Raw genomic sequence first — 50,943 nt, forward strand, 5'->3', positions numbered from 1 at the left:
CGGCGGTCCCGATGCGGCTGGCGGTTCCGAGGCCACTGACGACCCCGATGCGGCCGGCGATCCCGGGGCCGCTGACGAACCCGACTCGGCCGGCGATTCCGACCCTGACCAAGCCGAAGCGCTGCCGGCGGAGGCAGCCGTGGTGGATGCGCCTGTCGGGTTTGCGGGGGAGCGGGACCCCGAGCCCAGCGCCGCCGAGCTCGGGCCGGAACTGCCGCTGCCCGAGGCGATCGAGGAAGCCGTCGAGCAAGCCGACGACGAGACCGACGGGCAGCCGGCGGATGCACCGCTGCCGGTCGATGGGGACGACGCGGGAGACGTGTTCGACGCCGCGGCCGACGACGATGTGTCCGACGGCGAGGTGGTTGACCTTGGGGTGGCGGAGACTGCGCCGGCGCAACCACCCACCTCGGCGGAAGCGGTATCGATCGTGGAGCCGGGACGGGCGAAGGCCGGCTCGGCGGTGCCCGAACAAGGGCGGCGCAGGCGGGACGGCGAGGATGCGGTTGGGGACCCGGACTCGCGTACGTCTGCGGTTTTTGAGGAGAGTGAGAAATCCGACCAGAGTGATGGCGAATTGCCCGCTCTGTTGGATGACGCGGAGTTGGCGGCTGCGCTCGAGGCGATCATGTTGGTGGTCGACGAACCGGTGGCGGAGATGCAGCTCGCGCAGATTTTGGAGCAACCGACTGAGCGGGTCGGGACGGTGCTGGAGGATCTCTCGGCGCGGTACACGGCGGCCGGGCACGGGTTTGACCTGCGGCGGGCCGCGGGTGGGTGGCGGATGTACACGCGGCCGGAGTATGCGGCCTATGTCGAGCGGTTTGTCCTTGATGGGCAGTCTGTGCGGTTGACGCAGGCGGCGCTGGAGACGCTGGCGGTGGTGGCGTACAAGCAGCCGGTTACCCGGTCGCGGATATCGGCCATCCGCGGTGTGAACTGTGACGGGGTCATGCGTACGCTTGTCACGCGCGGCCTGATTGAGGAGTGCGGCACCGAGGGCGAGACCGGGGCATACCTGTACCGGACCACCGCACTTTTCCTGGAGAAGCTCGGGCTCAACTCGGTTGATCAGCTGCCGCCGCTGGCTCCGTTCCTGCCCGACGACGTGGAAGAAGTGCTCGATGCCCCAGGCTGACACCGCCGAACGCCTCCAGAAAGTGCTGGCCGCCGCCGGTGTGGGGTCCCGCCGCGCCTGCGAAGACCTGATCTTCCGGCGGCGGGTCACCGTGAACGGCAAGGTCGCCAAGCTCGGCGACAAGGTCGACCCCGCCACCGCCGAGATCCACGTGGACGGGCAGCGGGTGATCACCGACACCAAGCTCGTCTACATCGCGATGAACAAGCCGCGCGGCGTGGTCGCGTCCCTCGACGACGAGAAGGGGCGCACCGAACTGGCCGACTTTCTGGAGCAGTTCGAGCAGCGGCTGTTCCACGTCGGACGGCTGGACGCCGACAGCGAGGGCCTGCTGCTGATCACCAACGACGGCGCGCTGACCCACAAGCTGATGCATCCGTCCTACGGGATCAGCAAAACCTACCTGGCCGAGGTGGTCGGGCCGCTCCCGCGCAACGTCGGCCGGCGCCTGCTCACCGGCGTCGAACTCGAGGACGGCCTGGCCAAGGCGGACGGCTTCCGGCTGGTCGACGCGCTCGGCAAGACCGCGCAGGTCGAGATCATCCTGCACGAGGGCCGCAAGCACATCGTCCGGCGCATGATGGCCGAGGTCGGGCATCCGGTGACCCGGCTGATCCGCACCGCGGTCGGCCCGATCCGGCTGGGTGACCTGCGGCCGGGCGGCTTCCGGCATTTGTCGAACGCGGAGATCGCCGCGCTGTTCAAGGCGGTGGGGGACGAGCCTTCAGATCAGGACGACTAACTTTCCGACGATGTGCTCGCGGTCGAAGTCGCTGATCGCACGCGCCGCCTCGTCGAGCCGGTAGGTCCGGGCCACCGTTGAGGTGGGCCCGGCCTCCTCCGCCATGCCGCCGAACGTGCCGTCCATGTCCAGAATCAGCTCGAACAGCACGTCGTCACGACCGATGAACTCGGGCCGCGGCGTCGGAAACGTGATCGTGTAGAGCCGTCGTAAGCCCAGCCCGGCCGCTTTCATCGTCTCCGTCCGGCTTGATCGGCCCGCCGCGAACTTTTGCCGGCATCCTGAGGGCGGCAAGGGGCGACGCTCGAGGTGGCTCAGCGTGCCTTCGTCGGACTCATCCCGGTCATCGGCGCCGTGCGCACCCCGGCACCTTGGCTGCGGCTCGCAGTTCCCTCGCGGGACGATACGCCGGTGGTGCGGGTCACCCCAAAGGGCGCTATGACAGGTCGGTCGCCGACGCGGTGAGCCCTTCGCGTAGACGGAGGACGTGCCCTGCAGCAGCACGTGCAGGACCGACCGCCGCTGTCCTTCGGCTCCCGACATCCGCATGGCCACGGAGTCCGCCTCCAACGTGGGCACGGCCCCCACTTGCCATCCTCATGCCTCCGCAGGTAACTGGGCCGGTGATGGTCGCGCCCGGGCGGAGTGCCTCGCCTCTGTCTGACATCACCTCGACGCCTGCCTTCTGCAGGTCGGCGGCGAGAGTGCGCACCCACCGCTCTGGCACGGGTCGCCCCACGCGAAGCTGATGAGGCACTGCGGCTTTGGGAGCTGCTCGCGGTCGACATGAGTCTCGGGCCGGCGTTGGATTGGGCGGGCAAGCAGGCCGCGGCGAAGGGGTTCACCGGAGTGACGGTGGCGTGTGAGCCGACGGGTCACCGGTGGCGGGTGCTGGGCCAGCTGGCCGCCGATCGACGGATGCCGTCCGTCTGCGTGCAGCCGATGCTGACCTCGTGGGCACGGCGCAGCGAGGACCTGACCTTCGACAAGACAGACGAGAAAGACGCTGTTCTGATCGCCCGGCTGACCGCTCAGCTGCGCTGCTACGTGCCCGAGCCGACAGACGAAACATGGGGCCGGCTACGACACCTCGGCGCCCGCCGGGCACAGCTGCTGGTGGACTCTGGCCGGCAGGTGCAGCAGATCCGGGCACTGCTGGAGTGCGTCTGGCCGGCCGCGCTGCAGACCGCCCGGCACCCGTTCCGATCGGCGACCTGGACCGCCGCGCTCACCGTCGTGGTCGACCGCGACGGCGGTGACCTGGCCCGCACCCGCCGGCGTGGTCTGGCCCGGTGGGAGAACGCGGTCCGGCGAGAGATCATCCGCCGCGGCGGCATCAGGCCCTGCCTGCGGATCGTCCACGCGATGTTCACCGCGCTGTGCGACCCGGCCGGCGCCCTGGTCAAACACGCCGGCCTAGCACCCAGGGAGAAACTGTCCGGCACGTTCATCGGCCGCACCAAACTCACCGGACAAGGCCGGCCCGGCCTGCGGCTGGCCGCCTGGCGCACCGTCTGGGGAGCCCAACGCGCCAACCCCGTCTACGCCGACCGATTCACCCACCTGACCACCCGCGAGCACAACAAACTCACCGCCACCCAAGCCCAAGCCGTCATCGCCGCGGCGATCCTGCGCCAACTACACGCGATCGTCACCACCGGCAAGGCCTGGGACCCCGCGATCGCCGCACACGGCACCCGGACCACCACGATGATGCCTCTGGCCGCCTAAACCCAGCCGGCGGCCCGTCAAGCAGGGCCGGGGCGAGCCCCACGCGGCATTGAGGAACCCACCGGGTTACCTCGTCTCTCATCATGGGCAGCCCCGCCCGTCGTCACCACAACCCGGTTACACGCTGCAGGGACCAACCCGATTACCACTATGCAGGGACCGACGACGGACACGGCACCCCGGCCAACGCTTGACACAAAACGTCTTACGCTGATGAGAGGACGTCGTTCCTTCCAGGCTGGAGGTCATTCAGTACCGTCATGCTCGCCGATTTGTTCGGCGGGACGGGTCAGTAGTCGCCACATTAGAAGCGCGAGGACACCCAGAATGACCCCGGCACAACAGCTGCCGGCCGCCAGGGGATTGAGCGCGCTGGTGATTCCATCGTAACGAGCTGTCACCGCTGCCCCTCCGAAACAGCACAGCGCGGCACTGCCCATCAGCAGCACCGTGACGGCCGCGATTCCCCATGGCGGGGTTCGCTCCGGTTGCGGCGGCATACCTGACACGCAGGTGATCCTAAGGAGGCGACTCGAAGGCGTGACCGGGGCGTAGGTGGTTGATCCCGCCAGTGGGCGCGTTAACCGCACCCCATCCGCCCAGCCACGCGTACGCCAACCGCGACCGAACGAGCCGAGGCAGGGCCTTGCCCGGCGAGCGCTATCGGCGGCAGAAACAATGATTGATCTCGCTGCCTATGGCAGGAATTCGCGGAAGTGTTCCGCTACGACGTCTGCCATAGCTTGGGCGTCACGTGATCCGTCCACCTCGATGACCCGGATATTCATGCGCTTGGCGTTACGGACGGCATCTTCGGCGATGAGCCGGTCGCGAGTGATCCGGTTCTGCTGGGCCAGGCGCGGGTCGCTGACGTTCTGCCGGAGGGCGCCGGCACGCGGTAGTTCCCGGAGCTGGTACTGCCGGAAGTCCTCGGCGGGCACCATGACGACCATGCGTTGTGTCGAAGACAGCAGTGGCGCGACGAGTTCTGGGCGCAGTCCCCACCCGTCGGCGATGACCGGGTGTGGTGACGTGAGGGCGCGCAGGTCGTCCTGGACGTACTCGAAGCGCTCGACGAAGTGGTGGAGGGCCTGGTCGACGGCCTGCTCGACGGTCGAACGAACCCACATGTCCTCGGGGTCGGGCTCGGTGGGGCTTTCGCCGCTGCGTAGTTGCCGGGCTATCCGGCGGTCTAGATGGCCTCGGGCGTCGTGGTAGTCGTAGTGGTAATGGATGAGGCCGTACTGTGCGGCGAGGATTCCCGCCACAGTGGACTTGCCGGCCCATTGGCCGCCGCCGATCCAGAGGGTGCGTTGCAGGGTCGTGAAGGGGTCCCAATGCATGGAAAAAGCGTGACTCCGACCCGACATCAAGATCAAGTCTTGTTCTTGCCGACCAGCAATGATTATCTATCCATAGAGGCAACATGTTCGCGTGCAGGCACGGTCATCGTCGCGCGAACGAGCCCTCAACACGGCATGTCCGCAAGCCCAGCTGTCGCGTCGGACGTCACGCTCCGTAGCGGGCGGTTCGCGGCAAATCAGTAAACCTCGAGGATACAGTCAGCGATTTGCCGGACGAAACATTTGGCTGACCAGGTGGCGGTACGCTACCAGGCGTTCGGAAGTGCGCTCAATTCGGCAAATAGATGCATTAGTCTGTGATCATCTGTTAGCTCAGCTTTTAACAAAGCTGCCTTCCACCCAATCCAGTTGTTCCAGGCGTCGGCCTGAATGGGGATACCCTACACCTAGTTTTGGCGGCTTGACACGATGTTGTCTAATGGGATGTAAATGTCAAGCTTGTTTGGCGGCAGCTGATGAAGGATTCGAGCACGGAACATCGGAATATTGCAGCCAGGAGCCAAGGTAGGCGGAGGTACATAACCATCGCCGCAGTGGTGTTGGCCGCGCTAGGTCTAATTGGCTCCATATTCGGGTTTCTGAGTAGTGCGTCAGACAAGGAGCTGTCTCGTTACGGCAATATCGGACAATCGTTCGATGTCATCGCAACATTTCTATCGGCCATCGCGCTGATCGGCGTAGCCGCATCGCTTATCTATCAGGAGCGCCAGGAACGCCAAGCTCGCGTCGCGGCGTGGCTCGGGGCTCAGGGTGAGCTACTCAAGATGGTCATCGCTGATCCCGGGCGCCTGGGTCCATGCATTATTGATACGACGCCCTTTGCTTCAGACGAAGAAGTGAGCCAGTATTTTTTCTCAACACTCTGGCTCAGCTTCCACCGGTATGGCATGGAACTTGGATATGTCACCGAGGAAGACGTCCGCGGCGAGGTAGGCCGCCTAATGTTTCAGAGCGAAACGGCCCGGCATCTATGGTCAATTCGTAAGGACATATTTGAAGCGCAACTCGGGGGCCTCAGTCCTTACCTGAAGATGGTGGAGGAAGAACACCCTGATTTCCCCTCGCAGCCGAACATTCCCCGAGGTGACCACAAGAAGACTGCACGTACGACCGAGAGCTGATTAATGTTCAGTTTGCCCGTGAACGTCGAAATCGCTGTAAGCGGCAAACTTACGGCTCAATTGCCGGCTGAAGGCAAGGTCGCGCACTCAACTCGAGTGCACTGACATCGGCAAAGTAGTGAGCAGCGACGCCCTATCAGCAACGTAACTGGATAGGTGCCTGGTTTCCGCCGCCGGCGCCCCTATACCCGGCGAGTCTTCAGGCTTGGGTCTCCTCGTTCCTGTCCTCGCTAGTGTCCAGGCCGACCTCTCGCGCCAGTTCGCTGGCGGTCATCCGTTGATCCGCTGCCGCACGGCCGGCATGGTCGAAGCGCACACCTTCGGCCTCCAGCACGATCCGTGGGTCGTCGCGGCGTTGGGGGTCGGGCCAGCGGAAGTCGGCCGAGATCGCGCCATCGATCTTCAACACGCGGTGGGCGTTCGGCGCCTTCACGCTGGCAAGGCGGCCGGCGACGGCGCGATGGAACACGCCGACGACTTCGGCGATGTCCGAGTAGCTGGTCCAACGGCCAGCGGGGATGCTGGCGAGAGCCTGGTTCATCAGTGACCAGCGTGGGCTGGGCGGGGTGGCTGCCGCTGATTCGTCGGGGCCCGGCCAGATGACGAGGATCCGGTCGGCGAGGGCTCGGCCGCGGGCGAGGATTTCCGTGCGTCCCCAACGCGGCGCATCAGCGATCTCACGGTTCATCGCCAGCCCACTGTCACGGAGGATCTTCTTCTTCGCCTCGAAGCTGTCGTTGGCCAGCTTGGGGTTGTACGCGGTCAGGCTGAGGTTCCCGAGGGTGTGCACCAGGGAGCTGTGCAGTTCCTCGACGGTTTCGTCGTCCTCCAGGTCGGGCTCTAGCATTTCTCGCCAGTCGTCCGTCAGGGACTGTGGCAATACGTGTTCGATGGTGACCTTTGCAGTGTCGAAGTTGATGGGCTCTTTGTGCTCGAAGTCCTCCTCGATGCAGCGCAGCACGTAGCTGCGCTGCGGGCCACGACCCAGCCAGTAGAAGCTGTTGACCAACACGGCCTCGCGGATGTACTGGTCGGTGGGGAACTTCTTCCGCACCCCGGACAGCGCCCGGGTTATCGCCTTGGCCGAGGGGACCTGCTCTCCCAGGTCCTTGACTAGTGACATCAGGATCCGGTTAGTGTTGGCACTGGCGATTCCGGTGATCATTCGACGGACGAGGTAGCTCTCGACGACACGCAATGCATCAGCGGCCTCGGCGGAGCCGAGGCGACCGGCCTCGTGTGCCAGGAGGACGTAGAGTGCGATGGGGTGGATCACGGCCGCACCCCAGCGGTCAAGGCGGTCGAGCGCCCGCCGCAGGATCGGATCGGTCACCTCACCCGGCGTCAGGATCTTGCGGAGCAGTCGGGCCTTGTGATGGAGGTCGATGATCCACTCTTCGATCGAGGCCTCGCCGGAAAGTTGGCTGAGTCGCTGCTGCTGAGACTGGTAGATCGCCTCCTGGGTGGCGCGGTCGTCGCCACGGAGCACCAGATCCAACCAGACCAGGTCTTCAAGCTGCTTGTCCGTCAGCAGTTCCTGAAGCGGCAGCCAATGCCGTTCGTAAACGTGATCGCCGCGGGCGGGCAGTCGCATGAATAGGTAGTTGCGCAGCAGGTCCGCCTGGGTGAGCGGCTGGCCGGTGTAGTTGAGAGACTCGAAGATGCGGTGGACGTTGTCGTCTGGATGCGCGGCGATCTCCACCAGACTCAGCCGGGCCGCTACCGCCTGCTCGATTCGGATCAGGTCGTGGTCGTCGTCCGGGTCGTCGGCTTGGACGAGCGCGGCTCGGAAGAAGCGATACGCCTCTCCGATGCGATCTTCGCCGCCAGCGCCAGGATCCTGTTCCACAAGCGCCAGCCACGCCGCCCGGTCGGCTTTGGTGGGCAGCAGCGTGTACCGCTCCATTCCCGACGCGTACTTGTTGAACAGATACATATCGTCGATCTTGGCGGCCAGCTGCGTATCTGAATCGCGGACGTGATCGCGAATCGCGCACAGAAGGATACTCAAGGTGGTCAGCCGCTGCTGGCCGTCCACCACCAACCAACTCTGCACGCCGGTCGGCGTGTTGGCTGGACTGGGCGCCAGAACCACGGAGCCGAGGAAGTGCGTGGCGTTGTCACCCACCTCCGCCACCCGCATCACATCGGCCCACACCTGCGCGAGGTCTCGACGCTTCCAGCTGTAGCGACGTTGGTAGAGCGGAACGACGTACTGCTTCTCGCCCTGCAGCAGGTTACGAACGGTCGTCTCATTCGCCTTCAAGTAATCTCCCCAGGTACGGCACGGCGATGCAGCTCAACCGCGCGGGCGCGGAGGCCCTGTCCATACTGCTACCGGCCCACGGCAAACCATGTCAACCGATCAAACGAGGGGTTCCGGGCCTTCCGCAGGGCTCCGAAAGATCAACGTGCCAGCGGAGCTCAGGGCGGCGGCGAGTCGACGTGACGTTGTGTAGCTCTCCCGGGGTGATTGTTCAGCCCAGTTGATTCGCGGCAGCGCGAAGCAGGTGCCAGCACAGTGCACCGGATGCTGCGGTCAGGATCATCGCGTTCAGCAGAATGGGCCAAACACGCCAAAGGCGATGAACCGTGGCCAGCCACACCAGGACGGCGAACGGGACGAGAACCTCGGCCAGCTGTGCGGCGGCGAATCCGCGGACGTATCCGGCGTCCGAGCTGACGACCGCCACGAGCAGGCGCCACGGTGGTGCCGCGGTGATCCCCTGCCAGCCCTCGCTGGCCAACAATCCGCACGCGACACCCGCCGCCAGAGCCGCCCCCGGCACCGGCATGGTCTTGCTCATCTGGCCGAGCAGCCCCAGCACCGGCCCCGCGACCACCGACACCACCAGCCAGGCCGTGGTCATGACCGCCACCGAACGCAACCCGTACTGATCCGCCGAAGACCCGTCCTGCAGATAGCCGCCGCTCCACCGCCGGCTGACCACCAGGATCAGCAGGTAGTAGACGAGCGTGGCCGCCACCAGCAACACGGTCGCACCGGTCACCGCACTACGGCGCCCGGTAGCCGCCCGACCGGTCAGCAACGCCGCCAGCCCCCAGCCAAGGCCACTACTGACCACCACGACCATGATGTGCCCGGCCACGCCATCGACGGCATCGGCCAGGAACGCCAGCACACCGAGCGCAACCGCCGAGCTGGCCAGAACCGCAGATCGACGACCGAGCGTGTCGGCGTGCCACCAGCTGCCGTGCCCGATCGGCGGCCAGAAGAGGATGCCGGCGCTTGACCTGTGGTTGCGGATGGCTAGGCACGGTTGATGGCCCATGGAGCGACGTAACCCGCGTCCCACGTCAATGCGGTGAGACGCGGTGAGGACCACGGCAATGAACGGTTCACCGAGGCTCGGAGTTTCGCCCTCACGAAAAGTGATCACGCTCCGACTTGTCTTGCCTCTGTAGGGTGGAGGCATCGCAGCGTTCGGAGGTGCGGCTGTGAACTGGTCGGACGTAATGGCGGGGGCAGTCGCCGGGCTGGTGCTTCAGAACGTTGCCTATCCGCTGAGCCGGGACCGATTCGCTCGATGGCGAAAGCGCCGACACTTCAAAGCTGCTGAACGCGCAGGCGCAAGAATGGAAGAACGTTTCGACTCCCTCGTGCTCGTCCAAGCGGGGTGGTCAGAAGACGGGGTGTTCGCTCATGATTCGATTTTTCTGGAATTGAACGCAGAATTTACGATCAGACGGCCTGACGTAGCGCGATTTCGGGACGATCGGACACCTCAGTGGTTATCTGACGGCTACGAAAACGGCCGACAGGTCGGTATCTCGAAGCTACGCATAGCCAGGGTCAGCGACCGGCCGGAGGACGACCGCGCCGGGCGAAGCCACCGAGTCACCTGCAGAATGCATGAGTATGACTATTTCGACTTCCTCTGCACCCACCGGCTCCGCCTATCCGGCACTGCGGAAGAAAAGCGAGTTCTCGCCGAGGTTGCAGGCGAGCCGAATTGCCGAGAACCAATCGCCGGATTCCCGAACCCCTTCAGCGTAGGGCTCTCGGTTTTCTGTGAAGGCGGCGACTACCTCGCCCTCACCAGGCGGACACAAAGCATAGGCGAAGGCGGTGGTTGGCATGGCGGAAAGGTGTACAACGCCGTCGGCGAGAACGCCGCGCTGAGAGATTTCAACCCAGGCGTGGATGGAGTGATGCGGTCGACGCCGTACCTAATCGCGAAGCGCGGGCTGTGGGAGGAGTTGGGTTTGCCGGAGGTAACGGTAGACGCTTGCGAGATCTATCTCCACAGTCTTGCCTACGCGGTGGATTTACGTGATCATAAGGCTTTCGGACACGTCGTGAGTCCGCTATCCCGACATGACCTCCAAGATGCGTGGCGGCATGCTCCCGATCGATCCGAGACAGCTGGAAGCACCCTCGACTTCCAACCTGTGCGTACTAAGTCCGACGTTCGGCGCCTACTGCGCAAAATTGTGACTGAGGCCGACGATTGGGCACCCGAGGCTGTCTTTTGTACGGTCCGGTCGATACTGGCTCGTCGCCTGCTCCGCCCTGCTGAGGTCACTAAAATTCTATCGACCAACAAATAGTTCATCGACGTTCATTAGCTGAATCTCGCCCGCCGACCGCGATGCACTCATCTCGGCAAATCCGGACGCCACAGATAGACGGCAGTGTGACCCTGCGTAGCCAGCGCGTTCTGACTGCCGTCGCGCGTCGCCGGGACTACCGGAGACCACCGCGGACCACTTCCGCGACCCCGTGACCCCGCAGGATCATGAAGACTATGGCGAGGACAACCGGCAAAGGCGACCGCTGCGCGCCCAGGACCTGGTTCGCGCTGCCGGCACGAGGGTCGAGAGAGGCAACCTCCGCATCCGCCGGGACCCCATCCGTAGCTTTGCAACTTTGGCAGCCGGCCAAAGATCACCGTACGGACGTTCGTGTCACCGAGGTGTCGTGATCATCCAGAGTAGACATCGAGCAACCACGACACTTCAGATCGCAGCCCACAGCGAAGATCTGCCAGATCGAGGAAAGAAGGCCACCACGCGAAGCGCCGCACTCCCCCGGAGACCCGGTGCCACACTCCCCCACCGGCCAGCCGAACGAACGCGATCAACACCAGCACGCAAAACCGTACGCGCGTTCGGGCAAAAAGGGTGTCGTCGTGATCCGAAACCATTCACGACAGGAAATGAAAAAGGCCAGCCAAGCTGGCCTTTCACACTGTCGGGCTGACAGGATTTGAACCTGCGACCCCTTGACCCCCAGTCAAGTGCGCTACCAAGCTGCGCTACAGCCCGCCGCCACCCGGGCTCAACCCCGCGCGGCAACCAGTACACCTTAGCAACCTCAGCCGTGCGCCTTCCCGCGACCCCCCGGCCCGGTCTTCTTTCGTGGCTTCACGGACAGCTCGATCGGGGAGCCCTCAAATCCGAACTCTTCGCGCAATTTGCGCTCGATGAACCGTAGGTACCCGGCGTCCAGCGGGCCGGTTGTGAACAGCACGAACCGGGGCGGCGCCACCCCGGCCTGGGTCGCGAACAGGATGCGGGGCGCGCGGCCGCCTCGTACGGGATGGGGTGTTGCTTGGGTTAATGCAGTTAGCCACTGGTTTAGGGCGCCCGTCGGGACCCGCTGCTCCCACGACTCCAGGGCACGACGGAGGGCCGGTGCCAGCTTGTCGACGGCGCGGCCGGTCTTCGCCGAGATGTTGACGCGGACGGCCCAGGGGATGCGCTTTAGTTCGCGGTCGATCTCTTTGTCCAAGTAGAACCGGCGGTCGGCGTCTACCAGGTCCCATTTGTTGAAGGCGATCACCAGGGCGCGGCCGGCCTCGACCACCTGGGACAACACGCGCTGGTCCTGCTCGCTGATCACCTCGCCGGCGTCCAGCAGCACTACCGCGACCTCGGCCGCCTCCACCGCTCCGGCCGTGCGCAGGGACGCGTAGTACTCGGTGCCGCTTGCCTGGTTGACGCGTTTGCGCAGGCCGGCCGTGTCGACGAACTGCCAGAGTTCGCCGTCCATCTCGACCAGGCTGTCGACCGGGTCGACGGTGGTGCCGGCTACCGAGTCGACCACCGCGCGCTCCTCCTTGGAGACGCGGTTGAGCAGGGACGACTTGCCGACGTTGGGGCGGCCGACCAGGGCTACCCGGCGCGGGCCGCGCGGGCCGTCCTCGATGATCGGGGGCGGGGACGGCAGGGCGGACAGGATGTCGTCGAGCAGGTCGCCGGAGCCACGGCCGTGCAGCGCCGAGATCGGATGCGGCTCGCCCAGACCCAGCTGCCAGAGCGACACGGCTTCGAGCTCGAGGTTCTGGTTGTCGGCCTTGTTGGCGACCAGGATCACCGGTTTGTGCGAACGCCGCAGCATCCGGACGGCGGCCTCGTCGACATCCGTCGCGCCGACCGTGACGTCGACCACGAAGACGACCACGTCGGCGGTCTGTACCGCGATCTCGGCCTGGTTGGCGATCGCGGCGGCGCGGTCGCGGGCGTCCGGTTCCCAGCCGCCGGTGTCGACCACGGTGAACCTGCGACCGTTCCACTGCGCGTCGTAGGGCACGCGGTCGCGGGTCACGCCGGGCACGTCCTCGACGACGGCCTGGCGGCGGCCGATGATGCGGTTGACCAGGGTCGACTTGCCCACATTCGGGCGGCCTACGACGGCCACCACCGGGACGGGACCGACGGACTCGGGCTCGACGGCTTCCTCCACGACTTCCAAACTCACTTATTTACCTTGCTGTTGAGAAGCTTCAAGAGGTACGCGACGACCTCGTCGATGCCCATGCCGGTGGTGTCGACCTCGACGGCGTCGGAGGCCTGGCGCAGCGGGTCGGCGGCGCGCGATGAGTCGAGGTGGTCGCGTCGGGCCAGGTCAGCCCGGGTCGCGACGACATCGGTGGCGTCCTCGGCGCTGCGCCGCTGTGCGCGGGCGGCGGCCGAGGCGGTCAGGTAGACCTTGAGGTCGGCGTCGGGCGCGACGACCGAGGCGATGTCCCGGCCCTCGACGACGATGCGTGGGTGGGCTCCGATGATCGCTTGCTGCAAAATCACAAGATGCTTGCGTACGGCGGGCACGGCTGCGACGGCCGACACGGCGGCGGTGACTTCGGCGCCACGGATGGGGCCGTCGACCGGGACACCGTTGGCGGCGAAGTGCGGGGCCAGTGGGTCGGTGCCGATGGACAATTCGGTCTCGAGGGCGATTTTCGTGATCGCATCCGGATCGGTGAGGTCGGCGCCGCCCTGCAACACCGCCCAGGTCACCGCCCGGTACATGGCACCGGTGTCGAGGTAGACCCCGTCGACCACGGTAGCGAGACGCCGGGAAACGGTGGACTTGCCCGAGCCCGAGGGCCCGTCGACGGCCACCACACACCGCTCCGGCCGTACTTCTTCCGCCACCGTTCCTCCCACGTTTTCCCGGCAGACCGACCTTCCCATTGTGCCCGTAGCCGCGGCGAACGACGAACTAGGGTATGTTACTCACGAGTAACCGGAAGGGAGCCGTCATGCCCACCCTCGACCGCCAGGACAGCGTCTTCATCCTCGACCTCGGCGACACCGACAACCGCTTCCACCCCGACTGGATGACCGCCGTCAACAGCGCCCTGGACGAGGTCGAGAAGGGCGACGAGGCCCGCGCCCTGGTCACCACCGCGAGCGGCAAGATCTGGTCGAACGGCCTGGATCTGGAGTGGCTCTTCGAACATCCGGAACAGTTCACCGCGTACACGTCACAGGTGCACAACCTGCTAGCCCGCGTGCTGAGCCTGCCGCTGATCACGGTCGCCGCGCTGCAGGGCCACACGTTCGCCGCCGGCGCGATGCTCTCGTTGGCCCACGACCTGCGTGTCATGCGTGCCGACCGCGGTTACTGGTGCCTGCCCGAGGCCGACATCAACATCCCGTTCTCGGTGGGCATGAGCGCACTCATCCAGTCGCGGCTGACGCCGCAGACCGCCCACGAGGCAATGGTCACGGCGAGGCGTTTCGGCGGCGAGGAGGCGTACGCCCGCCAGATCGTCGACCGGGCCGTGCCCGAGCCGGAGGTGCGGGAGACGGCGACCGCATTGGCCCAGTCGCACGCGTCAAAGGCAGGGCCGGCCCTCGAGACGATCAAAACAAGAATGTACGCGCAGGTGTTGACCGCATTGAGAGCCGAGAGCGAGAACGCGCCGGATAGCCGGCTCACGCAGTAAACAGCGGTACACATTGACGCCCGAATCAACATTGACGCCGTCAAGTCGTCTGCGCGCTGGTGCTGCATCACCTGACCGACCGGCCTGGGTTCCTCGGCGAGGTGCGTCGCTCCATTCAGGCCTTGGATGGCTATATGACCCCGCGCTGGTGAGCTGAGTGGCGCCTGTTTCATTGTGATATGCGCTGCGGATTCCGTCTGACGTGGGCCTGACCCTGAATCGCCGCCTGCGATGACGGCCCACCCGTCCGCAGTGGATCTCCCGTGATCGCTCGCCGCGCCAACCTGACCGACATCTCCGATAGCCGCTGGGCGCTGATCGGGCCGACCCTGCATGCCTGGCAGCAGGCCCGCCTCGACCGGCGGCCCACCGGCGAGCCGGCCCGCACCGACGTCCGGGAGGCGCTCAACGCCATTTACGTCAACCGGACCGGAATTGCTTGGACACACCACGGTGTAGTACTACTGTGCCGCTTCCGGCTGTCCAACCCGGCCGAGCATCCTTACGGCTCCGGGCAGCCCTGAAGCCACGATCCACATAGCGATGATCGACAATGCGGCCCGCTTACGGGGCTTCAATTTCGTCGGCGTGCTGGGCTCAGCCGTCCGTCGGCTTGAGCTTTGTCGCGGATCCTGCTGAGGGAGATCGGTGTGCCGAAGGTCGTCGGGGGCTGCGTCCTGTCGTACTGCCCACCTTGGTGGTCCGCGTCAGGCGTAGGTCGGCGTTGGCAAGCGCCGAACTCGACGGGCGTCGTACGCCGTGGTCGTAGTAGCAACGCGGCGCCCCCCGAGCCAGGCGCACAGCGCGAGGCCAACGCCCGAGTGCCTTTGACGCCGCGGGCCGTGGACAGCAACTGGCCGCGTAGCTGGTCGACAAGCAGACCTGGGCATGAACCTGGACGGCGCCGGTGACTCCCGAGTGACGGGTGGCTGACAAAGCAGGCCGGAAGCGGTAGAAATCCGGGCCATGACACGCAGCCGTGGAGCCTTCGTCGTGGGCAGCCTCGCCGTCACCGTGCTCGCTCTCGTGTTCGCCGTGGTGGGCTGGGGGAATGACGGACTACAGGCCGCCGACGCCATCGCCGGTGTCTTCAGTCTGACTTTCGCGGTGGTCACCTTCGCCGCCGTCAGAAACGAGCCGAAACCGCAGGCCGGGCGGCAGTACTGGACTGCACCCAGGACGCGGTCGGGCGCGGGCGCGGCGCTGCTGCTGGGCGGGGTGGCCGCCGGTCTGATGCTCGTCGCCGTCCTGGGCACGGTCGCCCTTCTGGTCCGTTGAAAGCGATACGTAAACGGACCCCGGCCGGGTGTCAGCCGTACGTACGAATTTCCGGAACCGGACGAACGGTGGGAGTCAGGCATCGCGTCTGTCTAATCTCCACAGCGTGACAAAACCGCGCGCAATGAAGCCGTTCGTGGGCGTGACGGACGGCCGGGTGACGTTCGGCGAGGCAGTGGCCCGGGTCACCGAGTCGCTGAATCCACTGGGGGCGATCGGCAAGGTGATCGCGGAGTCCACGGCCTGCGCAGTGGCGTTGAAGGAGCTGGAAGTAGCGGGCCGGCGGATCGACGCGGAGACCGAGGTGGTGCTGACCAAACTGGCGAACAGGCGCCAGGAATCGGCCGCGTCGCTACGTCAGCTGCGCCAGCAGGCCGGCGGCATCGAACGGACCGCGGAACAGCTCCGGCGGTGCATCCGCAACATGCAGGCGGCGCTGGCGCGGCCCCGGACGACCGTTGAGGAGGCGCAGGTGTACGCGGCGCTGATCCGGGGCTTCAGCGACGACCTGCTCAGCCACCACGACCAGCAGGGCAACCAGGTGCTGAGCGGCATCGACCGGGTGCTCAACGGCCGGGACGGCGGCCCGCCGGTGCGTCCCGTCGCGCCGTCCCCGCGCCGTGCGGGAACCGCGAGTCAGCCGCGGCGAGGCCGGCCACCCCAGAATCCGGGCCAGGGCGCCGCCCCGGGCGGCCGGGCGAACGGTGGCGGTGGCGGGCGCCGTGGCCGGTCGTAGGTCCGGTTGCCTGCTCACCCTCACTTCTCCCTGCTGGATCGGCTACGCCATCGGCATTCCGCTCCTGTCGCTGGCCGCACCCGTTCTCGTCCCCTATCTCCACCGGCGGGATCCCGCGCAGTTCGCCGAATACCGCACGGCGTGGCTCTGCATCCTCGGCATCACGCCGCTGGTCGCCTTCCTCCTCGTGCGCTGGGCCAGTCCCGCCGCGGGACGGTTGCGCGCACCCCGTCCCCGCGGCCGGCCGAGCCCGGCTAAGCGGGTACGCAATCCGCGCGCCTGCCGTCCGGGCCGCGTCACCGGATACCTGACCCGGATGGCCGCGCTGGTGGTGGCAACGTCCGCCGCGGCGTACCGGCATCTGCCCGAGCATCCGGGTGCGCGTGGCGAACAGGCGGTGCGCGAAATCGCTCCGCTGGCCGGTGGCGTGGCGGTGGCGACAGTCGCCGTGCTGATCGTGATCCGCCTCTGGGATCGGCCGTACGTCCCGCCGATCACCGTGGAGGTCGTACGCGCCCAGATCCACCAGGCCGAGAAGGCGCTGAAACGGATCAACGCGGAAAACGCCCGGATGGAACGCATGGTCGCCGCCGTGGACCGCAAGCTGAGCGCCGCGCACAGCCGCCGCGACTTCGCCACGCTGAGGACGATGCACCACGAGTCGTACGGGTGTGCCGACAGCGTGCACGGCGTCTACCGCTCGGTGCAGGATTCGCACCGCGTCATGGTGCAGACGATCCGCGTGGTGCACCGGTCGGCCTGGCAGCCGACGGGCGTGGTGATCCGCGTGGTGCACCCCAAGAGCCGAGCCGAGTACGCGCGGCTGCGGGCCGACGCGGGCGGGCTCGCCGACCGGGCGGCCCGGCTGGGTGCGGCGACCGATTACCACCTCTCCCTGGTTCAGCGCCTCAACGCGCGGACGGCCGACCTCAAGCACACCATCCGGGACGAGTGCGGGCCCGCCGGCGAGAACTGGTACAACGCCCTGGAGGAACGTCGCGAGGCGGCCCGTCTGGCGGAGGGCAAACCGGTCTGACGGATGGGAGTTCGTCCCGGGCGCCGACCCGACCACGAGTCCGACGACCCGCCGGTGACCACGCCGCCCCCGGCGACGCCGGCGCCCGGCGGATCGGCCAGCGCCGGCTACCGGACCACCAGCACCTGGCCCGGTGGGTTCCAGGGCGAGGTGACCGTGTCGGCGGGTAGCTCGCCGATCAACGGCTGGGCCATCGGGTGGACCCTGGCCAGCGGCCAGACCATCGGCCAGGTCTGGAACGGCACCTTGAGCGTCAACGGCTCGGCAGTCACCGTGCGGAACGCCTCGTACAACGGTTCGCTGGCCGCCAACGCCTCGACCACCTTCGGCTTCATCGCGTTCGGGCTCGCCTTCTACCCCTGCCCTGACAGTGACCTCGCCGTAGCACGGCAGGCCGGTGCCCTGGACGGCTTTCGACGTCTGGCGGACGCGGTATGATGGCGCCGCTAGCTTTGCCGTCGATGGCCCGCGTGCGCCGAGAAGCACGTCTCGCATGATCCTCGAAATGTGGAGCGTATCCACCCACGTCCGGTGAGCCCCGCCATCCGCACCCGCACGGCGCGGGAGATCCGGTCGGCCCGCCGTCCGCGCGGCCACCGCTGCTGGGGGCATCTCGTCGCGGCGCCGCTCTGGCCGATGCACGACGCCAACCTCGGCACCCTGCTGCGCACCTGCGACGCGGTCGGCGCCTGCCTCGCGGCGCCGTCCTTGCGGTGGGTGGACGAGGCCCTCGCCCGTGGCGACACGCTGCGCAAACCTACCTGCGTGCACCGGATCGGCGATCCGCTGCGGTGGCTCGCCGCGGAGCGTGCGGCGGGCGCGTGCATCCTCGGGGTGGAACTCGCCGACGAGGCCGTCCGGCTCGCCGACCTGCCGGTTGCCCGGCGCCGGACCGTGATGGTGCTCGGGCATGAGGCGAGCGGCATCCCACCGGAGGCGCTCGACCTGCTCGACGGCGCCGTGGAGATCCCGATGATCGGCACCGGGATGAGCCTCAATGTCGCGGTCGCCGGCTCGTTGGTGCTGTACAAACTCGCCGGCCTGCTGTGACCTTGAGACGCGCCGAGTGTGTGGTTGCCGAAGTCCATCCCCAAGGAGCGGCGTGCATCGTCCCGGCGCGAGTCACCGGCCCGCAGCGGCGCGATTGCGGGCCTGCGGCGAATGTCAGCGGCTCAGCGGCTCACCCGCAGCGGCGGTCGGCTGAGCGCGGGCCGGCGGCCAGGGCGACCAGGAACTCGCCGTCGCCTGCCGACCGCCACCCGCACCACCCTGGCCGCCGGCCGGATCAACCTCGGCAACCCTGGCCAAGGTCGAACTACCCGGCACCATCCCCGCCGTCGGCTCTTCGACCGGCGGGCCCACCCCCGGCACCAGCTACCGGCTGCAGAATGTCACCTCCGGCCTGCTGCTTGACAGCGGCGGCAGCACCACCGGCGGCAGCCCCGTCAATCAATGGACCTGGGATCCCAGCCCCAACCTCCAATGGCGTTTCGTCGTCGACGTCGGCGGCGGCTACCACCAGATCATCAACCATGCCAACGGCATGGCCGTCGACGGCGGCGGCGCCACCACCTCCGGCGCCGCGGCCAAACAATAGCCCTGGACCAACGGCACCAACCTGCAATGGAACCTGGTCCCCGCCTGAGCTCTGGGGACTCATGGCCCAACCTCCCGGGCAGGCGAGGGCACGCCTTTCCGCTGAAGGACGGGGCCAGGGTGAGCCCGGAACCGCTCGGACGGCAGGAACTCGCCAAGGCCCGCCACCACCGTCCAGAGCCCGGCCAGCGCCCACCAGACGAGCTGATACCCCGAGCCGGCGAACAGCGGCAGCACGAACTGGGCGGACGTGTCGATGACGGCGTGGCTGAGGATCACCAGGGGCAGACCGGCCGTGCTGGCGTTGTAGAGCCGGCTCAGGAACACCGCCTGGGCGACGACCAGGATGAGGAACTGCACCACGGGGCGCTGCCGGGTCGGTTCGGAGACGAGCAGCGGCAGGTGCCACACCGCCCAGACCGCGCCGAGCAGCAGCGCCGCGGGCAGCCTGGTCATGCGTTGCTGCAGCCGGGGCAGGGCGAAGCCGCGCCAGCCGACCTCCTCGAACAGACCCACCAGCACGACCGTGGACCCGAACGCGGCGGCGACCTGCACCCAGTCGGGCCGGGCGGTGACGGCGGCCACCGGCGAGGCGCCGGCCGCGACGGCCAGCGCCGCCGCCAGCCCGAGGACAGCCAGCGGGACCAGCACGGCTGCCAGATACCAGCGCGCCGGTGCCCGCCAGCGGCCCAGTTGGGCGTACAGCTGCCTCGAGGTGTGGGTCAGCGCGGCCACGACGGCGGCCGCGAGCAGCGGGCCGAACGGCACCATGGGGCTGCTGGCGGGGTTGAGCAGGATCAGCGGCCAGGGCAGCCAGGACAGCAGGAAGGCCAGGACGAAGTAGAAGGCGGTCATGACCGGGCCGCCCGCCACACCATGGCCCCGCCGGCGACGGCCAGCAGGCCCGCGCCGACCGGCTGGGTGACCAGGCTCGCGCCGGTGGTGGCCATGCCGAGGGCGGCGCCGAGCAGATAGAAGACCACCGCGGCGGCGGCCCAGAGGACCCCGGCCCACCGGGCGAACACCCCGGACCGCGCGACGGCGACGCCGAGGACGATGCTTCCGCCGACCACCAGCAGCACCGCGAGCAGCGTGATGACGGTCATCGCGTCGGCGAACTCCATCGTCATGACCTCCCGGTTGCCGCGCAGATAGGCCTGGCCGATCGGCGGCGTGGCAAATGTGGAAATCACTCCGGGGACGGTGAACAGCACGTGGCCGGTCACCGACAGCGCCATGCCGACGATGGCCGCCCGCTGTCTGATGGCCGCGCCGAGGGCGAAGGTGCCGAGTACGACGAGTACTGATCCGACGACGTTCGTGGCGATGTGTTTGATCAGGTAGGAGTCGGTGCTGACGAACCGGGCCCAGCTCTCGGGGTCGGTGACCTGGTCGGGCTGCGGGGTGAGGGTGCCGGCCACGAGGAGCAGTGCGTAGAGCGGCAGGGTGGTCAGGCCGAGGGTGACAGCGGTGCGATCACGCATGGCGAAGTCCTTTCCGGGTGGTGACCGCCGACGCGGCCAGGGTGGTGAGGATGACGACGAGTCCGAGCAGGAGCAGGGCCGTTCCGCCGCCGCCGGGCTGACGGAACAGCTGGGGGACGAGGGCGATGCCGGCGGCGTTGGCGGCGGCGTGGACGAGCCCGGCCAGCGCGACGCTGCGGGTGCGCTGGTAGATCCAGCCGAGCAGCACCCGGGTGAAGAAGGCGGCGACCAGGATCAGGCCGAACTGGGCCAGCCCCTGACCGAACGTGCCGCCGAAGACCAGCGAGAGGTGCTGGAGAGCGAAGAACGGCGTGGTCAGCAGGACCGCCCGCCACGGTCCGAACCGGTCCTGCAGCGGCCCTTGGAAGAAGCCCGTCCAGACCGTCTCCTCCCACAGGTTCGTGGTGAGGAACTGGAAGGCCAGCGCCGGCAGGAACACGGTGACGTAGGCGGTCGCGGCCTCGGCGGCGGTCACGCCGGACGGCGCCGGCAGGGCGGTGAGCAGGGTGAGTGCCGGCACGGCGACCAACGGCAGGAGATACCAGGCGGGGTGGACGCGGAACCGGACCATCGACCGGGCCAGTTCGCGGAGGCCGTCGGCGCCCCGGGCGATCCGGGTGATGACGAGCGCCGGCAGCAGCAGGAACAGCAGGGTCGGCAGGATCAGATACAGCTCGATGTTCCAGTCGGCGCCGTAGACCCGGTGCGCGATCACCGGCACGAAAGCCGCGGCCTGCCCGAGCGTGCTGAAGACGATCAGAAAGAAAGCGTGCGGGTGCCGGCGGATGAAGGCGATGACGTCGCGCTGTGCCAGGGCCACGGTGACCGTGAGGAGCAAAAGCACAGTCAAAATCCCGATCTGGTACGCGCTGCCGTGAAGCACCGCGGCGACGATGCCGTTCGGGTTGTTGGTTCGGTTGAAGACGGTGTGCAGCAGCGCGAACGCGAGCACGCTGCCCCCGGCGCCCCGCATCACCAGTCCGCCCAGCGGCCGTACGAGGGTCCCGAGCAGGACGTAGGCCGGCAGCGCAACCAGCACCGAGGTGAGCGTGAAGTCGCCGATGAAGGCCAGCGGCCAGTGCACCAGCCCGAACGGAACGGCGGTGATCAGCCCGGCGACCACGGCGCTGTGCCGCTGCTCGAGCCGGGTCTGCACGACCCCGGCCCACGCCGTTTCCTCCCACAGGTTCACCAGCAGCAGGTTGATCAGCAGTTGCCCGAGCTGCACCGGGATGAGTCGCACCGGGTCGTCCGGCCGCCACGTGTCGCCGAGCAGCAGCCCCGCGGCGACGGTCAGCACGGGTATCGCGGTCAGGGCGAGCAGCCAGTAGCGCAGCGGGAAGCGCCATCGCACGGCCCGGCGGAAGAGCTGCCGCACGCCGGCCCGGCCGTCGGCCGCCCAGGTTACGAAGACGGCGGCCGGCAGCAGGGCGAACGCGGTCAGCAGCAGCCCGGCCAACTCGTCGGGAGCGAACGGGAGGCGTTCGATCAGGTCTCCGCCGGGGATCACCCGGTGCGTCGCGAGGGCCACGAGGAACATCGCCGGATAGGCGATCGAGAAGACGATGACCACCAGGGCGGTGATCGGATGGCGCGCCACGACCTGCTTCATCGACGTTTGCATGGCTGCAGGCTCACCGGTCGGGCTTGCCGCACCTTTGAACGTCGCTTGCAGAAATGGAAGACTCCCCGCCATGCGGGTGGGGCTGATCGGCCCGGTGTCGGCGCGGTCCGGGGCCGTGTCCCTCAGGCTGGGCGGGCTCAAGCAGCGGGCGGTGTTCGCGCTGCTGGCCCTGAACGCGGGACGGGTCGTGCCGCTCGACCGGTTCGTCGACGAGCTGTGGCCCGAGGAGCCGCCGGCCCGCGCGACGCTCGGCCTCCAGTCATACGTGTCGCGCCTGCGCCGCGAGCTGGCCGCCGCGGCCGCCGCCGACCCGGAGGTGCCGCAGTTGCTGACCCGCCCGCCCGGCTGGCAGCTCGACCTGGACCCGGCGCTGGTCGACGTGTCCCGCTTCGAAGACCTGGTGGACCGCGCCCGGCACACCTCCGGCGCGGAGGCGGCCGCCCTGCTCGCCGAGGCGCGGCGCCTGTGGTGCGGGGAACCTCTGGCCGACCTGCAGGCGTTGTCCTTCGCCCGGGCCGAGGCCGTCCGGCTGACCGAGCTGCGGCTCGACGCCGACGAGCTGGCGCTGGAGGCGGCCCTGGTCGCCGGGGACGCCGAGGCCGCCGTCATCGCGGGTAGCCGCTTCGTCGCGGAGAACCCGTTCCGGGAGCGAGGCTGGCGGGCGTTCGCGCTCGGCCTCTACCGCACCGGCCGGCAGTCGGAAGCCCTCGCCGCCGTGGCCCGCCTGCGGCGGACGCTCGCCGACGAACTCGGCCTCGACCTCTCCCCGGAGACAGCGGCGATCGAGAGCGGCATGCTGCGGCACGACCCGGCGCTGACGTTCGCGCCGCGCCCCGATCCGGTGGCCGCCCAGCCCTCTGCCGCCCAGCCGTCTGCCGCCCAGCCCTCTGCCGCGCAGCCCTCTGCCGCCCAGCCGGCGGACGACCGCCTGCTCGGCCGGGACGCCGCGCTCGCCGCCGTCGACCAGGCCGTGAGCCGGGCCTGCTCCGGGCGCGGTTCGTTGCTCCTGCTGGAGGCGTCCGCCGGCGCCGGTAAGACCACGCTGCTGCGCGCGGTGGCCGAACGCACCACCGCGGCCGGCGGCCATGCCGTCGCCGGTTCCGGTGTGGGCATCGGCGCCATGCCCGCGCTGTGGCCGTGGGTGACGATCGTCCGCGCGGTCGCGGCGCTGCTTCCGGACGACGGGGCACTGGCCACCGGCGGCGCCGCCGGCCAGGCGCTGACCCTCATGCGGTCCGGCGGTCCGGCCGGCGCCGACCGCTCGCAGACGCAGCTCTTCCGTGGCGTCGTCGACCTGTTGCTGGCCGCCCGCGCCGGTGGCCCGCTGGCCGTCGTGCTGGACGACCTGCAGTGGGTCGACCCGGACAGCCGCACGCTGCTCGCGCTGGCCGTCGACGAGCTGGTCGAGCACGGCGTGCTGTTCGCGGTGGCGGTGCGCACCGAGGAGCCGGGCACCGAGGAGGTGGCCGCGACACTGCGCGGGGTCCGGCGCGACGCGGTCGTGCGGGTGCCGCTGCCCGGGCTCGCCGCCGGCGACGTGGCCGAGATCCTCCACCGGCTGTCCGGCAGCGCGCCGGACACCGAGGTCGCCGCGGCGGTTCACCGGCGCACCCTGGGCAACCCGTTTTTCGTCGGCGAGGTCGTCCGGCTGCTGGTCAGCGAGCATCGGCTGCACCCGGCGGCGGTGGACGAGGCGCTGCCGACCGAGGTCGAAGAGGTGCTGCGCCGGCGGCTGGAGCGGCTGCCGCAGCAGACGGTCGCGCTGCTCACGGTGGTCGCGCTGGCCGGACCGATCGGGGTGGACACGCTGGCCACGGTGTCCGGCCTGGACGCCGACGCGGTCCTCGACGCCTGCGAGAGCGCACTGCTGGCCGAACTGCTCGTCGAGCACGGACCCGGGTTCGCGCTGCGCCACGACCTGATCCGTCAGACGCTCGAGCGGGGCGTGTCGCAGGCCCGCCGCGTACGCTTGCACGCCCGCCTGGCCGACGCCCTGCGTGCCCGCAGTGCCCTCAGTGACCGCAGTGCCCTCAGTGACCGCAGTGCCCTCGCTCCCGAGGAGATCGTCGCGGTCGCCCGCCACCTGGTGCTCGCCGAGCCCGCGGTCGGCCCCGCCGCCGTGCCCTACCTCGCCGCCGCGGCCGACGACGCCATGAATCGCAACTGCTACCGGGAGGCGGAGCGGTTCCTTGACCAGGCGCTCGACCTGGCGAGCCGGGCACCGGACCGCGAGGAGGGCGCCCGGCTCGCCGGGACCGTCCGGGGCCGGATGTCGGTTGTTCGCACGTGGAGCGGCCAGCAGCCGGCCGCCACCGTCCTGGACGACACCGAACCGGACCTCGACGAAAGCCCGGCCGGTTGGGTGAACATCCGGCTCACCCGGGCGCTGACGGGCCGTTATGCCGAGGCCGTCGAGGCCGCCGAACATGCGCTCACCGTGGCGCGCGCCCCGGCCGCCGTCGCTGCCGCGCACTTCGTCGCCGGCTGGGGGCAGTGCGTGCGCGGCCGGCTGGACGAGTCCGACCGGCATTTCCGGGCGTTCGAGGCGATCGGCGGCCTGCAGGTGCCGGCGGTGGGCGTCGCGGCCGCCGGCTATGCGGCCCTCGTCGCCCACTGCCGCGGCGACGACGCGACCGCCGACCGGCACGAGACACGCGCCCGGGTCCGGGCCGGAACAAACCCGGCCGTCGTGATGGAGGCCGACCTCTACGCCGCGTGGCTGCGCGCCATGCGCGGCGACGCCGACGGGTGCCGCGCCTGGGCCGCTGCCTGCGCCGCGGCCGCCGACCTGGGCCCGCTGTACGGCATCCACGCGGAAATGCTTCTCGCCTGGGCCGACGCGGCGCTCGGCGATCCCGGCGGGGCCCGCCGCTGCGATCAGGCGTACGACCGCTTCGCGGCGTCCGGGGTGCTCATGTTCGCGCCGTTCTACCTGCTGCTGCGCGCCGAGGCGCACGCCCTGGCCGGCCACGCCGGCCGGGCCGCCGCCCTGGTCGCCGAGTCGGCCGCCCGCAGCGCCGAGCTCGGCGACGTCTGCCGCGTGCCCCGGCTGCTGAGGCTGGCCGAGGACCGCGTGCAAACATCGCGCAAGCCGTGACGGGCACCGTTAGCGCATGTCGCACGATCTCGTTTTCCGCCGGGTGCCGCCGGGCCGCCGCGACGTCGCCCGGCGTTTCGTCCCGGTCCCCGGCGACCCGGACGCGACCTGGTGGGAGCTGGTCGACGTCGCGGCCGCGTCAGCCGGCCCGCCCGCCGCGGTGGCCCTGACTCGCACCGGCGACGACGGGGTGGTCCGGGTCGTCGGGCTGCACGGCGCTCCGGTGGGCCGGCTCGTCCGGGAACTCGTCGCGGCCCTGCGCCGCACCGACGCGGTCGCCGTCGAGATCGCCGATGCCCCCGGCGTCCTCGAGGGGCTGAGCTGCGAGCAGGCCGAGCGCGTCGGCAACCACCTGGTCGTCCCTCTCTGAGGAGCGTCAGAAGCAGACGCGGTTCCGGCCGGCTGGACCCTTCGGTTACCGGCCGGCGCGGTCGAGGCGCTGGTCCAGGGTGATCGCCGCGTCGATGAGCGCCAGGTGGGTGAACGCCTGCGGGAAGTTGCCGATCTGTTCACCGGTGAGGGCCACCTCCTCGGAGTACAGGCCCAGATGGTTGGCGTACGTCAGCATCTTTTCGAACGTCACCCGAGCCTTGTCCAGCTGACCCGCCCGCGCCAGCGAGTCTACGTAGGCGAACGTGCACAGCGAGAACGTCCCCTCCGAGCCGCGCAGTCCGTCCGGTGAGGCCGCGGGGTCGTACCGGTAGACCAGGCTGTCGGTCACCAGCTCCTCGTCCATCGCCGCCAGCGTCGACGTCCACATCGGATCGGTGGGGGTGATGAAGCCGACCGTGGGCATCCGCAGCAGCGCGGAGTCCAGTACGTCCGTGTCGTAGTGCTGCCGGAAGGCGCGGCGGATCGGACTCCAGCCGCGTTCCATGATCTGGTTGTAGATCGCGTCCCGCTGACGGTGCCAGGACTCCAGCGGTGCGGGTCGGCCGTGCGCGGTGGCGAGCCGGATGCCTCGATCAAGGGCGACCCAGCACATCAGCCGGCCATAGGTGAAGTTCTGCCGGCCGCCGCGGGTCTCCCAGATGCCTTCCTCGGGCTGGTCCCAGTTGCCGGCGACCCAGTTGACGAGGTCGCAGGTCCGCAGCCAGCCGTGGTGGCTCGTCGCGATCCCGTGCTGATCGGCGACGTAGATGCTGTCGAGCGCCTCGCCGTAGATGTCCAGCTGCAGCTGGCCGGCGGCGCCGTTGCCGATGTGGACCGGGGCCGATCCCCGGTATCCCTCCCAGTGTTCGAGGGTCTCCTCGCTCAGGTCGGTCGATCCGTCGACCCGGTACATGATGTGCAACGGACCGCTGCCGTTGTTCTTGTCGCTCTGCTCGTCGACCCGGTCGCGCAACCAGCTTCCGAGCGCCGCGGCCTCGTCGGTGAAACCCATGCCGAGCAACGAGTACACCGAGAACGAGGCGTCGCGGACCCAGGTGTACCGGTAGTCCCAGTTGCGTTCGCCGCCGATCTGCTCCGGTAGCGCGGCTGTGGGCGCGGCCACCAGTCCGCCGCTGGGTGCGTAGGTCATCAGCTTCAAGGTGATCGCGGAACGCTCGAGCATCTCCCGCCAGCGCCCGGCGTACGTCGACCGGGACAGCCAGTTGCGCCAGAACGCGGCCGTCTCGTCGAACAGCCGCCAGGCCTCGGCCACCCGGATCTCACGCACCGGACCGGCCGAGCCGGTCTCGAGCAGGAGACCACGCGTCTGCCCGGCTTCCAGGGCGACCTCGGCGTGTACGTCGCCGGCATCGACCACAAAGCGGCCCAGCCGCTCGTCGTCCGGCTCCCTGATCAGGTTCAGGGTCATCGCCGTACGGTTGCCCTCGAACACCACGCCGCTCTCGGTCACGTGGGTCTCGTGGGGCTCGCGGCCATAGTCGAAGCGGGGCGCGACGTCGAGTTCGAACGTCATCCGGCCCCGGACGCACCGCACCAGGCGCACGATCCGGTGCGTGGCTACGGCGGTCGTGGCACTGGTCACCGGCATGAAGTCGACGACCTCGCCGACGCCGGCCTCGGTCAGGAACCGAGTGACCAGGATGGCTGTGTCCGGGAAGTACAGCTGCTTGCTGTTGAAGACTCCCGCGGTCGGTCGTACCCGGCAGTGACCGCCCCGTCCGTGGTCCAGCAGCGCGCCGAACACGCTCGGCGAGTCGAAGCGGGGGGCGCAGAACCAGTCGATCGACCCGTCGGTAGCGACGAGCGCCGCCGTTTGCAGATCACCGATAAGACCGTGATCGTCAATGAGCGGATAATCAGGCATGACTCCCAGGTTTCCGTGGTCGATGTCCGCGGCACCTCATACGGGGCGGATGATGCTTCCCCGGGAAATCGGCGAAAGCCTGTTCCGATGGCTGCAGCATCGACGAGTCCGGCGAAATCGCTCAGGCGGGCACTGATTCCCCTCGCCCTCGCCCAGTTCATCTGCAGCTTCGCCGGCTCCAACATGACCGTCATGATCAATGACATCAGCAAGGACCTGAACACGACTGTCGAGGGGGTTCAACTCGCCATCACGTTGTTCTTGCTCGTTATGGCCGCGCTGATGATACCGGGCGGGAAGCTGACCGAAAAATACGGCCGCAAGCGGCTATTCATTCTCGGTCTTCTGGTGTACGGCGCCGGCGCGCTGCTCAGCGCGGTCTCGCCCGGGCTGGGAGTCCTGATCCTCGGCAACTCCGTCCTGGAAGGCATCGGCACGGCGCTGCTGATCCCACCGGTCTACATCCTCACGACGCTGCTCTTCCCCGACCTGGTCTCGCGGGCCCGCGCGTTCGGCGCGATCAGTGCGATGGGCGGCATCGGCGCGGCCGCCGGGCCGCTGATCGGCGGGTTCATCACCTCGGCGCTCAGCTGGCGCGCGGCGTTCATCTTCCAGGTGCTGGTCATAGCCTTGATCATCGTGTTGGCCCGCAGGGTTCCCGAGCCGCTGCCGGCCGACCCGGCCCAGCCTTTCGACATCGTCGGCGCGGTGCTGTCGGCGTTGGGGCTGCTCCTCGTGGTCATGGGCATCCTGGCCGCCGACAACAACCTCTGGCTGATGGCCGCCCTGCTCGTCGCCGGCATCCTCGTGCTGGCCGGGTTCTTCGTGTGGGTGCGGTCCCGGGAGCGGGCGGGCCGCGAGGCGTTGCTGCCCACGCGCCTGTTCCACAACCGCATGTCGAATCTCGGCCTGATCACGCAGCACACCCAGTGGCTCCTGCTGATGGGCGTGTCCTTTGTAGTCTCCGCGTATCTGCAGGTCGTACGCGGCTACAACGCGATCGAGACTGGCGTGATCTTCACGGCGACGACGGTCGGCCTGCTCCTGTCCTCGCTCGCCGCCGAGCGATTCGCGAAGCGGCGTGCGCAGCGCACCCTCATCCTGGTCGGTTTCTGCGTGTGCTTCGGGGGCGTCGCCGTGCTGCTGCCGATGGTGAGCATTTCGGACAGCGGGTGGGCGTTCGTACCGGGGTTGTTCCTGATCGGGTTCGGGCTCGGCGGAATGCTGACCCCGTCGGTGAACATCGTGCAGTCGGCCTTCCCCGAGGATCTGCAAGGCGAGATCTCCGGACTGTCCCGGAGCGTCTCCAACCTCGGTTCCTCACTCGGCGGGGCGATCGCCGGCACGATCCTGGTCGCCGGAATCACGACGACACCCGAACGCGGGTATGCGCTCGCGATGGTCGTCCTTGCCGTGATCACCCTCGCGGGCATGCTGGCCGCCGCGAGGCTTCCGGCGACGGCCAGACCACCAACCGAGGCGGTCAGCCCCGGGTGACAACCGGCCGGTCCGGGTCAGGAGCAGACGCGGTTCCGGCCGTCCGCCTTCGCCCGGTAGAGGCACTGGTCGGCGCGGGCTAGGACGGCGCCGAGGTCGCGGTCGTCGGGCCGGACCAGCGTGAGGCCCACGCTGATGGTCACCGTCAGCGGTCCGGCGCCGGTCTGGATGGTCGTGTCCGCCACCGCCCGGCGCAGCCGCTCGGCGGCGGCATGTGCGTCATCGATGACCTCCTCCGCACCGATGCGCATCAGCACGGCGAACTCTTCCCCGCCGTAGCGGCCGAGCAGATCGCCGGCGCGGCCGAGGTCGCGCAGCCGGCCGGCCACCGCCCGGATCACCTCGTCGCCGGCCTGGTGGCCGTGGGTGTCGTTGACCGCTTTGAAATGGTCGATGTCGATCATCAGGGCGGCTAGCGCCGGCCACCGTCCGGCGGACTGGGCGAGTTCGCCGGTGGCGGTTTCGAAGAAGTTCCGGCGGTTGGCTATGCCGGTCAGCTCGTCGAGGGTGGCCAGCCGCTCGACCTGCGTGAAGAGCACGGCTTTCTGGTACGCGATCATGCCCTGTCCGGCCAGCGTGGCCACGATTTCCACCTGCGCCTCGGAGTACGCGGCGGGCTCCCGGGATGCGAGGAGCAGGACGCCCGAGCGGTCATCGCCGGCCCGCAGCGGCACCGCCATCCAGCTCGCGACGGTGTCGAACTCGGTGCGCAGCAATGCCGGTGCGTCCGCGGCGCCGCCGACCACCGGGGCGGAGGCGGCGATCAGCTCCTCGACCAGCCCGGAGATGACCGGGCCGGCTCGCTCGGCCGCGACCGGCTCGTTCACGACGACGAGGACCTGGTCGTTGTGCAGGGTGCGGGCGGTGATCTCGGCGATCCGGGCGAGGACGTCGGCCGGCCGCAGCGCGGCGGACAGGTCGGTGGCGGCCACGCGGAGCGTCTCGGCCAGATCCCGCTCCCGGTAGGCCGTCGTCATGGCGACCTCCATCTGGGCTGCCCGGGCCGTCTCCAGCGCGACTGCCACGTGGTTGGTGACGGCCGCCAGCATCCCGATGTCGTCGGCCGTGAACACGCCCTTGGCCAGCCGGCTGTCCAGATAGACCACGCCCAGCAACCGGCCCTCCAGCTGCAGGGGGGCCACCATGATGCTACGCAGACCGTGCAGCACCACACTCTGCGAACCGAGCGCGGCGCCCTCCTCGGTCCCGGTCACGACCAGCGCCTCCTGCGTCTGGCGGACCCGGTCGACGAGCGTCGCGCTGTAACCGGTGGGGTCGTTCAGGTCTCCGCCGGCGGAATCGCGGCCGATGCGTGGCACCAGCTGGGGTGGATCCCCTTCCAGCAGGAACAGGAACGCCCGCTCGGCCGCGAAGATGCGGATCGTCTCGTCCAGCGCGATACGGGCCAGCTTGGCGGGATCCAGCACCCGGGACGCGGCGAGGCTGACCTGCTCCAGCGCATCCAGCCGCTGCTTCTGCCGGCCGGCCGGGACGCGGCTCGTCCCGGTGCCCTGCGAGGTGAGGTCGGCGTAGCTGCCGGGCCCGCCCTGCACGTCGAACTCGGCGGTGAGCCGTCGCGCCCGGTGCGACCAGCCCTGCTCGGCGGCGATGGCCAGCGCGTACCGGGCTTGCCGGTCGGCCTCGCCGCGGCAGCCCAGCGCCCGCAGCGCATGGACGCGCACCCGGGCCGCCTCGAACGCCACCAGGGGAGCCTCGACGCGGCGCATCACCGGCTCGCCTCGAGCCAGCAGGCGCAGTGCCCGCTCCGGCCGGCCGGCGAGCTGGGCGAGCGCGGCGAGGACAACCTGGCGGTGGGCGCGCAGAAGTGGTCGTGGGGGCACCAGTCGCAGGGCCCGAACGGCCCGTCGCGCGGCAGCGAGCCGTTTGGCGCGGTCGGTGGGGAGTGCCGCCCGGACCTGTTCCAGCCGGCCGTACGTCAGGTAGGTGTACAGGCCCTCCTGGCCCGGCAGCAGCGACAGCGGCCCGATGCGCAGACCCCGGAACTCGCCGGCGGCCTGGTCGACCGCGCTGTGGTCGTTCTGCTCGACGGCGCCGATCAGGGTGCCCAGGATGCCGTCCACCCGTTCCCACGGCGGTTGCACGGGGGTCCGTTCGCGGATCTGCTTGAGGAGGGCGGCCGCCTCACCCGCCCGGCCGCGCATCGCGAGCTGGCCCACCGTCGCGGTGTGCGTGGCGTTGCGGTTGAGCTGCCCGCTGGCGGTGACCCGATCACGGCGCTGCTCGAACCAGGCATCGGCCTCGTTCATGTTCCCGGCCAGCATGGAATCCCAGCACAGCAGCCCGAGGGCGTCGATGTACTGACCGGGGTCGAGCCAGCGCCCGTGGTCGCTGAGCGCGCCGCGCAGCATCGCGCCGTCGTCGGCGCCGCTGCCGTAGGCCGCAGCGCCGCGCAGCCAGGCGATGTACGCGAGCAGCTGCGCGTCGCCGAGCTTGGTGGCGATGCGTTCCGACCGGGCGAAGCCGTGGTCCGCCACCCGGTGCAGTCCGGCGCGCCGGGCGAGGTAGGCCATCGCCACCTTGGCGCGGACCATCTCCGGACCCTGTCCCAGCCGGTTCACCAGGTATGCCTGCCGCAGCACGAACACCGCCGACGTGGCCGGTCGCAGATCGCGGGCGTAGGCGACCGTGGCGGCGTCGTAGAGAGAGGCGAGCAGGCGGTAGCGTTCCCGGCGGTCGCCGCGCGCCGTGCCGTATCCGAGCTTGGTGATCCCGACCAGGTAGCCGACGACGAAGTGGCACACCGCGGACACCAGCAGCCGGACCCGGTTCCGGGGCAGCGGCTGGCCGAGGTCGCTGAGCCCCTGCTCGAGCACGGCGAGCTGCTCGGAGGTGCTCCACGTGCTGTCGTGCACGCGGGCGATCAGGTGCCGGATCGACGCCCGCTCGAAGCCGCCGGGCGCCGCGGCAAGGGCGCGCTCGAACGCGTGCGTGGCGTCGCGGAACCGGCCGGCGCGGTGGTACGCCACGCCCAGCGTGGTGTGGAACTCGCTGTCGAGCGGGGCCGGAATGGCGGCTGCGGCGCCCGCGGCCTCGAGGAAGGCGACCGCCTGGTCCACGGCGTGGTCGGCCAGGGCCAGCCGGCCGGCGGCGTACGTGGTACGGAACAGCCGTTCCGGCCGGTGGTCCGGGCCGGCGAGCTGGCAGTGCCGAGCCAGGGCGTAGACCGATTCCGCCGCGCCACCGGCGCGCTCCTCCAGCAGGTCGGCGATCCGTTCGTGGAGCTCGGCGGCATCGGTGCCGTCCACCTGGGACAGCAGGGCCTCCTGAACGCGGTGGTGCACGAAGGCGTATTCGTGGTCGTCCCGGTGCTCCACCAGGTGATACCGGACGGCGTCGGTGATGACGTCGAGGACCTGCTGCCGGTCCAGCCGGCATACGGCGGCGACGAACTCGGGGGCGAACTGGCTACCGACCGCCGCGGCGGCGGAAAGCACCTGGCGGGCCGGTCCCTCCAGCGGCTCCAGCCGTCGCAGGACCAGCTCCTCGGTCGTGCCGGGCAGGGCCAGCTGATCGAGGCCTCCCATGTCGAGCTGCCAGGTCCCCCAGAGCGGCCAGAGCAGGCCGGCGTGGATGATCGCGTCGAGGTACTCCAGGAAGGCGGACGGGTTGGCCCCGCAGCGGGCCGCGAGATGCGCGGCCGCCCGCGTGCTGATGGTCATCCCGCCGGTCAGGGCGGCGACCAGGTCGGCCACGTCGGACGCCCCGAACGCCGGCAGCGCTACCCGCGTGTCCAGCCGCTCGCCGAAACCGGACGCCAGCGCCGCCGCGCCGTCTTCGCCGGCCTCCGTCCGCACGTCCAGGACCACCAGCAGGGGAGTGGAGGGCATGCCCTCGGTCAGGTTTGTCAGGATGCGCCGGCTCGGCTCGTCGATCCACTGCGCGTCCTCGACGTACAGGATCGCCCCCGCGGCGTTGCCGGCCAGGCCGATCAGGAACTCGGTGGCGGCGACCATGAACTGTTCATGCCGGTCCTCGTCGGCGAGGTCGGGCAGGCCGAGCAGGTCACCCAGAGCGGGAGACAGCGTACGTAACAGCGCGGCGGCCGGCCCGGCCGCGTCCACCAGCCAGCCGCGCGCACGGTCGCGTTCGGCCGGCGGCAACCGCGACAGCGAACGGACGTAGTCGTCGACCGCACGGCGCAGCGACGCCAGCGGCGTCGGCTCGTCCGCGCGGCCCGCAACGTGCAGGACCACGTGGTCATGGGCCCTGGCCGAGGCGAGAAACTCGTGCACCAGCCGACTCTTTCCGCTGCCGGGTGGGCCCTCGACCAGCGCGACTCCACCGTGGCCGAGCCGGGCGCGATCCCAGCGGTCCGCCAGGGTGGTCAGCTCGGCGTCCCGCCCGACCATGGGGGTGTCCTCGCGCCGGCCGACCCGCTCGTCGGCCGAGCGCGGTGCGAAGTCACCCTCGGTGGCCAGCCGGCCCAGGTCTGCCGCGAGCCCAGCGGCACTGTGGTAGCGATCGTCCGGGTCCTTGGTGAGCAGCGTGGCGACGATGCCGGCGAGTGCGGGCGGCAGGTCCGGGCGCCCGGCGCGGATATCGGCCGCGGGGGTGTTGGCGTGCATGCGCAGCAGCTCGCCGATGTCCGCCGAGCGGAACGGCGGGTCGCCGGTGGCGCACTCGAACAGCACCGCGCCGAGCGCGTACAGATCCGCCCGGTCGTCGACCGGGCGGTTGAGGACACCGGACTGCTCCGGCGCGCTGTAGACGAGGGTGCCGGCGACCGCCTCCTCGGACCCGTCGCCGATCCGCTCGTCGGCGGCCCGCACGGCGAGGCCGAAGTCGAGCAGGTGCGCGCGGCCGTCCGGCGTCACCATGATGTTGTCGGGCTTGACGTCGCGGTGCACGACGCCGATCCGGTGGCCGGCGGACAGGGCGGCGGCGACATCCGCGCCGATGGTGGCGATCTGTTCGGCGCTCAGCGGCCCGGCGGCCAGCAGGTCGGTCAGCCGCCCGCCCTCGATCAGGTCCATCACCAGGTACGGCCGGTCCTGGACCACGCCGACCTCGTGCACCCGCGCCAGGCCGGGATGCCGCACGCGGGCCAGCAGCGCCGCCTCGCGCCGGAACGCAGCGAGGGATGCGCCGCCGTCGGTATCGGCACCGCGGAGCATCTTCAGGGCGTAGTCGGCGCCGTCCCGGCGAGCCCGGTAAACGACGGTTTGCGTGCCCCGCCCGAGTTCGCCGAGTACTTTGACGCCGGCCAGGTCCTCCAACTGGCGCACCTGGTCGGCGTCCGCCCGGCTCAGGGCGTGTTCCGCACCGGCAGTCGCGCCCATGTTCCAGTAATCGGCAGCCCCACCCGAGAACTGAGGCGGGCGAAACCTCAGCTGGCTGGGCGCCGAACCAGCCAGACGCCGGCCACGATCAGGACGAAGCCGAGCACCGCGATCGGCGACGCCGGCCCGCCGGTTACCGGCAGGTCGGGCTCGGGCCGGCCGCCCGGCGCCGGGGCCGCGGCCCGCACGGTGAAGTTCATGCTGATCCGGTACGTCCGGCCGGCCGGGTCGACGCCCGCGGCGATCAGGGTGTGCGGGCCGGGCTCCAGGCCGGGCGGCAGGGTGATGCCGCGGACGGCGAACCGGCCGTACCCGTCGGTGACCACGGTGCCGAGCACGACGGGCTCGCTGTAGAGGGTGAACTTCGCCGTCGAGTGGGCCGCGAACCCGGTGCCGATCAGGTCCAGCGCCTGGCCCGGCGTGACCCGCGCGGGCTGCCCGTCCGGGGTGCGCAGCGTCGGCGAAGCCGGCGGCGCGGCGGGCGGCACCGGCGGGGAGAGCGGCGTGGCGACGTTGGACGCGTCCGACGTGGCCGAGTCGCCGGACGGCGTGTGCGCGACGACCGTGAACGTGTAGGCCGTCCCGGCGGCCCCGCCTATCACGCAGCTGGTCTCGTCCCGCGAGGCGGTCGTGCAGGTCGCCGGGCCGGGCCACGCGTAAACGGCGTAGCCGGTGACCGTGCCGGTCGTCGCCTTCGCCCAGCTCACCGTCACCGACGACACCCCGGCCGTGGCCACCGGCGCGGGCATCGGCGGCGGGAGGGTGGTGACGACGATGCTCCCGGAGGCCGGGCCGGTCCCGACCTCGTTCACGGCCCGGAGCGCGACGGTGTACGCCGTACCGGGCGTCAGCCGGTCGACGGTCTGGCCGCCGAGCGTCGACCAGGTCGTGCCGCCGTCCACGCTCACCTCGTACCGGATAATGGGTGACCCACCGTCGTCGCCGGCGCTGTACAGCAGCTCGATGCTCGTGGCCGTGGGTGTTCCGGTCAGGTTGCCGGGGGCTCCGGGTGGTCCGGCGGGGGTCACCGCGCCGCTCGGCGCCGAGTCGGCGGAAAGTCCGACCGCGTTGAGCGCGCGAACCGTGAACGTGTAGCGCCTGCCGTTGTGCAGCCCGGTGACCGTGCAGGGGCTGTCGTCGCAGGTCGCGCTGGCCCCGCCGGGTGCCGCGACGGCGAGGTAGCCGGTGATCCCGGCGCCGCCGTCGTTGCCGGGTGCGGCGAACGAGACCGTCGCCCGCGCGTTGCCGGCCACCGCCGTGACCGCGATCGGCGGGGAGGGCACGTCCGGAATCAGCAGGACCGAGTCCGGCGACGCGGCGCCGGCGCCGGTGGCGTTCACCGCCCGCACCGCGATCCGGTGCGCGGCGCCCCTGGGCAGCCCGTTGACCCTGGCCGTGTACGGGCCGGTCCCGGCCGTCGTCAGCGCGATCCAGGCACCGCCGTCGACACGCACCTGATAGCCGGTGATCGCCGAGCCGCCGTTGTCCGACGGCGCCGTCACCGTGATGACCGCCCCGGCGCCGGCCGCCGCCAGGCTGGTGATGACCGGTGCGGTCGGCTGCGTCACCGGCGTCACCGGCCGGGTGGGCGCCGACCCGGCGGAGTCGCCGACGCCGTTGGTCGACTTCGCCGTGAAGGTGTACGCCGTTCCGTTGGTCAGCCCGGTGATCAGACACGGGTTGGTCGCGCACGAGGTCGAGCCGCTGCCGCCGGCCGTGGTCCAGGTGACGGCGTGGGACGTGATCGGGTCGCCGCCGGTGCTGCCGTCCACGAACGTCAGGGTCACCTGCGCGTTCCCGGCGACCGCCGCCGTGATGGCGGGTGCGCCCGGCACGGTGGCCGGGGTGATCGTGCTCGCGGCGTTCGACTCCGGCGAGCTGCCGGCCGAGTTCGTCGCGCGCAGGGTGAACGTGTACGCCGTACCGTTGGTCAGGTTCAGCACCTCGCAGTGCCCGCCGGTGCCGACGCACGGGAACGAGCCGTGGGTCGTGTCGGTGGCCGTGTGCCCGGTGATCGCGGACCCGCCGGTGAGCCCGTCGGTGTAGTCGATGGTGATCTTCGCGTTGCCCCGGTGCGCGCCGGTGATCGTCGGCCGCCCCGGCCCGGCCGCCGGAGTGGCGGGGTTGGCCGGCGCCGACTCGAGCGAGGTGCCCGCGCTGTTGGTGGCGTGGATCGTGAAGGTGTACGTGGTGCCGTTGGCCAGCCCGGTCACCACGCAGGGCGAGGTGAGCAGGGGACAGGCGAAGCTGACGCTGTTGCCGGCGTCCGTCGCGGTGTAGCCGGTGATCGGCGCGCCGTTGCTGGCGTTCGCCGTGAACGCGACGCTCACCTGGGAGCCGGCCGCCGTGGCGGGGCCGATCGTCGGAGCGTCCGGCGCCTTGGCCGGGGTCACCCCCACCGAACTCGACGGCAGCGAATCACCGATCGCGTTGTGCGCGACGATCGTGAGGTCGTAGGACGTGCCGTTACTCAGCCCGGTCACCACGCAGGGCGAGGTGAGCAGGGGACACGGGAAGTCGACGAGGTGGGCGGCGTCGACCGCCCGGTACTGGTCGATCGGCGAGCCGCCGTCGCTCCCCGGCGCGGCGAAGTGGACGCTCGCCTGGGTGTCGCCCGCGGTGGCCACCCCGATCGTCGGCGCGGACGGCGTCGTCCGCGGGGTCGCCGTGATGGGGGACGAGCCCGCCGAACGCCCGAAGCTGTTGACCGCCTGTACTTCAAGGTTGTAGGTCGTCCCGTTCGTCAGGCCGGTGACCGTGCACGGCGAGGTCGTGGCCGGGCAGGGGAAATCCACGCCGTTGACGGAGTCGACCACCCGGTATTGCAGAATCGGCAGATTGCCGGTGATGGCCGGGGCCGTGAACGAGACGGTGGCCTGCCCGGACGCCACGGTGGCCGGTCCGCCGGCGGCCGGCGCGGCCGGCACGCCCACGATCGAGATCCGCCAGGGGGTACCGCCGCCGTTGATCGTCGAATTACCGGGCGTGCCGACGGAGTTCGCGGTTCTCGTGGTCAGGTCGAGGGAGAAGCCCGCGTTGTCCCCGTGGGACGACACATAGAGCCGGCTCCCGTCGGGGGTGATCGCTCCGAACGCGATCGGGCCGTTCCAGCCGACCGGCACGCTGGCTTCGACAGTGCCGGTGGCGGCGTCGACCCGTTCGACGGTCCCGTCCAGGCACATCCCGTAGATGTCCGCTCCGTCCAACGACTGGACGGTCGAGTTGACGGCGCATCCGCCGTTGCCGATGGTCGTGGGGGCGCCGAGCGTGCCGTCCGCCGCGATGGGGACAGCGGTGATGTGGGACGCCTTGGTCGAGACCAGAAGCCGGCTGCCGTCCCGGCTACGGGCGACGTCCCAGGCCTGCCCGGTGACCGTGATCGGCGACCCGACCACCTGGTTGTTCGACGTGTCGATGGTGACGATCTGGTTGCCGGTGGTGTGGCCGGCGTAGAGACGGGTGCCGGTCTCGTTGAGCGCCACCGACAGCGCAGCCGTCCCACCCGTCATGACCTGGGTGACCGGGTACGGTGCCGTCGTGCTCATCACGTGAACCCGGCCGGCGTTCGCCCCGCCCTGACTGTCCGCGACGTACAACCATTGGCCGTCCGGGCTGACGACACCGTTCCACAGGAGGCTGCCGGCGATCGGGACGGTGGCCACGATACTTTCGCTGGACATGTCGAGGATGTCGATCGCGCCCTGGGTCAGCACGTAGGCGACGTTTTCCGTCGGTGAGACGACGGTGTCGGTCGGGCCGAGGTTGGTCGTCGGCACCAGCGCGCCGTAGACCTCGTCGTACGCGCTCATCAGCGCGATTTCATCGTGGGTGTTGTCCGACATGTACACCGTCGCCGGCGGGACCGACGGCGGCAGGCTCACCAGCGGGCGAGCCGCCGCGGACGCCGCGACACCGGGCAGCCCCGCCACCGCCGCCACGAAAAGTGCCACGACCGCGGCACCACGCCGCACAACACCGTTCCGCACCGACGCTCCCGCAGTCTCGACAAATACCTGTAAGTAACAATAGTGAGTAATTGTCTTAATTATGCGAGGATCGGCGGCTTCGCGCCGCTGGGCATTCATCGAAGTTCTTGACTATGTGGGCGGGTGCGTACTAGGTTCTCGAAAACGTTTTCGGTGCTGGAGAGCGGACGCTGTGAGAACACTTATCCGAACGGCTGCCGGGGTGCTCGCGGCCGGCCTCCTGCTGGTCCCGGCGGCATCGGCCGGCGCGGCTGACTCCTACACGTTCACCAGCGCCGGCAACCCGATCCTGGCCGACGGCAGCTACTACTCCGCCGACCCGGCACCGCTCGTGGTCCCGGCGGGCGCCCCCGGCAACGACACCGGCAGCGACCAGCTCTACGTCTACACCGGGCATGACGAAGCCGGTCCGGCCGTCAACGACTTCATCATGAACGAGTGGGGTGCCTTCCGGACCGGCGCCGTGGCGTCCGGCGAATGGACGCACTACCCGTCGCTGATGCGGCCCGAAGGGGTGTTCGCCTGGGCCACGCGCGGTCGTGCGTACGCCGGACAGGTTGTTCGTGGTCCGGACGGTCGCTACTACTGGTATGTGCCGATCCATGAGGCGGCCAGCACCGCCGCCAACAAGTTCGCGATCGGCGTCGCGGTCTCCGCCAGCCCGACCGGGCCGTGGACCGATCACCTCGGCGGGCCGCTGATCTCGCAGCGGGTGCCTACCGCGAACACGATCGAGAACATCGACCCGACCATCCTCGTCGAGGGCAACCGCGTCGTCGTCTACTGGGGCACCTTCGGCCAGCTCCGGATGCTGGAGTTCGCCGCGGACATGAAGACCCCGGTCGGCACCCAGCAGACGGTCACCGGCCTCACCGGCTTCTTCGAAGCACCGTGGATCTTCAAGCGCGGCACGACCTACTACCTCGCCTACGCCGGCAACAACGCCGGCCCCACGTCGCCGTGCACCCCGGCCCACTATCACGCGTGCATCGCGTACGCCACCGCGTCCGCACCGACCGGGCCCTGGACGTACCGCGGCACCGTCCTCACGCCGGTGTCGTCCACCACCAGTCATCCCGGCATCGTGGAGTTCGCCGGTCAGTGGTACATCGCCTACCACACCGCGGACGCCGCCGGTGGCGGGCACTTCCGGCGCTCGGTGGCGATCGACCGGGTCGAGTGGGACGAGACCCTGACGCCGCCCCGGATGAAACAGGTCGCACAGACCCCGGTCCGGCAACTCGACCGCACGCCGCGCGCGAACATCGCCCAGGCGGCACGGATCACCGTCTCCAACAACCCGGTGCCCACCCAGTACTGGACCAGGGCGCTCAACGACGAAATCGTCCGGGCCAACCCGCTGCCGCCCGACATGTGGGGCACCTGGACCGGCAACAACCCGGCGCAGCAGTGGGTGCAGTACACCTGGGATCAGCCGGTGCGCGTCACCGGGTCGCAGATCGACTTCTGGAACGACCAGCCGCAGGGCAGCGGAATCGGCGTGGCCGCACCGGCCTCCTGGCGCATCCAGTACTGGAACCAGGCCACCGCACAGTGGACCGACGTGTCCCGGCCCAGCGGCTACCCGACCGGGACCGCCGGACCGCAGGCGACGACGTTCGACCCGGTCACCACCACGCAGCTTCGCGCCGTCTTCAACGCCTCCACCAACGGCAGCACCTACTCGGCCGTCGCGGTGGAGGAATGGAAGGTGCTCGCCGCGCAACCGTCGGCAGTCGCCACCCCGGAGCTGACGCTTCCGGTCGGTTCGACCCAGCTGCCGGGCACGCTGCCGGTGCAGTACGGCGCCGAGACGCTGCGACTCCCGGTCTACTGGGACGCGGTCGACCCGGCCGATGTCGCCCAGCCCGGCACGTTCACCGTACGAGGGAGCATCCTGGGCTACGCGGCAGGCTGGGTGACCGCCACCGTCACGGTCACCTAGTCCCGGAACGGCAGCCCGCCGCGGGCTATGCACCGTAGAAACCCCGCGATGCCGGCGGCAACCCAGATGCCCGCGACAGCGACCGATTCGACCCACGACACGGACAGCGTGAATCGGCCGGTGACCTCGGGTGGCAACAGCCCCCACAGCGGAGCGGCGGGGAGCACCCTGGCGGTTTGCGCCACCGGGTTGTCCACGCCGAACGCGAGGAGCCCGACGAACAGGGCAAGAGATCCATAGTTGGCCACCAGGCCTCGCAGCTTGCCGTGCGCGTTCACCGATACACCGCTCGCGATGATCGTGGTATAGGCCGACACGAGGATCAGGACGGCGATCGCCAGACACATTCCTCGGAAGGAACCCAGCGGGTGCCCGGCCCGGAGCCCGTCACCGAGGCCGGTCACCGCTCCAGCCACCGCGGCACTCGCAGCGAAGAGGACCCACTGCGCGAGGGCGGCGCCGCATGACCCGCCGCGATACCAGGAAGGTTTCACCGCACTGAGGAAATAGCCGACGGAGATGCCCTCGTCGTCCTCCCGCCCGACCGTGTTCGGGACCAGGAAATACATCACCGGGAGCGCGAGTGCCGCACAGCCGATGCACGCCGCGGCAACGCCGCCGAACGCGCCGGCACCCCCGGGGTAGACGGCGAAGCCCGACGGAACGAGCGCGGAACAGAAACCGGTGAGCGCGCCGAGCAGGAACGTGCTCCGGCTGCTCCGCACGGCGATCGCCAATCGGCGCGTCAACCAGGAATTACCATTCATCGAGAAAGTCCTCGCACGGCAGGTTGTCCCGCATGCCGACGATCCGCCACATGCCGCGGAAGTTCTGGAGGCATGCCATCAGTTCGTCGCCGCCACCCCGGCTCACCATGATCGCCACCTCCCCGGGGCGGTCGGCGCCGGTGACGTTGAAGACCTCCCCGCCCGTGACCGCGGCCTTGAGTTGCGCGACGTATGGTCTGGCGTGGGTGTAGCCGTCGCCGGCGAAGTATCTTTCCGGCAGCCTGCCGGTCGTCCCCAGCTCGTTGAGCATCTCCCTGGTCACGTCGTCCGGCGCCACCCGCATCGCCTCGTCGCGGCGCCAGTCGTACGTGTATGGCCATGGCACTCCCCGCGCGATCACCGGCGGCAGCAGCCAGCCGCCGGTGACCAGCAGAACCGCCAGGCCCGCTGCCCCTGCGGCCGGCGCGACCCGCCGCCGCAGGCGCGCCCCGCGAACCGGTTCCGGGCGAGGCCGGCCCCTGCCGAGCTCCCGGGAGCGCCGGTAGGCAACCCCCCACAACACCGCGACCCACAGCCCGATGCCGGCGACGCCCAAGGCCGGATCCGTGGCACTTTGCGGCATGCCCGGGATACTCCGACCGGTCAGGAGCACGTTGACCGCGCCGCCGGGGGTGAACGGCCACAGCCCACGGACAGCGGGATAAGTGACGGCGGTCCGCTCCACGATCGCGCCGGCCGCGAACAGCAGCAGCGCCGCGCCGGTGCCGGCCGACCGGCCGCCGGCGGCCGCTCCCAGCGCGCCGCCGAGCAGCGTCCACGCCGCAGTGCCGACCAGAAGGGTCATGACCAACCCGGCGAGCGCCGTCCCCAGGTCGGCGGGTCCTTCCGCGATCGTCGCAGTGGGCGTGGCGAGCGCCCCGAACAGCGGCGTAGCGATCAGAGCCAGCGCCGCGGTGGCACCCAGCACGGTCGCCGACAGCAGGAAACACGCGGCCGAGGCGTGCACGGCGGTCATGCCGCGCCGGTTGCCGGCCAGATGCAGTGCCTGGCCGGCTCGCGGATGCGAATGCGCGCCCAGGAGATAGGCGGCGGAGATCGTCCCGGTGACGGCCATGGCGACCTGAACGCCGTCCGTCAGGTCGGCCGCGACAGCACTCGCGGTGACCGGTGCTGAGGCGTCCCGGGCGCGGACGGCGACCTGCCCGAGAACCCAGAGGACCGCGCCGGCGTTGACCGACAACAGCAGCCGGCTGCGCGCCAGCAACGTCAGATGGGCGCGGATCCCCAAGCCCGCGGTCATCGCGGGCCCGTGTCGACGAGGCTCAGGTAGAGACTCTCCAGGTTTTCGTGCCCGGAGCACACCGACGCCGCATCGCCGGAAAGGAGCACCCGTCCCGCGGCGACGACGACGAGCGTGTCGGCGATCTGTTCGAGTTCATGGAGCAGGTGGCTCGAGACGACGATGGTCACCCCCTGGCCGGCCATGGATCGCAGCAGCCCCCGGAGCCATCGGATGCCGCGCGGGTCCAGCCCGTTGGTGGGCTCGTCCAGGAGGATCAGCCGAGCGTCGCTCAGCAGCACCCGGGCGAGGCCGAGGCGCTGGCGCATGCCCTGGGAGTATCTTCTGACCAGCTTGTCGGCGGCGTCGGAGAGGCCGACTTCGCTCAGCACCTCGTCGATGCGGCCGACCCGGTCACGATGGCCGCCCGCCGCAAGACGCAGGTTGTCCCGGCCCGTCGCCCAGGTGTAGAAGCCGGGCTCCTCGATCATGGCGGTCGTGGCGGCGGGCAACTGTCCATAGCGGACGGGAATCCCGCCCACCTCCACCGTGCCGGCATCGATCGACGCGAGGCCGGTCACCATGCGGATGGTCGTCGTCTTTCCGCTTCCGTTCGCGCCGACCAGACCCACGATCTCACCGGTCCGGGCGGTGAACGAGATCGGACCGATCCGGCGCCCGGCGCGGAAGTCATGGCAGGCGCCCGCCAGCGACAGGCGCACCTCCGGCTCAGGCGGACTCATCGGCGTGTGACGGTCGCATCGGCGTGCAGCAGGACGAGCGATCCGTCCTCGGCATATCTGGCATCGACGACGTCCTGGATCACTTGCTGGTCCGCGCCGGCTCGTATCGTCGCCACCGTGCCCTGCACCACCACCGCCCGCGTCCCGGACGGATCCAATGAGGCATTCACCGTTTCCGTCCCCTCCATCGTCCAGCCGGTGCCGGACCGCACATCCCAATACCGTACGAGCGAGCGGTGGCCGGAAGGCCCGACACTCGTCGTCTCGGCCAGCAACCCGTCGCCGGCGACATGGCACGTGCCGATATGGTCCTGTTGCACGGTCTGCTTGCGGCCCGACGACTGGTCGACGACGACCGCCCGGTCCGGGTAGACGACAGCGCTGGATGCCGGACCCGTGCAACCGCCGGAAGCACCGCGATCCGCCAGCTCCTTGATCGTCCATCCGGTGCCACTGCGTGCGACGAAATAGACGGTCGCGGACGAACCGGCCCGGCTCGCGATGACCATGCTGCCGGCAGAGCCGGGAGCGATCCGCGGCATCCTCGGATTGGCCATCGCCAGGCGCTGGGTCAGTTTGCCCTTCTGATAGCTGGCGAGAAACGTGCCCTCGAGGCGGCGCTCCAACACGACCCTGTTGCGGTCGTCCCGCTGCAGCAGGACGACGTCAGCGTCAGCCGCCGGACGTGTCGCGAACCTGCCGTCCGCGCGCACGATCGTCGCCTGCCTGGCTTCGGGACCCTGATCCGACAAGGACCCGGAGGCGACGACGTCCGGGCAGGCGGCGACGCAGGTGATATAGGCGTTCTTGGCCATGGCCTCGTCCTGCCAGGCCAATTTCCCCGCACGGTCGTACCCCAGGATCACCTCCCGGCTCAGATCGAAAACCACCGAACCGTGGGCGTCCGCGGCGACGAGGAAGGGCGCGGCGGGTGGCGCCGGTGGCGGCTTCTCGGGATCCGCGGACGAGTGATAGTTCTGCAAACCGATTGTGCCGCCGATAACTGCCGTGGCAATGGCGACGGCGAGCACCACATACTTTGTTCGCACGTTCGTCTCGATCCTCCCGGAGGACGCGTGGCTGCCGCGACTGCGATGTCAACGACAGCCACGCGCGGTTCGTGCCCTACCCACAACTACCTATTCGCGAGAGTCACAGGTTCGCGTAGGTGCTGCAGTTGGGGTCGCCCCCGCTCTGATCGAAGATGGCGTTCGTCTTCATGTAGGGGCCGCCCGATTTCGGCACGTTCTCGTTGACCGGAATCTGATACGTGTTCTCGCCGACGATGTTGTCCCCGCTGGTCCAGGCGAAGTACGTGTTCGCGCCACCGTTGTTGCGCAGGCGCATGTACACGTTGTTCTTGTCCTGCGAGTTCTCATTCAGCGTGAAGCTGTTCGACTCGACGAACCAGTAGCTGCCGTTGCTGTCGTAGTACACGGTCGTGTCGAGCGTGTCGCCGCCCGCCGTGCACTGTTCGTAGTTCGACGCGGCACTCGCCGCGGTCAACGTGACCGCGGTGAACGCCAGCGCGGCGGCGGCCACGATCAGCGGTCGCCGGACATAGTGATTTGCCGACATCTTTGCTAACCTCCGTGATGTGGATCATGGATAATTGGTTAGCGTCGAATCCACGGATAACAAGATCCGGACGCCCGCCCCCCCCAGTGGGCGCAGTTCCGGCGGTGGGCATTGCCGCAGCGAAACGTCTCGGTCGACCCTGCGGCGGGAAACTCCGAAGAAGCTCGGTCGATCGTGCGATCCGATTCGGATGTTGATGCTTCCCTCGCTCGCCAGTCACCACCCGCGCAGATACCGCTTGCGGCCGTGACGCAGGAATGGGTTTGCGTCATCCAATCTTCTGCCGGCGTCAGTCTTTCCCCGTCATACCTAAGCAGCACTGACTGACGGGACTCTATTGGCGCGCATTGATGCTCGCTACCCCGCTACCGGCGCCGAAGTCAACCCGAGCGGAATTGACCAAGGATTGTCCCTGGTGGCGGCAGCCGGATCCGTCCCAGATGTGATCCCGGTCACACCTCAGGGTCGATGATCGCGCAGTGCGCCGCGCCGACGTAGGACGAGGTCAGGCGTCCGAAGCGCCGGACGCCGCAAGGAGAACGATGGCGGCCGCCACGGCAGAGAGGGCGTTCGCCGTGGCCAGCTGGGCGTAGACAATTCCCGAATCACCGGATCCGGCGACGTGTCCGGTGGCATTCTTGCGCGCTTGCGCGCCGTACTCCTCCACCAGGGTCAGATACTTGCGGACCTCGCCCGGGGCGTCGCTTCCCAAGTCCATGGTGTCCTCCAACAGGCTGTGGCAATGTCCGGGTTCGCACTCCTCCCGGCGGACAGGTGCATTCTGCCCCTACGCGGCATAGCGGCACATCGGGACGTCACCTTAGGGAGTTTCCACGACCGCTCCACAGCGGAAGCCGGTGCGGTCCGGCAGCAGGAGAAAATCTTGCTCGGGCTGATGCACGCACCGGACCGGGCTGGGACCTTCACAGTAGGGCGGTGACCGGCGCCGCCGATCGACTACCGGGGCGGTGAGTGTGGTGCGCCGTGGCTGAGGTGACGACGGAGGCGGGGATCCGGCGGGTTGCCCGCAACCACTTCGTCAAGGCCCGGATCCGGGAACGGCGACGGCTGCGACGGCTGTGGGAGGTGATCGGGCAGCTCAGTTCCGCGCGGGACTGTCAGCTGCCGGATGACGACAGCGAAGACCTGGTGCTCGCGTTGGTCGGCCGCCTGCCCCGGGAACAGCGGGCGGTCATGGCGTTCACCTATGACGGCTGGAGTCCTGCCGAGATCGCCGAGCTGCTGGAGAAGGATCCCCAGACGGTGCGGAGCACGCTGCGGCAGGCCCGGATCGCGGTCCGACGAGCCGCCTCGAGCAGGTCAAGGCGGGCCGGATGCGGCCTCCCACGCCCTGGTCGGTGTTCGGGCGCAAGCTACGACAGCTGCTTGCCAACGCTCGCCTCCGCGCGGACCGCCTCGCCGGAGGACTGACCATGCAGCGGCAGACGTCGGCGTGGCCCGGCCTGCTACCGGCCGGGACCGTCAAGCAGCTCGCGGAGATCGACCCGGCGTCGACGGCGGTCCTGCTGGCGGAGATCGCCCAGGACGCGCGGCACGCCAGGCGGATGGCCTGGGCCCGGCTCGCCGCCGCCGTGCTGATCTTCGGTGCCTCGCTGGCGCTGTCCGCGCACTTCGTGGGGGCGGGGATCTCGGCCGGCGGCATGGTCAGCGTCGGCGGTGGCACCCTCACCGTCGTCACTCTGCTGCTGACCGGCGGTCCTTCGAGGCGGCGACCCTGAGCGGACCGGCCCGGCATCCCGGGGTGCGGCTGAGGCCGCGTCCCCGGGACACCGGGCTGGGGGAGCCGGGTTGCGGGTCAGGCGACCGGCGGTCCGGGGATGTTGAAGAACGAGGTGAAGCCGCCGACCAGGTTGAGCATGATCCGGCTGCTGATGCCGTTCTCCCGGGTGCGGGTGATGAACTGGTCGACCACCGTCCGGCCGTTGACCGTGCCGCCGCCGCTGGCCGAGATGTTGCCGGTGAGGACGCCGCCCAGGTTGATGAAGCCGCCGAAGCGGGCCGACCCCGGCGGGCGCCGGTTGAGTTGCGCCTGGTTGTTCACGCCGCGGCCGTGCAGGTGCAGTCCACCGTCGGAGGCGATGGACACGGCGACGTCACCGATGCCCCGGCCACCCAGGTTGACCCAGCCGGGACTGTCGAAGTTCCAGGTCCACACGTCGCCGTTCAGACCGCGGACGAAGACCTCGTTGCCCCGCGGTACGAAGGTGAACCCCTCGTTGGACAGCGTCGGGTTGTTGGTGGCCCACATGCCGGGCAACAACGTCCACGGCGTCACCACGGCACCGGTCCGGCCGTCCAGCACCATCGTGTACACCTGCTGGAAGCGGCGCACCACCAGGCGGACGTTCGTGGTGAGGCCGGACTGGGGCAGGATGGCCGCCGCGGTCTCGCTGTCGGTGTAGTTGCCGCCCAGGTTCACCCAGCCCTGCGGGCTGCCGTTGACGAGCAGGTTGGTCCAGACGGAGCCCTCCTCGACGTCGCGGGCGAAGATGCGGATCGCCGGTGCCTGGCCCGCGTCCGGCAGCCGTACCGCGGTGACCTCACTGTTGATCGCCAGTCCGGGGATCGGGGTGAAGCCGGTGGAGGTGTTGTAGTTGACCACCAGGTTGGTGACCGCGGTGTTGCCGGAGCGCGCGAAGACCTGTGCTCCCTCCGGCGAGATGACGGCGGTCGGGTCGCCGGTGATCTGGCCGCCGATGGAGAAGAACGAGCCGTAACTGTTGGTGGACGGGGTGCCGCGGCTGAACAGCACGCTGTTGTCCGCGCCCCGGGTGATCAGGAACAGGCCGGACGGATGAATCAGCGGGGTGCTGAACTGCGTGACCTCGGTCGGCAGGGGCGGGGCGGCGGCCGCGGCGGGAGCCGCCGGTGCCATCACGCCGGCGGCCACGAGCACCCCCGCCAGCGAACCCATCAAGGTGCGTCTCTGCATCGCGTGCCTCCAGTTCGGAAGGTTCGAAGTCAGGCGAACCTATGCAGCGGTGAACACGTCGGGCATCCGCAGAACTACGGCCTCGACTACTCAATCCACCGCGGCGCCGGCACCGAACTGCTGGCGGAGGCGCCAATGCGGAACGTGGTGGTGGGCCGGGCCGGCGAGCTGAGCCGGTACGAGCGTGGCCTGGAGCGGCTGCGCGCCGGGCACGGCGGTGTGGTGGCGTTCCGGGGTGAGCCGGGCATCGGCAAGACCCGCCTGCTCGCCGCCTTCGCGGGCGCCGGTACGGAAACCTTGTACCCGGCCACCCTCGTCGACGCTCTCGCCGAGGCGCGGCGGGTCTCGGGCGTGGCGATCTGCCTGGACGACCTGCATCGGCTGCCGCCGTCCTCCGCGCCGCTGCTGGGCGAGCTCATTCTGCTCGCCGCCGGCCGGCCGCTGCTGCTCGTCCTGGCGTACCGGCCGCGCCAGGTCGACGCCGCGATCGGCGCCGTACTCGGGCGGGCGGAGGCGTCCGCGGCGCTGTCACCCGTACATCTTCCGGCTCTTGATCTTGCGGCGACCCGGGAGCTGCTCGCGGATCTACCCGACATCGGGCGGATTCACGCCGAGGGCGGTGGCAACCCGCTCTACATGAAGCTGCTGGCCGGGTCGGCAGCGGAGGCGGCCGGCGGGCTGGTGGCGGAGATAGCGGCGCTCGGCGGTGCGGAGTTGCGCACCGCCCAGGCGGCGGCCGCGCTCGGTGGCCAGTGCACTCTGGACCTGTTGATCGAGGTGTCGGCGGACGATCCGGACGAAGCGGTCCGGGCAGTCGACGCGCTGCTGACGGCCGACGTGCTGCGGCTCGACGACGGTGAACGGCTCGCGTTCCGGCACCGGGTGGTCGCCGACGTCGTCTACCGGTACATGGCGACGGCCGAGCGGTGGACGCGGCACCGCCGCATCGATGAGGTCCTGGCCCGCCGCGGCGCCCCGGCACCGCAGCGGGCCCGGCACATCGCGGCGGCCGGTCTGAGACGGCCGGAGCATGCCGAGGTGCTGCTGACGGCGGCCGCGGGCAGTCTCGACGCCGACCCGGTGAGCACGCTGCGCTGGGCGGGCGCCGCCGGAGCCCTGATGACGGCGGGCGATCCGCGGCGGGGCGCGGCGGACACCCTGGTGGCCCGCTCCCGTCTGCTGATCGGCGACGTCGCGGGCACCCGCGACAGCCTGCTGTCGGCGTTCGCGCACGCTCCGTCCGGCGCGGCCGCGGTGTACGCGGGCCGTGCGTTGACGCTGCTCGGGCAGTACGACGAGGCCGGTGCGATCCTGCGGGACGGCCTCGCCGGTGTCGCGGACGACCCGGACTCCGCCGCGCTGCTGTCCGACCTGGCGAGCCTGCTCAGCGACGACATGGACTTCGCGTCGGCGACCCGCCATGCGACGACCGCGACCGGCATCGCCCGCCGGCACGGTGACCGGCTCCGGGAGGCGGCCGCGCTCGCCGAGCACGCGTGGGCACGCGGCCGCAGCGGGGACCTCGACTCCGCCCGTCTGGTGGTCGGCGACGCCGCCACGCTGGTCGACGCCATGTCCGACGCCGCGCTCGTCCGCGACCTGCGCTGCCTGTACCGGGTGGGTCTGACGGAAATCCTGGCGGAACAGGTCGTCGATGCCCACCGGCACCTGGCCCGCGGGGTGCGGCTGTGCCGGCGCACCGGCCAGGCACACCTGTTGGCGCCGCTGCTGGCGGCCCTCGGCGACGCGCAGCTGAGGTTCGGGCAGATGGCCGCGGCGGTACGGACCCTGGACGAGGCGGTCTTTCAGGCCGGCCGCGACGAGCTGGTGCCGTACCTCTGCATGGCCGCCGTCACCCGCGGGATGGCCCGCTTCTGGCTCGGCGAGGACGATGCCGCGGTGCTCGCCGACGCCGAGGCGGTCGAGACCCGGTGCGCCGACGCGCGCTGGTCCTGGGCCGTGCTCAGCCGGAACCTGGCCGGCCAGTTGACGGCGCTGGCCGGCGATCCGAAACAGGGCAGCCGGATACTCCTGCAGGTGGGCGGCGGCCCGCAGCTGCACCGGCTGATGCCGCTGGGCCGGGTGCGCACCTGGGAGTCGTTGACCATGGCGGCGCTCGCGCTCGGCGACGCGGCGTCCGCCGACCGGTACGCGGGACTTGCGGCACAGCATCCGACCGTGGGGTCGTCCGCTACCCGGCGGGGCGTCGCCGGGCGTGCTTTGATCCGTACCCAGGGCCGCTCGGCGCACCATGCCGAGCTCGCGCTCGCGGCCCAATCCACGCTGGCCGCCTTCGCCGGCGCCCACCACTGGCTGGATCTGGCCGGGACCGAGCTGGTCGCCGGCGAAGCCTTCCTGGCGGCCCAGCGGCCGGACCTCGCCGCCGAACACCTGGACCGTGCCGCCGACCATGCGGTTGTCCTCGGCTCCGGACGGTTGACCAGGCTCGTGACGGCGGCTCAGCAGCGCCTTCGGCTGCCGTCCGTCCCGCCCTGGGCGGTGCTGCTCACCCAGCGGGAACGAGAGGTGGCCGAACTCGCCGCCACCGGGTTGACCAGCGCGCAGATCGCCCGCCGGCTGTTTCTCAGCGTCCGCACGGTGGACACCCACCTGGGCCGCGCCTACCGGAAACTGGGGGTGTCGAGCCGGGCCGCGCTGGCAATGCTCGCCGCCGACCCGCGGCCCAGGTAGAGCCGTCACCGTTCGGTAAGGGTTTTGCGGAGCGGTGGTGCGGTCTACTGCAGGGATGAGTGTACGTCTTCTTCGCCGTTCCCGGATGTGGGTCGCTGCGGTGGTGGTGGCAGCTGTTGCCGCGGCCGGGCTCTACTGGTTCCAGCCGTGGAAACTCGTCACCGATCGGGCGGTGGACGAGGCACTCAGCGTCGTGCCGGCGCCGCCGTCCGCGTCGTCGGTGCGCGAGGTGCCGCCGCCCGGGCCGGCCGTGGTCCGGCAGGGCGAGTTCATCACCCACGAACACGACACCGAGGGCCAGGCCCGGGTGATCCGCAAGGTGGACGGCTCGCACGTGCTGGAACTGGTCGGCCTGTCCACCTCTAACGGCCCCGACCTGCGGGTCTGGCTGTCCGACCAGCCGGTGCTCGGCGGCCGGCAGGGGTGGCGCGTCTTCGACGACGGCCGGTGGCTCGAGCTGGGCCGGCTCAAAGGCAACCGAGGGGATCAGGCGTACGCGATCCCGGCCGGCACCGACCTCGACGAGTTGACGAGTGTCGCCATCTGGTGCAAGCGGTTCGCGGTGTCGTTCGGCGCGGCCGGGCTCGGCCCGGTGGCCTGACGCCGGTTCAGGGACGGGCGGCCGGTAGGCGGACCTCGAAGCGGCATCCACCGACGATGTTGCGCACGCCGACCCGGCCGCCGTGCGCCTCCACCAGACCGCGCACGATGGCCAGGCCGAGGCCCCCTCCGGTGCCGGCGGGACGGTCGCCGGGGGTGCGGGCCCGCTCACCGCGGAAGGCGACGTCGAAGACGCGGGTCAGGTCGTCGGCTCGGATGCCGCCGCAGGTGTCGGAGACGG

The 50,943-nt window shown here is 69.8% G+C and carries 41 protein-coding genes and 1 tRNA gene; 21 read left to right on the forward strand and 21 right to left on the reverse strand.

What is annotated here, in order from left to right; genetic code table 11:
• Positions 1-142: 142 nt before the first annotated feature.
• Positions 143-1,138 carry an SMC-Scp complex subunit ScpB gene (scpB, locus tag Ari01nite_RS42070; RefSeq protein ID WP_307837822.1) on the forward strand — a complete coding sequence of 332 codons (996 nt, stop codon included), beginning with the start codon at positions 143-145 and terminating at the stop codon, positions 1,136-1,138.
• On the forward strand, positions 1,125-1,880 hold the full coding sequence (locus Ari01nite_RS42075; RefSeq protein WP_203789309.1) for a pseudouridine synthase: 756 nt from the start codon (positions 1,125-1,127) through the stop codon (positions 1,878-1,880). The genes scpB and Ari01nite_RS42075 overlap by 14 nt, the downstream gene beginning before the upstream one ends.
• Here Ari01nite_RS42075 and Ari01nite_RS42080 read toward each other — a convergent pair.
• Positions 1,863-2,114 (reverse strand): hypothetical protein, encoded by a 252-nt coding sequence (locus Ari01nite_RS42080; protein ID WP_203789311.1) that lies wholly within the window; start codon positions 2,112-2,114, stop codon positions 1,863-1,865. The genes Ari01nite_RS42075 and Ari01nite_RS42080 overlap by 18 nt on opposite strands.
• 552 nt (positions 2,115-2,666) lie before the next feature.
• Here Ari01nite_RS42080 and Ari01nite_RS42085 point away from each other — a divergent pair.
• Positions 2,667-3,611 (forward strand): IS110 family transposase, encoded by a 945-nt coding sequence (locus Ari01nite_RS42085; RefSeq protein ID WP_203789313.1) that lies wholly within the window; start codon positions 2,667-2,669, stop codon positions 3,609-3,611.
• Positions 3,612-4,306: 695 nt separating this feature from the next.
• Here Ari01nite_RS42085 and Ari01nite_RS42090 read toward each other — a convergent pair.
• Positions 4,307-4,954 carry a hypothetical protein gene (locus Ari01nite_RS42090; protein WP_239163480.1) on the reverse strand — a complete coding sequence of 216 codons (648 nt, stop codon included), beginning with the start codon at positions 4,952-4,954 and terminating at the stop codon, positions 4,307-4,309.
• Positions 4,955-5,508: 554 nt separating this feature from the next.
• Between Ari01nite_RS42090 and Ari01nite_RS42095 the strand changes: the two genes are divergently transcribed.
• Positions 5,509-6,096: a DUF6082 family protein gene (locus tag Ari01nite_RS42095; RefSeq protein ID WP_203789315.1), complete on the forward strand. Its 588-nt coding sequence runs from the start codon at positions 5,509-5,511 to the stop codon at positions 6,094-6,096.
• Between the two features lie 199 nt (positions 6,097-6,295).
• On the opposite strand, the gene Ari01nite_RS42100 is transcribed toward Ari01nite_RS42095, so the two are convergent.
• Positions 6,296-8,362, reverse strand: a complete 2,067-nt coding sequence (locus Ari01nite_RS42100) for a GmrSD restriction endonuclease domain-containing protein (protein ID WP_203789317.1) — start codon at positions 8,360-8,362, stop codon at positions 6,296-6,298.
• 211 nt (positions 8,363-8,573) lie between these two features.
• Positions 8,574-9,389, reverse strand: coding sequence for a hypothetical protein (locus tag Ari01nite_RS42105; protein ID WP_203789319.1), 816 nt, complete (start codon positions 9,387-9,389; stop codon positions 8,574-8,576).
• A 166-nt stretch (positions 9,390-9,555) separates the two neighbouring features.
• Here Ari01nite_RS42105 and Ari01nite_RS42110 point away from each other — a divergent pair, with 166 nt between their 5' ends.
• A complete protein-coding gene (locus tag Ari01nite_RS42110; protein WP_203789321.1) occupies positions 9,556-10,668 on the forward strand; it encodes a hypothetical protein in 1,113 nt (370 codons plus the stop codon).
• Between the two features lie 643 nt (positions 10,669-11,311).
• Here Ari01nite_RS42110 and Ari01nite_RS42115 read toward each other — a convergent pair.
• From Ari01nite_RS42115 to cmk, 3 genes are all read right to left on the reverse strand, one after another.
• Positions 11,312-11,385 (reverse strand) — tRNA-Pro (locus Ari01nite_RS42115).
• 49 nt (positions 11,386-11,434) lie between these two features.
• Entirely contained in the window at positions 11,435-12,814 is a 1,380-nt protein-coding gene (gene der / locus Ari01nite_RS42120) for a ribosome biogenesis GTPase Der (RefSeq protein WP_203789383.1), read from the reverse strand.
• Positions 12,815-12,816: 2 nt separating this feature from the next.
• Positions 12,817-13,497, reverse strand: coding sequence for a (d)CMP kinase (cmk, locus tag Ari01nite_RS42125; protein WP_239163482.1), 681 nt, complete (start codon positions 13,495-13,497; stop codon positions 12,817-12,819).
• Positions 13,498-13,604: 107 nt separating this feature from the next.
• On the opposite strand from cmk, the gene Ari01nite_RS42130 reads away from it, so the two are divergent.
• From Ari01nite_RS42130 to Ari01nite_RS51525, 8 genes are all read left to right on the forward strand, one after another.
• On the forward strand, positions 13,605-14,294 hold the full coding sequence (locus Ari01nite_RS42130) for an enoyl-CoA hydratase/isomerase family protein (protein ID WP_203789325.1): 690 nt from the start codon (positions 13,605-13,607) through the stop codon (positions 14,292-14,294).
• 263 nt (positions 14,295-14,557) lie between these two features.
• A complete protein-coding gene (locus Ari01nite_RS42135) occupies positions 14,558-14,818 on the forward strand; it encodes a transposase (protein WP_203789327.1) in 261 nt (86 codons plus the stop codon).
• 442 nt (positions 14,819-15,260) lie between these two features.
• Positions 15,261-15,572, forward strand: coding sequence for a hypothetical protein (locus Ari01nite_RS42140; RefSeq protein WP_203789329.1), 312 nt, complete (start codon positions 15,261-15,263; stop codon positions 15,570-15,572).
• A gap of 106 nt (positions 15,573-15,678) precedes the next feature.
• Complete coding sequence (locus Ari01nite_RS42145; RefSeq protein WP_203789331.1) at positions 15,679-16,308, forward strand: hypothetical protein; 630 nt, start codon at positions 15,679-15,681, stop codon at positions 16,306-16,308.
• Positions 16,295-17,344 (forward strand): hypothetical protein, encoded by a 1,050-nt coding sequence (locus Ari01nite_RS42150; RefSeq protein ID WP_203789333.1) that lies wholly within the window; start codon positions 16,295-16,297, stop codon positions 17,342-17,344. The genes Ari01nite_RS42145 and Ari01nite_RS42150 overlap by 14 nt, the downstream gene beginning before the upstream one ends.
• A 3-nt stretch (positions 17,345-17,347) precedes the next feature.
• On the forward strand, positions 17,348-17,782 hold the full coding sequence (locus Ari01nite_RS42155; RefSeq protein WP_239163483.1) for a cellulose binding domain-containing protein: 435 nt from the start codon (positions 17,348-17,350) through the stop codon (positions 17,780-17,782).
• Positions 17,783-17,875: 93 nt separating this feature from the next.
• A complete protein-coding gene (locus tag Ari01nite_RS42160; protein WP_239163484.1) occupies positions 17,876-18,394 on the forward strand; it encodes a TrmH family RNA methyltransferase in 519 nt (172 codons plus the stop codon).
• Positions 18,395-18,671: 277 nt separating this feature from the next.
• Positions 18,672-18,941 carry an RICIN domain-containing protein gene (locus Ari01nite_RS51525; protein ID WP_369076782.1) on the forward strand — a complete coding sequence of 90 codons (270 nt, stop codon included), beginning with the start codon at positions 18,672-18,674 and terminating at the stop codon, positions 18,939-18,941.
• A gap of 59 nt (positions 18,942-19,000) precedes the next feature.
• Here Ari01nite_RS51525 and Ari01nite_RS42170 read toward each other — a convergent pair whose 3' ends face one another.
• From Ari01nite_RS42170 to Ari01nite_RS42180, 3 genes are read right to left on the reverse strand one after another with little or no spacing between them, the layout of a single operon-like run.
• On the reverse strand, positions 19,001-19,795 hold the full coding sequence (locus Ari01nite_RS42170; protein WP_203789335.1) for a CPBP family intramembrane glutamic endopeptidase: 795 nt from the start codon (positions 19,793-19,795) through the stop codon (positions 19,001-19,003).
• The gene (locus Ari01nite_RS42175) at positions 19,792-20,424 is read right to left on the reverse strand and encodes a hypothetical protein (protein ID WP_203789337.1); all 633 of its coding nucleotides are present in this window, start codon (positions 20,422-20,424) and stop codon (positions 19,792-19,794) included. Before Ari01nite_RS42175 ends, Ari01nite_RS42170 begins: the two co-directional genes overlap by 4 nt.
• Positions 20,417-22,048 carry a CPBP family intramembrane glutamic endopeptidase gene (locus Ari01nite_RS42180; protein ID WP_203789339.1) on the reverse strand — a complete coding sequence of 544 codons (1,632 nt, stop codon included), beginning with the start codon at positions 22,046-22,048 and terminating at the stop codon, positions 20,417-20,419. Before Ari01nite_RS42180 ends, Ari01nite_RS42175 begins: the two co-directional genes overlap by 8 nt.
• Before the next feature lie 70 nt (positions 22,049-22,118).
• On the opposite strand from Ari01nite_RS42180, the gene Ari01nite_RS42185 reads away from it, so the two are divergent.
• Positions 22,119-25,145, forward strand: a complete 3,027-nt coding sequence (locus Ari01nite_RS42185) for an ATP-binding protein (RefSeq protein ID WP_203789341.1) — start codon at positions 22,119-22,121, stop codon at positions 25,143-25,145.
• Positions 25,146-25,161: 16 nt separating this feature from the next.
• Positions 25,162-25,515, forward strand: a complete 354-nt coding sequence (locus Ari01nite_RS42190; RefSeq protein ID WP_203789343.1) for a hypothetical protein — start codon at positions 25,162-25,164, stop codon at positions 25,513-25,515.
• Positions 25,516-25,560: 45 nt separating this feature from the next.
• On the opposite strand, the gene Ari01nite_RS42195 is transcribed toward Ari01nite_RS42190, so the two are convergent.
• Entirely contained in the window at positions 25,561-27,402 is a 1,842-nt protein-coding gene (locus Ari01nite_RS42195) for a glycoside hydrolase family 15 protein (RefSeq protein ID WP_203789345.1), read from the reverse strand.
• Positions 27,403-27,489: 87 nt separating this feature from the next.
• Between Ari01nite_RS42195 and Ari01nite_RS42200 the strand changes: the two genes are divergently transcribed.
• Positions 27,490-28,899: an MFS transporter gene (locus Ari01nite_RS42200; RefSeq protein WP_203789347.1), complete on the forward strand. Its 1,410-nt coding sequence runs from the start codon at positions 27,490-27,492 to the stop codon at positions 28,897-28,899.
• Between the two features lie 17 nt (positions 28,900-28,916).
• Here the strand turns inward: Ari01nite_RS42200 and Ari01nite_RS42205 are convergent, their stop codons facing one another.
• A complete protein-coding gene (locus Ari01nite_RS42205; protein WP_203789349.1) occupies positions 28,917-34,199 on the reverse strand; it encodes a diguanylate cyclase in 5,283 nt (1,760 codons plus the stop codon).
• A 47-nt stretch (positions 34,200-34,246) separates the two neighbouring features.
• The gene (locus Ari01nite_RS42210; RefSeq protein ID WP_203789351.1) at positions 34,247-38,149 is read right to left on the reverse strand and encodes a fibronectin type III domain-containing protein; all 3,903 of its coding nucleotides are present in this window, start codon (positions 38,147-38,149) and stop codon (positions 34,247-34,249) included.
• 208 nt (positions 38,150-38,357) lie between these two features.
• Here Ari01nite_RS42210 and Ari01nite_RS42215 point away from each other — a divergent pair, with 208 nt between their 5' ends.
• A complete protein-coding gene (locus Ari01nite_RS42215; RefSeq protein WP_239163485.1) occupies positions 38,358-40,130 on the forward strand; it encodes a family 43 glycosylhydrolase in 1,773 nt (590 codons plus the stop codon).
• On the opposite strand, the gene Ari01nite_RS42220 is transcribed toward Ari01nite_RS42215, so the two are convergent.
• The 6 genes from Ari01nite_RS42220 to Ari01nite_RS42245 all read right to left on the reverse strand — a co-directional run bounded on the left by Ari01nite_RS42220 (position 40,127) and on the right by Ari01nite_RS42245 (position 45,176).
• Positions 40,127-40,699 carry a hypothetical protein gene (locus tag Ari01nite_RS42220; protein WP_203789355.1) on the reverse strand — a complete coding sequence of 191 codons (573 nt, stop codon included), beginning with the start codon at positions 40,697-40,699 and terminating at the stop codon, positions 40,127-40,129. The two genes, Ari01nite_RS42215 and Ari01nite_RS42220, sit on opposite strands and share 4 nt — an antisense overlap.
• Before the next feature lie 187 nt (positions 40,700-40,886).
• Positions 40,887-42,158, reverse strand: a complete 1,272-nt coding sequence (locus Ari01nite_RS42225) for a hypothetical protein (protein WP_203789357.1) — start codon at positions 42,156-42,158, stop codon at positions 40,887-40,889.
• Positions 42,155-42,859 (reverse strand): ABC transporter ATP-binding protein, encoded by a 705-nt coding sequence (locus tag Ari01nite_RS42230; protein ID WP_203789359.1) that lies wholly within the window; start codon positions 42,857-42,859, stop codon positions 42,155-42,157. Before Ari01nite_RS42230 ends, Ari01nite_RS42225 begins: the two co-directional genes overlap by 4 nt.
• A 17-nt stretch (positions 42,860-42,876) precedes the next feature.
• Complete coding sequence (locus Ari01nite_RS42235) at positions 42,877-43,929, reverse strand: hypothetical protein (protein ID WP_203789361.1); 1,053 nt, start codon at positions 43,927-43,929, stop codon at positions 42,877-42,879.
• A gap of 103 nt (positions 43,930-44,032) precedes the next feature.
• On the reverse strand, positions 44,033-44,458 hold the full coding sequence (locus Ari01nite_RS42240; RefSeq protein ID WP_203789363.1) for a hypothetical protein: 426 nt from the start codon (positions 44,456-44,458) through the stop codon (positions 44,033-44,035).
• 505 nt (positions 44,459-44,963) lie between these two features.
• Positions 44,964-45,176 carry a hypothetical protein gene (locus Ari01nite_RS42245; protein WP_203789365.1) on the reverse strand — a complete coding sequence of 71 codons (213 nt, stop codon included), beginning with the start codon at positions 45,174-45,176 and terminating at the stop codon, positions 44,964-44,966.
• A 266-nt stretch (positions 45,177-45,442) separates the two neighbouring features.
• Here Ari01nite_RS42245 and Ari01nite_RS42250 point away from each other — a divergent pair, with 266 nt between their 5' ends.
• Together Ari01nite_RS42250 and Ari01nite_RS42255 are read left to right on the forward strand one after the other, a co-directional pair.
• Positions 45,443-45,889: an RNA polymerase sigma factor gene (locus Ari01nite_RS42250; protein WP_203789367.1), complete on the forward strand. Its 447-nt coding sequence runs from the start codon at positions 45,443-45,445 to the stop codon at positions 45,887-45,889.
• Positions 45,890-45,891: 2 nt separating this feature from the next.
• Positions 45,892-46,197: a hypothetical protein gene (locus Ari01nite_RS42255; protein ID WP_203789369.1), complete on the forward strand. Its 306-nt coding sequence runs from the start codon at positions 45,892-45,894 to the stop codon at positions 46,195-46,197.
• Between the two features lie 77 nt (positions 46,198-46,274).
• On the opposite strand, the gene Ari01nite_RS42260 is transcribed toward Ari01nite_RS42255, so the two are convergent.
• Positions 46,275-47,411 carry a PLL family lectin gene (locus Ari01nite_RS42260; protein WP_203789371.1) on the reverse strand — a complete coding sequence of 379 codons (1,137 nt, stop codon included), beginning with the start codon at positions 47,409-47,411 and terminating at the stop codon, positions 46,275-46,277.
• A gap of 135 nt (positions 47,412-47,546) precedes the next feature.
• Here Ari01nite_RS42260 and Ari01nite_RS42265 point away from each other — a divergent pair, with 135 nt between their 5' ends.
• The gene (locus tag Ari01nite_RS42265) at positions 47,547-50,102 is read left to right on the forward strand and encodes a helix-turn-helix transcriptional regulator (protein WP_203789373.1); all 2,556 of its coding nucleotides are present in this window, start codon (positions 47,547-47,549) and stop codon (positions 50,100-50,102) included.
• Positions 50,103-50,157: 55 nt separating this feature from the next.
• Entirely contained in the window at positions 50,158-50,703 is a 546-nt protein-coding gene (locus Ari01nite_RS42270; protein ID WP_203789375.1) for a DM13 domain-containing protein, read from the forward strand.
• A 7-nt stretch (positions 50,704-50,710) separates the two neighbouring features.
• On the opposite strand, the gene Ari01nite_RS42275 is transcribed toward Ari01nite_RS42270, so the two are convergent.
• Positions 50,711-50,943, reverse strand: a 233-nt coding sequence (locus Ari01nite_RS42275; RefSeq protein ID WP_203789376.1) for an ATP-binding protein, incomplete at its 5' end; no start/stop codon positions are given.

This window comes from Paractinoplanes rishiriensis (assembly GCF_016862375.1).
In the GTDB taxonomy this organism is placed as follows: domain Bacteria; phylum Actinomycetota; class Actinomycetes; order Mycobacteriales; family Micromonosporaceae; genus Actinoplanes; species Actinoplanes rishiriensis.

Excerpts from the sequence above, each read along its gene's own strand:
- Ari01nite_RS42075 (WP_203789309.1), top strand. The coding sequence starts at position 1,125 with ATGCCCCAGGCTGACACCGCCGAACGCCTCCAGAAAGTGCTGGCCGCC.
- Ari01nite_RS42080 (WP_203789311.1), bottom strand. The coding sequence starts at position 2,114 with ATGAAAGCGGCCGGGCTGGGCTTACGACGGCTCTACACGATCACGTTT.
- Ari01nite_RS42085 (WP_203789313.1), top strand. The coding sequence starts at position 2,667 with ATGAGTCTCGGGCCGGCGTTGGATTGGGCGGGCAAGCAGGCCGCGGCG.
- Ari01nite_RS42090 (WP_239163480.1), bottom strand. The coding sequence starts at position 4,954 with ATGCATTGGGACCCCTTCACGACCCTGCAACGCACCCTCTGGATCGGC.
- Ari01nite_RS42105 (WP_203789319.1), bottom strand. The coding sequence starts at position 9,389 with ATGGGCCATCAACCGTGCCTAGCCATCCGCAACCACAGGTCAAGCGCC.
- Ari01nite_RS42130 (WP_203789325.1), top strand. The coding sequence starts at position 13,605 with ATGCCCACCCTCGACCGCCAGGACAGCGTCTTCATCCTCGACCTCGGC.
- Ari01nite_RS42140 (WP_203789329.1), top strand. The coding sequence starts at position 15,261 with ATGACACGCAGCCGTGGAGCCTTCGTCGTGGGCAGCCTCGCCGTCACC.
- Ari01nite_RS42155 (WP_239163483.1), top strand. The coding sequence starts at position 17,348 with ATGGGAGTTCGTCCCGGGCGCCGACCCGACCACGAGTCCGACGACCCG.
- Ari01nite_RS42170 (WP_203789335.1), bottom strand. The coding sequence starts at position 19,795 with ATGACCGCCTTCTACTTCGTCCTGGCCTTCCTGCTGTCCTGGCTGCCC.
- Ari01nite_RS42175 (WP_203789337.1), bottom strand. The coding sequence starts at position 20,424 with ATGCGTGATCGCACCGCTGTCACCCTCGGCCTGACCACCCTGCCGCTC.
- Ari01nite_RS42180 (WP_203789339.1), bottom strand. The coding sequence starts at position 22,048 with ATGCAAACGTCGATGAAGCAGGTCGTGGCGCGCCATCCGATCACCGCC.
- Ari01nite_RS42185 (WP_203789341.1), top strand. The coding sequence starts at position 22,119 with ATGCGGGTGGGGCTGATCGGCCCGGTGTCGGCGCGGTCCGGGGCCGTG.
- Ari01nite_RS42190 (WP_203789343.1), top strand. The coding sequence starts at position 25,162 with ATGTCGCACGATCTCGTTTTCCGCCGGGTGCCGCCGGGCCGCCGCGAC.
- Ari01nite_RS42195 (WP_203789345.1), bottom strand. The coding sequence starts at position 27,402 with ATGCCTGATTATCCGCTCATTGACGATCACGGTCTTATCGGTGATCTG.
- Ari01nite_RS42200 (WP_203789347.1), top strand. The coding sequence starts at position 27,490 with ATGGCTGCAGCATCGACGAGTCCGGCGAAATCGCTCAGGCGGGCACTG.
- Ari01nite_RS42205 (WP_203789349.1), bottom strand. The coding sequence starts at position 34,199 with ATGGGCGCGACTGCCGGTGCGGAACACGCCCTGAGCCGGGCGGACGCC.
- Ari01nite_RS42220 (WP_203789355.1), bottom strand. The coding sequence starts at position 40,699 with ATGTATTTCCTGGTCCCGAACACGGTCGGGCGGGAGGACGACGAGGGC.
- Ari01nite_RS42225 (WP_203789357.1), bottom strand. The coding sequence starts at position 42,158 with ATGACCGCGGGCTTGGGGATCCGCGCCCATCTGACGTTGCTGGCGCGC.
- Ari01nite_RS42240 (WP_203789363.1), bottom strand. The coding sequence starts at position 44,458 with ATGTCGGCAAATCACTATGTCCGGCGACCGCTGATCGTGGCCGCCGCC.
- Ari01nite_RS42245 (WP_203789365.1), bottom strand. The coding sequence starts at position 45,176 with ATGGACTTGGGAAGCGACGCCCCGGGCGAGGTCCGCAAGTATCTGACC.
- Ari01nite_RS42255 (WP_203789369.1), top strand. The coding sequence starts at position 45,892 with ATGCAGCGGCAGACGTCGGCGTGGCCCGGCCTGCTACCGGCCGGGACC.
- Ari01nite_RS42260 (WP_203789371.1), bottom strand. The coding sequence starts at position 47,411 with ATGCAGAGACGCACCTTGATGGGTTCGCTGGCGGGGGTGCTCGTGGCC.
- Ari01nite_RS42265 (WP_203789373.1), top strand. The coding sequence starts at position 47,547 with ATGCGGAACGTGGTGGTGGGCCGGGCCGGCGAGCTGAGCCGGTACGAG.
- Ari01nite_RS42270 (WP_203789375.1), top strand. The coding sequence starts at position 50,158 with ATGAGTGTACGTCTTCTTCGCCGTTCCCGGATGTGGGTCGCTGCGGTG.